General features: G+C 60.1%; 51 protein-coding genes (2 of these 51 running past the window's edge). 33 read left to right on the forward strand and 18 right to left on the reverse strand.

The annotated features are described in order from the left end of the window. On the reverse strand, positions 1–842 hold the 5' portion of the coding sequence (locus ACG74X_RS06105; protein ID WP_411233260.1) for an AAA family ATPase. The gene continues 265 nt to the left of window position 1, outside the view; the window shows 842 of its 1,107 coding nt (coding positions 1–842); it begins with the start codon at positions 840–842; its stop codon lies off the left edge, out of view. Beyond that, complete coding sequence (locus ACG74X_RS06110) at positions 839–1,546, reverse strand: hypothetical protein (RefSeq protein ID WP_411233261.1); 708 nt, start codon at positions 1,544–1,546, stop codon at positions 839–841. Before ACG74X_RS06110 ends, ACG74X_RS06105 begins: the two co-directional genes overlap by 4 nt. A gap of 100 nt (positions 1,547–1,646) precedes the next feature. Between ACG74X_RS06110 and ACG74X_RS06115 the strand changes: the two genes are divergently transcribed. Genes ACG74X_RS06115 through ACG74X_RS06130 form a run of 4 tightly spaced genes read left to right on the forward strand, consistent with a single transcriptional unit; the run spans position 1,647 to position 6,273 of the window. Beyond that, positions 1,647–2,303 carry an ABC transporter ATP-binding protein gene (locus ACG74X_RS06115; RefSeq protein WP_411233262.1) on the forward strand — a complete coding sequence of 219 codons (657 nt, stop codon included), beginning with the start codon at positions 1,647–1,649 and terminating at the stop codon, positions 2,301–2,303. Next, on the forward strand, positions 2,300–4,696 hold the full coding sequence (locus ACG74X_RS06120) for an ABC transporter permease (RefSeq protein WP_411233263.1): 2,397 nt from the start codon (positions 2,300–2,302) through the stop codon (positions 4,694–4,696). Before ACG74X_RS06115 ends, ACG74X_RS06120 begins: the two co-directional genes overlap by 4 nt. Then, entirely contained in the window at positions 4,686–5,726 is a 1,041-nt protein-coding gene (locus ACG74X_RS06125) for a lipocalin-like domain-containing protein (RefSeq protein ID WP_411233264.1), read from the forward strand. The genes ACG74X_RS06120 and ACG74X_RS06125 overlap by 11 nt, the downstream gene beginning before the upstream one ends. Then, a complete protein-coding gene (locus ACG74X_RS06130; protein ID WP_411233265.1) occupies positions 5,719–6,273 on the forward strand; it encodes a pyridoxamine 5'-phosphate oxidase family protein in 555 nt (184 codons plus the stop codon). Before ACG74X_RS06125 ends, ACG74X_RS06130 begins: the two co-directional genes overlap by 8 nt. A 223-nt stretch (positions 6,274–6,496) precedes the next feature. On the opposite strand, the gene ACG74X_RS06135 is transcribed toward ACG74X_RS06130, so the two are convergent. Genes ACG74X_RS06135 through ACG74X_RS06145 form a run of 3 tightly spaced genes read right to left on the reverse strand, consistent with a single transcriptional unit; the run spans position 6,497 to position 7,794 of the window. After that, positions 6,497–7,102: an NTP transferase domain-containing protein gene (locus tag ACG74X_RS06135; protein WP_411233266.1), complete on the reverse strand. Its 606-nt coding sequence runs from the start codon at positions 7,100–7,102 to the stop codon at positions 6,497–6,499. A 58-nt stretch (positions 7,103–7,160) separates the two neighbouring features. Then, positions 7,161–7,499, reverse strand: coding sequence for a glycine cleavage T C-terminal barrel domain-containing protein (locus ACG74X_RS06140; RefSeq protein WP_411233267.1), 339 nt, complete (start codon positions 7,497–7,499; stop codon positions 7,161–7,163). Beyond that, on the reverse strand, positions 7,393–7,794 hold the full coding sequence (locus ACG74X_RS06145; protein WP_411233268.1) for a hypothetical protein: 402 nt from the start codon (positions 7,792–7,794) through the stop codon (positions 7,393–7,395). Before ACG74X_RS06145 ends, ACG74X_RS06140 begins: the two co-directional genes overlap by 107 nt. A 13-nt stretch (positions 7,795–7,807) precedes the next feature. On the opposite strand from ACG74X_RS06145, the gene ACG74X_RS06150 reads away from it, so the two are divergent. Further along, positions 7,808–10,222: a GcvT family protein gene (locus ACG74X_RS06150; RefSeq protein WP_411233269.1), complete on the forward strand. Its 2,415-nt coding sequence runs from the start codon at positions 7,808–7,810 to the stop codon at positions 10,220–10,222. 48 nt (positions 10,223–10,270) lie between these two features. Here ACG74X_RS06150 and ACG74X_RS06155 read toward each other — a convergent pair whose 3' ends face one another. The 4 genes from ACG74X_RS06155 to ACG74X_RS06170 form a co-directional block, all read right to left on the reverse strand. Continuing rightward, a complete protein-coding gene (locus ACG74X_RS06155; protein WP_411233270.1) occupies positions 10,271–11,587 on the reverse strand; it encodes an HlyC/CorC family transporter in 1,317 nt (438 codons plus the stop codon). Between the two features lie 68 nt (positions 11,588–11,655). Continuing rightward, the gene (locus ACG74X_RS06160; RefSeq protein WP_411233271.1) at positions 11,656–12,582 is read right to left on the reverse strand and encodes a site-specific tyrosine recombinase XerD; all 927 of its coding nucleotides are present in this window, start codon (positions 12,580–12,582) and stop codon (positions 11,656–11,658) included. Continuing rightward, positions 12,579–14,135 carry a hypothetical protein gene (locus ACG74X_RS06165; RefSeq protein ID WP_411233272.1) on the reverse strand — a complete coding sequence of 519 codons (1,557 nt, stop codon included), beginning with the start codon at positions 14,133–14,135 and terminating at the stop codon, positions 12,579–12,581. Before ACG74X_RS06165 ends, ACG74X_RS06160 begins: the two co-directional genes overlap by 4 nt. Beyond that, positions 14,125–14,274 carry a hypothetical protein gene (locus ACG74X_RS06170; protein ID WP_411233273.1) on the reverse strand — a complete coding sequence of 50 codons (150 nt, stop codon included), beginning with the start codon at positions 14,272–14,274 and terminating at the stop codon, positions 14,125–14,127. The genes ACG74X_RS06165 and ACG74X_RS06170 overlap by 11 nt, the downstream gene beginning before the upstream one ends. Before the next feature lie 90 nt (positions 14,275–14,364). Here ACG74X_RS06170 and ACG74X_RS06175 point away from each other — a divergent pair, with 90 nt between their 5' ends. Both ACG74X_RS06175 and aroB read left to right on the forward strand, forming a co-directional pair. Next, the gene (locus tag ACG74X_RS06175; RefSeq protein ID WP_411233274.1) at positions 14,365–14,955 is read left to right on the forward strand and encodes a shikimate kinase; all 591 of its coding nucleotides are present in this window, start codon (positions 14,365–14,367) and stop codon (positions 14,953–14,955) included. Beyond that, entirely contained in the window at positions 14,952–16,052 is a 1,101-nt protein-coding gene (gene aroB, locus ACG74X_RS06180) for a 3-dehydroquinate synthase (RefSeq protein ID WP_411233275.1), read from the forward strand. The genes ACG74X_RS06175 and aroB overlap by 4 nt, the downstream gene beginning before the upstream one ends. Before the next feature lie 42 nt (positions 16,053–16,094). Here the strand turns inward: aroB and ssb are convergent, their stop codons facing one another. Further along, on the reverse strand, positions 16,095–16,604 hold the full coding sequence (gene ssb / locus ACG74X_RS06185) for a single-stranded DNA-binding protein (RefSeq protein WP_411233276.1): 510 nt from the start codon (positions 16,602–16,604) through the stop codon (positions 16,095–16,097). A 210-nt stretch (positions 16,605–16,814) separates the two neighbouring features. Between ssb and ACG74X_RS06190 the strand changes: the two genes are divergently transcribed. Next, complete coding sequence (locus ACG74X_RS06190) at positions 16,815–17,432, forward strand: lytic transglycosylase domain-containing protein (protein WP_411233277.1); 618 nt, start codon at positions 16,815–16,817, stop codon at positions 17,430–17,432. 12 nt (positions 17,433–17,444) lie between these two features. Here ACG74X_RS06190 and ACG74X_RS06195 read toward each other — a convergent pair whose 3' ends face one another. From ACG74X_RS06195 to miaA, 5 genes are all read right to left on the reverse strand, one after another. Further along, positions 17,445–19,529: a dipeptide ABC transporter ATP-binding protein gene (locus ACG74X_RS06195; protein ID WP_411233278.1), complete on the reverse strand. Its 2,085-nt coding sequence runs from the start codon at positions 19,527–19,529 to the stop codon at positions 17,445–17,447. A 99-nt stretch (positions 19,530–19,628) separates the two neighbouring features. Then, positions 19,629–20,822 carry an ABC transporter permease gene (locus ACG74X_RS06200; protein ID WP_411233279.1) on the reverse strand — a complete coding sequence of 398 codons (1,194 nt, stop codon included), beginning with the start codon at positions 20,820–20,822 and terminating at the stop codon, positions 19,629–19,631. A 17-nt stretch (positions 20,823–20,839) separates the two neighbouring features. After that, a complete protein-coding gene (locus ACG74X_RS06205; protein ID WP_411233280.1) occupies positions 20,840–21,886 on the reverse strand; it encodes an ABC transporter permease in 1,047 nt (348 codons plus the stop codon). A gap of 116 nt (positions 21,887–22,002) precedes the next feature. After that, a complete protein-coding gene (locus ACG74X_RS06210) occupies positions 22,003–23,673 on the reverse strand; it encodes an ABC transporter substrate-binding protein (RefSeq protein WP_411233281.1) in 1,671 nt (556 codons plus the stop codon). A gap of 192 nt (positions 23,674–23,865) precedes the next feature. Then, positions 23,866–24,771, reverse strand: a complete 906-nt coding sequence (gene miaA, locus ACG74X_RS06215; protein ID WP_411233282.1) for a tRNA (adenosine(37)-N6)-dimethylallyltransferase MiaA — start codon at positions 24,769–24,771, stop codon at positions 23,866–23,868. A 136-nt stretch (positions 24,772–24,907) separates the two neighbouring features. Between miaA and pyrH the strand changes: the two genes are divergently transcribed. The 13 genes from pyrH to lpxB all read left to right on the forward strand — a co-directional run bounded on the left by pyrH (position 24,908) and on the right by lpxB (position 37,078). Then, complete coding sequence (gene pyrH / locus ACG74X_RS06220; RefSeq protein WP_411233283.1) at positions 24,908–25,657, forward strand: UMP kinase; 750 nt, start codon at positions 24,908–24,910, stop codon at positions 25,655–25,657. A 130-nt stretch (positions 25,658–25,787) separates the two neighbouring features. Further along, positions 25,788–26,351: a ribosome recycling factor gene (frr, locus tag ACG74X_RS06225; RefSeq protein ID WP_411233284.1), complete on the forward strand. Its 564-nt coding sequence runs from the start codon at positions 25,788–25,790 to the stop codon at positions 26,349–26,351. A gap of 26 nt (positions 26,352–26,377) precedes the next feature. Beyond that, entirely contained in the window at positions 26,378–27,115 is a 738-nt protein-coding gene (gene uppS / locus ACG74X_RS06230; protein WP_411233285.1) for a polyprenyl diphosphate synthase, read from the forward strand. Continuing rightward, complete coding sequence (locus ACG74X_RS06235; protein WP_411233286.1) at positions 27,112–27,900, forward strand: phosphatidate cytidylyltransferase; 789 nt, start codon at positions 27,112–27,114, stop codon at positions 27,898–27,900. Before uppS ends, ACG74X_RS06235 begins: the two co-directional genes overlap by 4 nt. Further along, positions 27,897–29,060 carry a 1-deoxy-D-xylulose-5-phosphate reductoisomerase gene (gene dxr / locus ACG74X_RS06240; RefSeq protein WP_411233288.1) on the forward strand — a complete coding sequence of 388 codons (1,164 nt, stop codon included), beginning with the start codon at positions 27,897–27,899 and terminating at the stop codon, positions 29,058–29,060. The genes ACG74X_RS06235 and dxr overlap by 4 nt, the downstream gene beginning before the upstream one ends. A gap of 12 nt (positions 29,061–29,072) precedes the next feature. After that, on the forward strand, positions 29,073–30,416 hold the full coding sequence (gene rseP, locus ACG74X_RS06245; RefSeq protein WP_411233289.1) for an RIP metalloprotease RseP: 1,344 nt from the start codon (positions 29,073–29,075) through the stop codon (positions 30,414–30,416). 139 nt (positions 30,417–30,555) lie between these two features. Next, positions 30,556–30,684, forward strand: coding sequence for a hypothetical protein (locus ACG74X_RS06250; RefSeq protein WP_411233290.1), 129 nt, complete (start codon positions 30,556–30,558; stop codon positions 30,682–30,684). 82 nt (positions 30,685–30,766) lie between these two features. Continuing rightward, on the forward strand, positions 30,767–33,109 hold the full coding sequence (gene bamA, locus ACG74X_RS06255) for an outer membrane protein assembly factor BamA (protein WP_411233291.1): 2,343 nt from the start codon (positions 30,767–30,769) through the stop codon (positions 33,107–33,109). Beyond that, positions 33,110–33,694 carry an OmpH family outer membrane protein gene (locus ACG74X_RS06260; RefSeq protein WP_411233292.1) on the forward strand — a complete coding sequence of 195 codons (585 nt, stop codon included), beginning with the start codon at positions 33,110–33,112 and terminating at the stop codon, positions 33,692–33,694. A 62-nt stretch (positions 33,695–33,756) separates the two neighbouring features. Continuing rightward, entirely contained in the window at positions 33,757–34,218 is a 462-nt protein-coding gene (gene fabZ, locus ACG74X_RS06265; protein WP_411233293.1) for a 3-hydroxyacyl-ACP dehydratase FabZ, read from the forward strand. Continuing rightward, positions 34,215–35,000, forward strand: coding sequence for an acyl-ACP--UDP-N-acetylglucosamine O-acyltransferase (lpxA, locus tag ACG74X_RS06270; RefSeq protein WP_411233294.1), 786 nt, complete (start codon positions 34,215–34,217; stop codon positions 34,998–35,000). The genes fabZ and lpxA overlap by 4 nt, the downstream gene beginning before the upstream one ends. 3 nt (positions 35,001–35,003) lie before the next feature. After that, positions 35,004–35,906 (forward strand): LpxI family protein, encoded by a 903-nt coding sequence (locus ACG74X_RS06275; RefSeq protein ID WP_411233295.1) that lies wholly within the window; start codon positions 35,004–35,006, stop codon positions 35,904–35,906. Beyond that, positions 35,906–37,078 (forward strand): lipid-A-disaccharide synthase, encoded by a 1,173-nt coding sequence (lpxB, locus tag ACG74X_RS06280; RefSeq protein WP_411233296.1) that lies wholly within the window; start codon positions 35,906–35,908, stop codon positions 37,076–37,078. Before ACG74X_RS06275 ends, lpxB begins: the two co-directional genes overlap by 1 nt. Before the next feature lie 27 nt (positions 37,079–37,105). On the opposite strand, the gene ACG74X_RS06285 is transcribed toward lpxB, so the two are convergent. Next, on the reverse strand, positions 37,106–37,783 hold the full coding sequence (locus ACG74X_RS06285) for an invasion associated locus B family protein (protein ID WP_411233297.1): 678 nt from the start codon (positions 37,781–37,783) through the stop codon (positions 37,106–37,108). 475 nt (positions 37,784–38,258) lie between these two features. Between ACG74X_RS06285 and ACG74X_RS06290 the strand changes: the two genes are divergently transcribed. Both ACG74X_RS06290 and ACG74X_RS06295 read left to right on the forward strand, forming a co-directional pair. Next, positions 38,259–39,809, forward strand: a complete 1,551-nt coding sequence (locus ACG74X_RS06290) for a helicase HerA-like domain-containing protein (protein ID WP_411233298.1) — start codon at positions 38,259–38,261, stop codon at positions 39,807–39,809. Positions 39,810–39,872: 63 nt separating this feature from the next. Continuing rightward, the gene (locus ACG74X_RS06295; RefSeq protein ID WP_411233300.1) at positions 39,873–41,687 is read left to right on the forward strand and encodes an ABCB family ABC transporter ATP-binding protein/permease; all 1,815 of its coding nucleotides are present in this window, start codon (positions 39,873–39,875) and stop codon (positions 41,685–41,687) included. Between the two features lie 12 nt (positions 41,688–41,699). On the opposite strand, the gene ACG74X_RS06300 is transcribed toward ACG74X_RS06295, so the two are convergent. Both ACG74X_RS06300 and ACG74X_RS06305 read right to left on the reverse strand, forming a co-directional pair. Beyond that, positions 41,700–45,500, reverse strand: coding sequence for an efflux RND transporter permease subunit (locus ACG74X_RS06300; RefSeq protein WP_411233302.1), 3,801 nt, complete (start codon positions 45,498–45,500; stop codon positions 41,700–41,702). Further along, entirely contained in the window at positions 45,497–46,801 is a 1,305-nt protein-coding gene (locus ACG74X_RS06305) for an efflux RND transporter periplasmic adaptor subunit (RefSeq protein WP_411233304.1), read from the reverse strand. Before ACG74X_RS06305 ends, ACG74X_RS06300 begins: the two co-directional genes overlap by 4 nt. A gap of 344 nt (positions 46,802–47,145) precedes the next feature. Between ACG74X_RS06305 and ACG74X_RS06310 the strand changes: the two genes are divergently transcribed. The 10 genes from ACG74X_RS06310 to ACG74X_RS06355 form a co-directional block, all read left to right on the forward strand. Continuing rightward, positions 47,146–47,802 carry a hypothetical protein gene (locus ACG74X_RS06310; RefSeq protein ID WP_411233306.1) on the forward strand — a complete coding sequence of 219 codons (657 nt, stop codon included), beginning with the start codon at positions 47,146–47,148 and terminating at the stop codon, positions 47,800–47,802. A gap of 82 nt (positions 47,803–47,884) precedes the next feature. After that, positions 47,885–49,195 (forward strand): PQQ-binding-like beta-propeller repeat protein, encoded by a 1,311-nt coding sequence (locus tag ACG74X_RS06315; protein WP_411233307.1) that lies wholly within the window; start codon positions 47,885–47,887, stop codon positions 49,193–49,195. A gap of 67 nt (positions 49,196–49,262) precedes the next feature. Then, complete coding sequence (der, locus tag ACG74X_RS06320; protein ID WP_411233309.1) at positions 49,263–50,714, forward strand: ribosome biogenesis GTPase Der; 1,452 nt, start codon at positions 49,263–49,265, stop codon at positions 50,712–50,714. Between the two features lie 228 nt (positions 50,715–50,942). Next, complete coding sequence (locus tag ACG74X_RS06325; RefSeq protein ID WP_411233310.1) at positions 50,943–51,476, forward strand: CoxG family protein; 534 nt, start codon at positions 50,943–50,945, stop codon at positions 51,474–51,476. A 54-nt stretch (positions 51,477–51,530) separates the two neighbouring features. Beyond that, positions 51,531–52,016 (forward strand): (2Fe-2S)-binding protein, encoded by a 486-nt coding sequence (locus ACG74X_RS06330; protein ID WP_411233311.1) that lies wholly within the window; start codon positions 51,531–51,533, stop codon positions 52,014–52,016. A gap of 49 nt (positions 52,017–52,065) precedes the next feature. Beyond that, a complete protein-coding gene (locus ACG74X_RS06335; protein ID WP_411233312.1) occupies positions 52,066–54,441 on the forward strand; it encodes a xanthine dehydrogenase family protein molybdopterin-binding subunit in 2,376 nt (791 codons plus the stop codon). 12 nt (positions 54,442–54,453) lie between these two features. After that, positions 54,454–55,239: an FAD binding domain-containing protein gene (locus ACG74X_RS06340; RefSeq protein ID WP_411233313.1), complete on the forward strand. Its 786-nt coding sequence runs from the start codon at positions 54,454–54,456 to the stop codon at positions 55,237–55,239. Positions 55,240–55,387: 148 nt separating this feature from the next. Next, a complete protein-coding gene (gene rpiB, locus ACG74X_RS06345; RefSeq protein WP_411233314.1) occupies positions 55,388–55,837 on the forward strand; it encodes a ribose 5-phosphate isomerase B in 450 nt (149 codons plus the stop codon). Between the two features lie 347 nt (positions 55,838–56,184). Then, positions 56,185–56,622: a universal stress protein gene (locus tag ACG74X_RS06350; protein ID WP_411233315.1), complete on the forward strand. Its 438-nt coding sequence runs from the start codon at positions 56,185–56,187 to the stop codon at positions 56,620–56,622. A gap of 9 nt (positions 56,623–56,631) precedes the next feature. Next, on the forward strand, positions 56,632–57,671 hold the 5' portion of the coding sequence (locus tag ACG74X_RS06355; protein WP_411233317.1) for an alanine/glycine:cation symporter family protein. It continues 514 nt past the right edge of the window; 1,040 of the gene's 1,554 nt are visible here — the first part of the coding sequence; the start codon lies at positions 56,632–56,634; its stop codon lies beyond the right edge, outside the window.

A 57,671-nucleotide genomic window follows, 5' to 3' on the forward strand; every position in this document is an offset into this window, starting at 1 on the left:
GTCGGATAAAGCGACGCGCGTTTGCCGCGTGACGTCGCCAGAAGCTCGTCGACGGTGATCACACTGTCCAATTCATCTGCAACCCGCCCAAGATCTGCACCCGCCGCGCGCCCGATCGTGCCGGCCACCATGATATCGCGGATGCGTCGATCGGAAATGGAGTGCAGGATCTGGCTCACCCGTTCCCAGGAGCGTGGGGTGCAGGTGATCATGTCGCCGCGCCGAAGACTGTCTTCGGTGGTGTCCAACAGATCGGGCCGCGCGCGCAGGAACGTGGTGACCACGGGATGCAGGCTTTGATCGACGGCGTAGCGTTCAAGCCAATCCTTGGCGTTGGCCTTGACGTGCAGATGCACCAGACGATCCGACAGGGCGGTGCCCATCTCGTAGGCGATGGCACCATCCTCGACCGTATTGCCGGCCGCCACGATCAAGACGCTGTCGGGCAGGCTGTGCCGCCCGACCCGGCGCTCTTGCAGCAAGCCGTAAACAGTCGGCTGCAAATACGGTGATGCGGCGGTCAATTCATCCAGAAACAGGATCGCGGGTTTGCCGGGCCGATCCGGAAGATCCTCGGGGCGATACCACAGGGTTTTCTGCGTGTCGTGATCGTAATAGGGCAGGCCGCGAAGGTCTTGCGGTTCAATCGTGGTCAGGCGGATGTCAAAAAGTTCGGCACCGATTTGATCCGCAAGTGTCTGCACAAGCTGGGTTTTTCCGACGCCCGGCTTGCCATGTAACATCCAGGATGTGGTCAAGCCCGCCTCTATTTGCGCCCGCCAGGCCTCTGTCAGAACCTCAAGCGCGTCACCGGCGGATATAGTGGCTGAATTGACGCTCATGCCGGAGCCTCTTGTGATTTCGGCGCGTCCAGAAGGGCCGCCAGACGCGCATGGCCGGACACGCCACGCGTGTCGAAAGTGACACTGCGCAGGTACTGATCCTGACGCAGGTTCGCGGTATGCAGCGCGCGTTCGGTGAAGTCTTCGTCGAACAAGGTGTCAGAGATCAGCGCCCGCTCGGTGTCATCAATCGACAGGACACGCGGTTTGCCGTCACCGGTTTGCACCGAAACAAGCGTCAGCGGGGCCACATGGGCCAGTTCGGATTGTTCGACAACCAGCATCAGCTCTCCTGTGGTTTGGCCACGATGGGCGGCCACTTGTGTCAGGATACGTCTGGCCCGGTGGGCAAAACTGTCCAGCACCCGCGCGGCATCGTCCTCTGACATCAGCGCGGCGCGTTTGTCGGACGAGATGCGCAGAACTTTCATTTCAAAAAAACCGATCAGCAGGATCATCGCCACAGGGGCCTGCGAAATCGGAAGCGCGAGATCCCGCCAGATGAACATCGCGGCGACAAAGGGCGACAGGGCGATAAAATATCTCAACGGTTCGTTTTCCAGTACCACACGCACAATCAGACCGATCCCCGCATCGCGTTTGGGCAACAAGGCAATCCGGTGCAAAACCCGGCGTGGCACAGATCCTGTTTCCAGCGCCTTGGGGTTCCAGACCGTGTCAGGGGACAGCAGAAACACACTCATGCCAACCGAGGTAGCATTGGCCCGCGTTTGGGCAAAACAAAGAACACGGTTTTTCCAATCAAGGGCTTTCCATTGCGTGGTGTCGTGATAGCTCAGGCACATGGTTTTGAGGGTCAAGAATGTAAGCAAATCCTATCCCGGTGTCGATGGCGCGGTGCCGGTGCTGCGCGGCGTGGATATTGCGATGTCGGCGGGCGAGACCCTGGCCCTGACCGGGGAATCGGGGTCCGGCAAAAGCACCTTGCTGCATGTGATCGGCGGATTGGATATTGTGGATGACGGGACCATCGAAGTGGCCGGTCAGGACATCACGGGCCTTGATGACACCGGGCGCGCGGCGTTGCGGCGCTCGGACGTGGGTGTGATCTTTCAGCAATTCAACCTGATCCCGTCTTTGACGGTCGAGGCCAATATCGCCTTTCAGGCCCGGCTTGCGGGACGGTTTGATGCCGCGCGCTTGGCGCAGTTGTCGGACGCGCTGGGGCTGACGCCGCATTTGGCGAAATACCCGGAAGCGCTCTCTGGAGGGCAACAGCAAAGGGTGGCGATTGCCCGCACATTACTGGCGCAGCCAACGCTGGTTCTGGCGGATGAACCGACCGGAAACCTTGACGAGGCAACGGCGGCCGATGTGCTGGACCAGATGCTTGCACTTGTCCGCGACACCGGCGCGGCCCTGATGGTTGTCACTCATTCTCCTGTGGTGGCGGCGCGGATGGATCGTCAGGTGCATCTGAGCCAGGGGCGATTGGCGTGACCAGGAGCGTTCTGGCCGCGCTGCTGTCGCATTGGTGGCGCAACAAGCTGCAATTTTTTGCCCTGATCTTTGGTCTGGCTTTGGCAACAGCTTTATGGTCGGGCGTTCAGGCCATCAATGCCGAAGCGCGCGCCAGCTATGACGCGGCGGCGGCAACTCTGGGCGAAGGCCAGTTCGACCAGCTTGTCCCTCGGACCGGGGATACCTTTGCGCAAGACACCTATATCGGGCTGCGACGTGCCGGATGGCAGGTTTCGCCGGTGCTTGAGGGACGTCTGACGCTTGACGCTGGTCGCGTAAGGCTTGTCGGGCTTGATCCGTTGACCGCACCGGGCACGCTTGCCCCGGTTGGCACGGATGGAGAAACCGATCTCGGGGATTTCCTGACGACTGGTGTCCTGTTTGCTGACGCCGAAACAGCGCGCCTGCTGGATGGTGCCGTTCCCCACCAGATTGTGGTTGATCCCGGCGTGGCCCCCGGCGTGGCCCTGACCGATATCGGGCTGGCGCAGCGGCTACTGGATCTTGATGATGTTCTAAGCCGTTTGATTGTCGCGCGGGTGCAGCCGATGGGCGTGCAGCCTTTGGCGCGCCTCGCACCTGATCTGGTGCGCCAGCCCGCGCAAGAGGCGGGCGCTGATCGCCTGACGGACAGCTTTCACCTCAACCTGACCGCATTTGGCCTGCTCAGCTTTGCGGTGGGGATTTTCATCGTCCACGGCACGATTTCCTTGGCGTTTGAGCAACGGCGCGGCATAGTGCGCACCTTGCGTGCGTTGGGGGTTCCGCTGCGCAGGCTGGTCAGTCTCATGATTGCGGAGCTGGTGCTGTTTGCGCTGATCGCTGGTGCGCTTGGTGTGGTGCTGGGCTATGTGATTGCCGCTGTGCTGTTGCCCAATGTCGCGGCCACGTTGCAGGGGCTATATGGCGCGTCGGTGGCCGGAACCCTGCAGCTGCGGGCCGAATGGTGGAGCTCTGGCATCGCCATTGCGGTTCTCGGCACGCTTTTTGCCGCGCTGGGGGCGGTGTGGAAAATTGCAACCATGCCGCTTTTGGCCAGCGCCCGTCCACGGGCCTGGACGGTCGCGTCGGGAACCACGGCGCGGCGATTGGGGCTTTGCGCGCTGGCGCTCTTTGGCGTTGGCGGCGGCATCGCACTTTTGGGGCAGGGGCTTTTGTTGGGTTTTGGCTTGCTGGCATGTGTGCTGATCGGGGCCGCCTTGGGGTTGCCTTGGGTGTTGCGGAGCGTGGTGGGGGTGATCGCGCAGCGCGCCACCGGGGTGACGTGGCACTGGTTCTGGGCCGACACGCGCCAGCAGGTGCCGGGAATGAGCCTTGCCCTGATGGCGCTTTTGCTGGCCACGGCGGCCAATGTCGGTGTGTCGACAATGGTGTCCAGCTTTCGGGTGACGTTTGTCGATTTCCTTGACCAGCGATTGGCACCCGAACTGTTTGTCCGCCTTGAGGATGCCGCGCAAAGCGCGTCTTTGGAGGCGATTCTGATCGCCAACACCCGCGAAGTCCTGCCGCTGCTGAGCGTCGAAACCGAGATTGAGGGCATCCCGTCCGATCTGTTTGGGGTGCGCGTGGGTCCAACATATCGCGACAATTGGCTGTTTCTGGCCGACAGCCCGGACGTCTGGGACCGCGTCGACCAAGGCGACGCGGTGGTGGTCAGTGAACAGCTGGCCCGTCGGGCCGGTGTCTGGGTCGATGATGACATCGTCGTGACGCGGGATCTTGCGTTGCCGATTGCGGCCATTGTTGCGGATTACGGAAACCCGCTGGGGCAGGCGCTGATCTCTGAGGCGGCGTTTCGCGCCCGCTATTCTGATCTTGTGCCGCAGCAATTCGGCGTGCGCACCGATAGCCCCGATGCGCTGAGGCAGGTATTGACCAGCGATTTTGGTCTGCCGGACGGGGCGATCATAAATCAGGAACGGATCAAGGCGTTTTCGCTGGATGTGTTTGAGCGGACCTTCACAATCACCGGTGCGTTGAACATTCTGACGCTGGCAGTTGCGGCCTTTGCGATCTTGATGAGCCTGCTGACCCTCGCAGCGATCCGCGTGCCACAGCTTGCCCCGGTCTGGGCCTTGGGTCTGACCCGGCGGGCGCTGGGGCGGCTGGAGCTGTTGCGCGCGGTTGTGCTGGCGCTTGTCACAACCATCCTTGCCATCCCGCTGGGATTGGTTCTGGCTTGGGTGCTGTTGTCTTATGTCAACGTCGAAGCGTTTGGCTGGCAATTGCCGATGTACCTGTTTCCCGCGCATTACGCGGTGCTTAGCGCATTTGCCCTATTGGCGGCAGCCTTGGCCGCGCTTTGGCCCGCGCTGAGGTTGATGCGCACGCCGCCATCTGATCTGCTCAAGGTGTTTGCCAATGATCGCTAGGATCTTTGCCCTGCTGCTTCTATGGCCCACGCTTGTGTCGGCGCAGGGGTTTGCCGGTCTGGGCACCCAGGCCGATGGTTTTTCGGTGCCTGCGCCCGGCTATGTGTTCGATTTTCCCAAAGATCATGGCCCGCATCCGGATTTCCGGATCGAATGGTGGTATCTGACGGCCAATCTGGAAGGCGCGGATGGCATGCCTTACGGTGTGCAGTGGACATTGTTCCGATCCGCGCTCGCACCCGAAACGAAAGACGGCTGGCAAGATCCGCAGATCTGGTTTGCACATGCGGCGGTGACAACCCCCAGCACGCACCTGGTGGCAGAACGCATTGCCCGTGGCGGCATCGGGCAAGCAGGCGTGACCGCCCAGCCGTTTGAGGCGTGGATTGACGACTGGTACATGAAGGGCCCCTCATTCGAGGACATGCGTCTGACGGCGCGGGGCACGGATTTTGCCTATGATCTTGACCTGTCCGCCACCGGCCCCTTGGTGTTTCATGGAGATAACGGGTTTTCGGTGAAATCGGCGCAAGGGCAGGCAAGTTACTATTATTCGCAGCCCTATTTCGCTGTGACCGGCACGCTGTCCTTGCCTGACGGGTCTGTCGATGTCACCGGGCGTGCGTGGCTTGATCGCGAATGGTCGTCCCAGCCTCTGGCGGACAATCAATCGGGCTGGGATTGGTTTTCCCTGTCTTTCGACAGCGGCGACAAGCTTATGGGCTTTTTGCTGCGACAAGACGATGGCACGGCGTTTTCCTCCGCCACCTGGATCGCGCCCGATGGCACCACCACCGCGTACCCGGATGGCGCGTTTGCCGCGCAACCGTTGGCAATGCATAACGTGGCCGGGCGTACGGTGCCGACACGATGGGCGGTCCAATTGCCGGACAGGAATGTGGATGTGACCGTGTCGGCACTGAACCCGGATGCGTGGATGGGGTTGTCGATCCCGTATTGGGAAGGCCCTGTGACAATCGCAGGTAGCCATTCCGGGCGCGGATATCTGGAGATGACAGGCTATGAGTGATCCGAACGATCTGGCGGCGTTTCTGGACCTGGGGTGGCAGCGTCTGACGCGGGGGGTTCAGGATCGCCGGGCCGCAGCGCGCCATCCGGTCTTTGCAACCGTATCGACCAAGGGTCTGCCAGAAGCCCGCACCGTCGTGCTGCGCGCAGCGGATCGGGGTGCTGCGACGGTCGAAATCCATACCGACAGCGGGTCGGGCAAGATGATCTCCCTAAGGCAGACCCCCGTCGCGCAGCTTCATATCTGGGATGAAAAAGCCAGGCTGCAAATCAGGTTGTCCACATCCGTAGAAATCAACCAAGGGGCGTCTGTCGCGCAGGACTGGGCGCGTGTGCCCGAAGGGTCGCGCATGGCCTACGGAGCATCGCCAAAACCCGGATCACCCATCGCGCGCGCCCATGCCTACACAAAATTATCGCGCGAGTCGGCCTTTGCGGTGCTGATCTGCACGATTCGCGAAATAGAGCTGATGCAATTGTCCGATCCCCACCGCCGCGCTGTTTTTAAGGCCGAAACGGGCTGGCAGGGCGGATGGATCGTGCCGTAGCGTCACCTTCAGACATAAAGCGGCTTTGGCCCATTCGGATTTTTGGCAATTATCGCCTTGCCTCCAAGCGGGATTTCAGTAATTTGCGCCTCAAGCGACGCTTTTGATACAAAGTTGTCCGGTCGCGCCCTCATGTGGCAGCAACCGAAATGAATGGGACGGTCGGGGAGAGCCGTCCCATTTCTTTGTAACCAGCCGTTTTGTCCGCAAACTTATCCACACCCTACCTGTCCGGGTTTTGTGCGCGCCACGCTGCCCAGGCATCTGGCGTATCAAGGTCGGTGATCGCGACGTCTTTGGGCAAGGCAACGCGGCGCACGCGGTGCAAGTTGGCCTTCAGAATGGACCTTGCCCCGGTGTCGCCACTCAGCCGCGCAAAGCCCGTGGCAAGCGCTGCCGGAAAGATCACGGGATGGCCCGGCACGCCTGTTTCGCTTGTGGCTTGCAGGATGGTGTCGCCTTCGGTCGCGCGAAAGGCCCGGATCATCTGCTCCAGATGCTCTTTGCGAATATCCGGCATATCCGCCGGAAGCACCATCACCCCCATCAGTTCGTCGGGCAGGTAGGGCAAAACCCGCCGCAATGACGCCGACATCCCCGATTGCGCATCCGGAACCTCGACCGGGGTCGCTGCCAAATCCGCGATTGTGTCGCGCCGCAGGGACGGACCTGACGGCAGCGTTACAAACACCGCGTCCGACACTTGCACGGCGCGCTGTGCTATTCCGAACAGCAATGGAGACCCATCTACGGGTTCAAGCAGCTTGTCGCGGCCAGCCATGCGACGGCTTGCACCGGCGGCGGGAATGACGATGGCGATTTTGGTCATAAAAGGCGCGGGTGTGTCCAGTTGGGGCAGCGCGTCTTAGCGCGATCTGCGACTGAACTCAAATGCGCATCAGCGCGCCATCCGGATCACAGAACTGCGTGGTGATCAGCACAGCGTTCCGCATCTGGCCCAGAATTTCAATCTGGGTGCGCAGCCCATCCTGCACCAGCCCGCGTGGGATCAGCCCCAGTGCGATGGACGGGTCGGCAGGGTGCGAGTATCCGCCGGAGGTACAAAAGCCGCAGAGCTTCTCGTCATTCCAGATCAGTTTATACCCCTGCACGTCCGCGTCATCCGCATCTGCGGCAACGACGCCTAAAATCCGCGCGTGGGGTGTGGTCCTCTCGGCCTCGGCGGTCGGATAATCGGGCGAAAACTCGGACAGACCCCCAACCAAAGAACTTGTCCAGCCGCAGGCTTATCATCGCGGGCATACCAAAAGGGCGCATGCCGTGGTCTTTGCCCGCGTCCCAAAGCGGGTGCCAAAACTGCCGTTGCGAAATCGGGTCGCAATAGATCTCGTATCCCAAAGCGCCGGTATGGCTGATGCGCTGCGCAATGCTCGATGCCATCGCGTTGTTGGCCCAAGCATGTGCGGGCCGGGTTCTGTGCGTCCTGCCCGAAAACGACACCGGGTGTCGGCACAGGGCAACCTCCGGTGCGCTGCGACGCAAAGGGTGGGGCGGACCCATTGGAGTGACTCGTATGAAAACCCACGCTCAGGCTGTTGTGATTGGCGGTGGTGTGATTGGATGCTCGATCCTTTACCATCTGACCAAGCTGGGCTGGTGCGATGTTGTTCTGCTCGAACGGGACGAGCTGACATCGGGGTCAACATGGCACGCGGCGGCCAACATCCACGGGCTGCATGACAGCACCAATATCAGCCGCATCCAGCACTATACGATGACCCTGTATAAAGAGTTGGAAGCCGAGACCGGGCAATCCTGCGGTGTGTTTCAGCCCGGATCGCTTTATTTGGCGCAAACCGAAGCCCGAGAGCATCAGTTGCGGCTGCAAGAGGCGAAAGCGCGGCTTTACGGGATGAGCTTTCACGAGGTCAGCCGCGCGGAGGCGGAAGACCTGCACCCGCTGGTCAATTTCGACGGGGTGCGCTGCATCATGTTCGAACCCGATGGCGGCAATGTCGATCCGTCCGGCGTGACCGCAGCCTATGCGGCAGGCGCGCGGCAGCGCGGCGCAGAGATCCATCGCTTCACGCCGGTGACCGCGACGGACCAGCAGTCGGACGGCACATGGATCGTGCGCACACCCAAGGGCGACATTCACACGCAATGGGTGGTGAACGCCGCCGGGTTGTGGGGGCGCGAGGTGGCGGCTCTGGCCGGGATTACGCTGCCGCTTTTGCCCACCGAACACCAGTATTTCGTGACCGACACCATTGCCGAGATTGCCGCCATGGACCGCCGGTTGCCGTCTGTTGCGGATCGCGACGGAGAGTATTACCTGCGCCAAGAGGGTCAGGGCCTGCTGGTCGGCGCATACGAAAAGGATGTGCGGTTCTGGGCCGAGCACGGCACCCCGCAGGAGTTTGGACACGAATTGTTTGCCGATGATCTGGAACGGATCGAAGACAACATGATGCGCGCGATTGACCGGGTGCCTGTTGTGGGCAAGGCCGGAATCAAACGGGTGATCAATGGACCGATGATCTGGTCCCCGGACAGCAACGTGCTGCTGGGGCCGCTGCCCGGCAAACAGGGCTATTTCTGTTGCAACGGCATCATTCCGGGTTTTTCGCAATCCGGCGGCATGGGCCTGATGGCGGCGCAATGGATCATCGACGGAGACATGCAATACGACATGTTCACCTGGGATGTGGCGCGGTTCGGTGATTGGGCGGATGCCGCATTCACCAAGGCGCGGGTCGGCGATCAATACGCGCACCGGTTCAAAATCCATTTCCCCGGCGAGGAACGCGAGGCTGGCCGACCGCTGACCCTGCGTCCGGCCTACCGGATGCAAAAGGACATGGGGGCGGTCTTTGGTCTGAGCACCGGATGGGAACATCCGCTTTATTTCTCGAACGACGTAAAGGACAGCGCCGGGTTCACACGTCAGCCGTGGTGGGATGTTGTTGGACATGAGGCGCGCACCCTGCGCGACAGGGCGGGCATCATCGACATCTCGACCTTTGCCAAGTACCGCGTCACGGGACCGGGGGCCGAGGACTGGCTGGCGTCGGTCTTTGCAAACAAAATGCCGCGCATAGTCGGGCAGTCCTGTTTGACCCCTCTCATTGGCAAACGCGGCGGGATCGCCGGGGAGGCGACGGTCACGCGGCTGGCCGATGACACGTTCTGGGTGATCAGTTCCGGCATGGCAGAGCGCTATCAGCAACGGTTCTACGATGCCGTGCCATTGCCCGCAGGCACAGTGTTCGAAAGCCTGACATCCACATGGTGCGGGTTTAACGTGGCGGGCCCGCACAGCCGTGTGCTGCTGCAGGGGCTGACCGACACATCCCTTGCGACAGCCGATTGGCCGTTCATGCGGTCCGGACAAATCGAAATCGCCGGGATGGACGTGATGGCCCTGCGGGTGTCGTTTACCGGTGATCTGGGATGGGAATTGCATTGCCGCGCCACGGATCAGGTCGCGCTTTATGCCGCGTTGCTGGAAGCGGGGGAAAAGGTCGGTGCCGTACCCGTGGGCAGCCGCGCGCTTATGAGCCTGCGGTTGGAGAAAGGCTATGGCTCTTGGGGCAGGGAATACAGCCCCGAATACTGGCCGCAGGAATGCGGGCTTGCGCGGTTCTGCCGGTCAGACAAGAAGTTTCTGAACCGCGATGCCGCGCTGGCCAATATGGAACAGGCACCGCGCGAACGCCTGGTGCTTCTGGCGCTGGACCCTGATGACACAGAGGCGTCCAATGCGGACGCCACCGGCGGTGAGCCGATATTCAGAAACGGCAGCGGCATCGGCCGCGTGACTTCGGGCGGCTATGGCTACCATGTGGGAATGTCGCTGGCGCTTGGCTATGTCAAAGACCCGGTCGCAGGAGAGGCGGTTGACGTGATGGTCCTGGGCCGTCCGCACCGTGCCGTGATCCTTGATCAGCCGCCATTTGACCCCGATGGCACCAGACTGCGCACCTGATGTTCTTCTTTTTCCAAATATGCCGGGGTCCGGGGCAGCGCCCCGGCGTTACTCGGGTGCAAGTGGTCTGATCTTGAGTGCCGTAATGCGGTTGTTGTCGCGCTGGGCGACCTCAAATCGGAAGCCGTGGAAGCTGAAGCATTGGCCAATGGTCGGGATCATCTGGGCTTCGTGGATCACCAGACCGGCCACTGTGTTGGCTTCGTCATCGGGCAGGGACCAATCCAGCGCGCGATTAAGGTCGCGGATCGTCATCGCCCCCTCAATCCAGTAATTGCCGTCCTCCGCCCGCTTGACGTTGTTTTCGTCATCTGGGTCAAACTCGTCCGTGATTTCGCCGACGATTTCCTCAAGAATGTCTTCCAGTGTGATCAAACCCTGAAGCGCGCCGTATTCGTCGACCACCAGCGCAAAATGCGTGTGACGGCGCAGGAACTGGCGCATCTGATCGTCCAGAGACGTGCTTTCGGGAATGAAATAGGGTTTCATCGAAACGTCTGAAAAATTGAAATCTTTCAGCGCCTCCATGGGCTTTTCGCTTTCCTGCAGGAACCGGTACATGGCGCGGAACAGGTCTTTGGCATGCACAACACCAATGATGTTTTCGGGATCGTCCCGGAACACCGGAAGCCGTGTGTGGCTGGATGCCAGACATTGTTGCAGAATATCCTGAGGAGCCTTGTCCGCGTCGATCATTTCAATCTTCGAACGATGCAGCATGATTTCTTCGACGGTGCGATCACTCAGATCAAGCGCGCCCAGAATCCGGTCCCGGTCTTCCTTTTCAACCACACCTTCGGAATGGCCAAGCTGCAGCGCACCTGCGATTTCTTCGCGCACGGCAAGAATATGGCTGTCCGGATCAGTTTTGACACCGAACACCCGAAGCACACCGCGCACTAGAACCCGGACTGCGGCCACAACCGGCGAAAACACCCGGATCACCAAGGCAATCACCGGCGACACGCGGCTCGCGGCCGTTTCGGCATTGGTGATGGCATAGGTTTTGGGCAGCACTTCGGCAAAGATCAGAACCAGCAGCGTCATCACAAGCGTCGCCAATGCCACACCGGATTCCCCGAACTGGCGCGTGAACAACGCGGTCGCCAGCGACGTGGCGAGAATGTTAACCAGGTTGTTGCCCAGCAGCACGGACCCGATCAGGCGTTCATTGTCTTCGGTGATGTTCAAGGCGCGCTCTGCGCCTTTGGAGCCCTTGTCAGACATCGACCGCAGTTTGCCGCGCGATGCGGCGGTCAAGGCGGTTTCAGAGCCACTGAAAAAGGCGGATAGCACCAAAAGCCCGACAATTGCGGAGGCGGTGATCCAGAAAGCGGCATCTGCCGCGGTCGTTGCGGGTTCCATTGGGTCCAACGTGTTGAAAGCTTTACAGGGTTATGGGGATGCAGGGCGATACGTTCAAGGGCAAGCGCCTAGTCCCGGGCCAACGGGTGGTGATCCAGCACCAATTCCTTGAGCCGTTCTTCCAGAACATGGGTGTATATTTCAGTGGTCGACACGTCGGCATGGCCCAGAAAGGTCTGGATCGCGCGCAAATCCGCCCCGTTGGCCAGAAGATGCGTGGCAAACGCATGGCGCAACGTGTGCGGCGTGACCTTGCCCGGCGAGACGCCGCCCTTGACGGCCAGTTCTTTGATCAGAACGTAAAAAGCATGCCGGGTCAGATGCCCGGACTTGGCACGAGACGGAAACAGAAACGCTGAGGCGGGCTTGCCGTTTTGGCGGGCGGTATCCTCCATGCGTTCCCGCGTCGCCAGCCAGTCGCGCAGCGCGGTGCGCGCCGGTGGGGACAGCGGCACCATCCGTTCCTTGCCGCCTTTGCCCCTGATCAACAGCATCCGTGGATCGCCCTTAGCCGATGTCAGCGGCAAGGACACCAGTTCGCTGACGCGCATGCCGGTTGCATAGAGCAATTGCATCAAACAGATGTTGCGTTGTTTGTCAGCGTCGGTGCGGCCATAGCCGGAGGCTGCGTCGAGCAATTGGTCAACCTCTTGTGTTGACAGGGTTTTCGGAAGCCGTTTGTCGCGCCCTGGTCCGCTGATTTGAACCGCTGGATTGTCGTCGCGAAACCCTTCCTCAAAGCAGAAACGATACAGTTGCTTGATCGCCGACAACCGACGCGCCCGCGTGGATTTTGCCAAACCCTGCGCGTCGCAATAAACAAGATAGGATTCCACATCCGGTTTTCGCGCATCCGACAGCGACAGATCTTCGCGTGTCAGCCAATCGGTGAAATCGGACAAATCGCGCGCATAGGCCAGTTGCGTGTTGGTTGCTGCTCCGCGTTCAGCGGCCTGTGCATCAAGAAATGCTGCAATCCAGTGGATGTCACTCATCTGCGCGCCCCTTCCATGTCAAGGATGGCCAGCTGCAACGCGGCCCGGCGGGCGGTGTCTTCCAATCCAAACGCGCGCAGGGTCTGCAATGCCTCGGTCAATTCGGCGGGGCGGCCTTCGGCACCGGTCTCGAACCGCAGCAATGTAGCGAGCAACGCCTCGCCCAGCCGGTTTTGCGCCGCCATCGCCGCAAGATCTTCGGGGGCGTCAGGGGGTGTTGACCATGCCGCGTTCAAGGCAGCGGCATGCGGCACATCCAAACGCCGCGCGGCCGATGTATCGCCCTGTGCAAGCTTGGCCAGAAAAGCAAGATCGGGATCGTCGCTGGTCCGAAGCGTTTGCGCTACGGTTTCGTAATTGTCTGACAAAAGGCCCGCAAACCCGGCAATCCTTTCGGCGCGCGGGTTTAAGGGCAGCCCCTGCAAGCGCGATGCAAACAGGTTCGAAAACGGCACGAGCAGCCCAGCCGTCCGCATCTGAGGCCAGACCTTTTCCAAGGAAGATGCAATCGCGCCGGGATCACGGGTGTTCAGCGCTGTTTCAAACCGCTGAAGCGCTTCGACACGGTCCCAGATCCCGCCAGACGCGGCGCGCAATTGTTCGGTATAGACCCCAAGAAGCTGGTTGCCATCAATCGCACCCGCCCGCGCCAGCCGTTCCGCCGCCTGCAATTGGGCGCGCCAGCCGGAATCACCGCTCAGTTCAACAACCGCAAAGGGCAGGGGCAAAGGTGTGGTTGGCAAGGCTTCTCCGATGGCTTCGAACAACCGGAACTGAAGCGGGGTCGGACGCACCGGAGGGCGCAGGGGTTGGGTGTTTTCGGCATATTCAGGATCAAGAAACCGCAGCAAAAGCTCTGTATCCAGCTTGGACAATTGTCCAAGCGCGCTGCCGGTCTGATAGACAGTCATTGCCAGCGGAAAATCACCGTCACGCGTGGCGCACCAGATCCGGGTCGGCAGATCGTTGCTCAGCCCCGGTTGTTCCGTCAAAAGCTGACACAGGGCCGCGTCAGAGCCGGTGATCAGAGCCAGATCAAACGCCTGATCGAACAGCGTCGGGGTCAGCGTCCCAACACGCTCGGCCAGGGCTTCGGCCGGGGCCACCAGACCGTGATTATAGAGCGTCTCAAGCCGCGCCTCCAACAATGCAGCGCCATCGCTGCCGTTGGGCGGAGCGGCTTCGGCCAAAAGCAGGGTATGCATCAGAGAATCCAGCGCCGGAACCGACGGTTTGCGGCGATGCAGCCGGTCCAGCGCCGCCACGAGATCGGCTTCTGTGCTGCCTTGCCACAAAGTCGCGGGCAGCCCTGTCATCGTGCTGGGCAACAAACCCACGCCACCGATTGACGGCGTGTCCAGCGGTTGCACCTCTACATCCGGGACAGAGGCGCTTTCGGCGACGGGGTTTTCATTCAACGGCGGCGGGATCGCCACCACCGGTGCCACATCGCGTTGCACGGCAAGCCAGTCAATCGCCGATAAAGGCGTGTCCTGCGCACCCACGTGACCGGCGCTCAGACACAACAGAATGATAGCAGTCCTAATTCGCATCCAATGTCACAGGTTTTCGAATCTCAGTCTGCGGCGGTGAAAAATCCGCCCCAAAATACGGCCCCACATAGGCATACGCCACGAGCGCCAATCCGCCAATGATCAACAGATAGATCAGCCATTTAATTACGCGCCCCATGGACACCCTCACCCTGCCTCGTTGATTTTTTGCAACTTATAACTGGCCTTTTGCCCCAGATCACGTCATTCAGCCAGCATTATCAGAAAAGTGGCGGCAGATGGCCGAGATACAAGGGTTTCAATCCGGGCGATGCAGGCGAGACTCAAAAAAACCGTTGTTTTGGTGGGGATGATGGGGGCCGGAAAGACCGCTGTGGGCAAGGCCCTGGCCGCGCTGCTGAATGCACCTTTTCTGGATTCGGACGCAGAGATCGAAAAAGCCGCCAACATGACCATCCCCGAGATTTTCGCGCGCGACGGCGAGCCGTTTTTTCGCCTGAAAGAAGCGCAGGTGATCGACCGTCTGTTGGAGGAAGAGCAGGGCGTCTTGTCGACCGGCGGCGGCGCGTTCATGTCCGATGCGAACCGGGCGATGATCGCGAAAAAAGGCGTGGCCGTGTGGCTGAACGCGGACCTGCCGCTGCTTTGGAGCCGGGTAAAACACAAGGACACGCGGCCCCTGTTGCGGGTGCCCGATCCGCTGGCCGCGCTGACCCGGCTGTATAACGAACGTGTGCCAGTCTACGCAAAGGCCGATCTGACCGTGACATCGGAACCGAACCTGTCGATTGATGATATGGCGCATCGTGTGATTGACGCGCTGCGCACGCGTCCTGATGTGATGGAGGTACTGGAATGACCGAAACGGTTCACGTCCCCCTGGACACCCGCGCCTATGACGTGCGGATCGGTCCCGATCTTCTGACGCGGGCAGGTGCCGAGATTGCGCCCTTGCTGGACCGTCCGCGCGTTGCGATTGTGACCGATGCCAACGTCGCCGAACGACATTTGTCTGCCTTGAACGCCGCTTTGAAGGCGGAGGGAATCACCTCTGTCACCCTGACGCTGCCAGCTGGCGAGTCCACCAAAAGCTGGCCGCATTTTGAACGCACCGTGGAATGGCTGCTGGAGCAAAAGATCGAACGCCGTGATATGGTTGTCGCCCTGGGTGGCGGGGTCATTGGCGATCTGGTCGGCTTTGCCGCCGCCGTATTGCGCCGCGGGGTGCGGTTTGTGCAGATCCCGACATCGCTTTTGGCGCAGGTCGACAGTTCGGTGGGCGGGAAAACCGGGATCAACGCGCCGCAGGGCAAAAACCTGATCGGCGCATTTCACCAACCCGCTTTGGTTCTGGCCGATATTGCGGTTCTCAACACCTTGAACGACCGTGACTTTCTGGCCGGGTATGGCGAGGTGGTGAAATACGGCTTGCTGGGCGATGCCGCGTTTTTCGCGTGGCAAGAGCAGAACGCAGACCGCGTTATCGCGCGTGACCCAGAGGCCTTGGCCTATGCGGTCCGCCGCTCGGTGGAAATGAAAGCGGATATTGTGGTCCGGGATGAAACCGAGCAGGGCGACCGCGCGCTTTTGAATCTGGGGCACACCTTTTGCCACGCGCTGGAGGCCGCGACCGGCTATTCGGATCGGCTGTTACATGGCGAAGGCGTCGCCATAGGCTGTGGGCTGGCCTTTGATTTGTCCGCGCGGCTGGGCCTGTGCGCACAAGAAGAACCAAGCCGCGTGCGTCAATTGCTTGCTCGAATGGGGATGCGGGTCAGGCTGGCCGATATCGACGGGGATTTGCCCGATGCAGAGACCTTGTTGCGCCTGATGGGCCAGGACAAAAAGGTTATCGCGGACCAAATTCATTTTATCCTGGCCAAAAGCATCGGATCGGCATTTGTCACGTCGGACGTTCCGAAAGCCGCTGTTCTGGACACCCTGAAGGCCGGATAGGGCACCGCGCGGAAAACGGTGATGCCCCATCGGTTTTTCGGTCTAGAACGGAATTTCGTCGTCAATGTCGCGGGCCGGTGCGCGGGCCGGACCACCGCCACCGCCGCTTGAGCCGCCGTAATCGCCACCGCCGCCCCCGTAATCGCCGCCATAGTCACTGCCGCCGCCACCATAGCCGCCGCCACCGCCACCGCTGTCACCACGGCTGTCCAGCAGCGTGAGTTCACCGCGATAGGGACGCAGCACCACTTCGGTTGAATACCGGTCCTGACCGGACTGATCTTGCCATTTGCGGGTTTCAAGCTGGCCTTCGATATACACCTTGGACCCTTTGCGCAGATATTGTTCCGCGATGCGGGCCAGCGGTTCGGAAAAGATGGCAACGCTGTGCCATTCGGTCTTTTCCCGCCGTTCGCCTGTGTTGCGGTCTTTCCAGTTTTCGGACGTGGCGATACGCAGGTTGCACACCTTGCCGCCGTTCTGGAATGTCCGCACTTCGGGATCACGCCCCAGGTTGCCGACAATGATGACCTTGTTAACTGAACCGGCCATGGGTCCCCCATTTTCCTGATCGAATCTCTGACGCAGCGCGCCGCTTGCGGGACAATACCCATCGCATCCCGCAGATGCCATGTGCTAATGCCGCCTGTGTCTTCCGGTATCATCCAATTGTGGTTAAGAATTCATGATCAACCAAGGCTGGTGTGAAAACCAAAACCAGACTATAACCACGCAAATTCTTTACATGGGGCGTGCGGATTTATGCCAGCAGCGAGACAGGGATTGATCGCCATCATCAGCGCAGCAGCGCTGTTGGGGGCCGGAATGGCCAGTGCCGAAGTGTTGTCTACCAAGAATCGCTCGGCGTTGTTTTCCAGCAAAACCAGCGTTCTGGACACCCGCGCCGCCCAGCAATACAAAAGCTCGATCCGGCTGCAGCCACCCAAAGTGGTCACTCCTACCAAATGGGGCGACACCGGTGGTGACGGGGCATTGCCGCAATACCGTGGCCGCTATACGGGTGTCTATTCCGGCATGGCCCGCGATGCGGCGCGCCGGCATGGGATTCCCGAAGATCTGTTCCTGCGGCTTGTCCAGCAGGAATCAAATTTCAACCCGCGCGCCATTTCGTCAAAGGGTGCGATCGGGTTGGCCCAATTGATGCCCGGAACCGCGCGCGATCTACGCGTTGACCCCACTGATCCCGCGCAAAACCTCGAAGGCGGCGCGCGCTATCTCAAACAGCAATACCGCACTTTCGGAAACTGGCGTCTGGCGCTGGCGGCCTATAATGCGGGGCCGGGTGCGGTGCAAAAGCACAAAGGCATCCCGCCCTATCGCGAAACCCGCAACTACGTGAAAAAGATCTGGGGGCGCTAAACCCCCGGTTCTTTATTCTGCTGCGATCTGGATAACCGGCTCCATTTCGGCAAGCTGCGCGTCGGTCAGATGGCATTTGATCTGATGACCGTTTGCAAGCTCACGCTGCGGTGGCACCTCCACCTCGCAAAGCCCGCCCGGCACCTCTGATTTCCAGCGGCACCGCGTTTGGAACGGACAGCCCGAGGGCGGGTTCATGGCCGAGGGAATGTCGCCTTCCAGAACGATGTGTTTCTTGTCCACCCGCGTGTCCGCAATGGGCACGGCTGACAAAAGCGCCTCGGTATAGGGGTGATAGGGCGGCGAAAACACCTGATCCGTCGATCCCATTTCCACTACATGCCCAAGATACATAACCATAACGCGATCAGCCAGATAGCGCACGATGCTCAAGTCATGGCTGATGAACAGAAGGGTTGTCTTTTGTTCGCGCTGGATCTCCATCAACAGATCCGTGACCGCCGCCTGGACCGACACATCCAGCGCCGACACAGGTTCGTCCGCAACCACGATGCGGGCATTTCCGGCAAAGGCGCGTGCAATGCCGACACGTTGCTTTTGCCCCCCTGACAACTGCCGTGGCATCCGATCGGCAAAAGCGCGCGGCAGTTTGACCAGATCCAGCAATTCCAGCATCCGCTGCCTGCGTGCGGTGTCATTCTCCCCGACGCCAAACACCTCCAGCGCGCGGATGATCTGGCGACCGACGCTCATCGACGGATTAAGCGTGTCGAACGGATTTTGAAACACCATCTGAACATCCGCAATGGTAGAGGTGTCCCGCGCGTCGATCGGCGTTGCCTCGATATTGCCGTTGTCCAGCAGGATCTGCCCTTCGGTCGCCGTCTCCAACCCCATCAGGACCTTGGCAAAGGTGGATTTGCCGCACCCGGATTCGCCGACGATGGCCAGGGTTTCGGATTCGCGAGCCTCAAAACTCAGTGTTTCATTGGCTTTGACCACCTTCTTGTCACCAGACCTGCCCAAAAGCGCGTTCGCCGCGACCTCATAATATTTTTTGAGATTATCTATCTTGAGAACCACTTGACCGGGCTCTGGCTTGTGTGTGGTCTCGGCCGCATCCAGTGGTGCGGACCAATCGATCTCCTGAAACCGCAGACAGCGCGTGCTGTGACGGTCATTTCCCGCAACCGCAGCCATTTTGATGGCGCCGGAATCGCAACGCCCGGCCTCGAAATAATCGCAGCGCGGGCCAAAATTACAGCCCGCCGGACGTTCGTGGGGTAGGGGGAAATTGCCCGGAATGGCCCGTAAGGGCCGCGCGTTCTTGTCAGCGCCCGGCAACGGGATCGACCGAAACAGCGCCTGTGTATAGGGGTGCTGCATGTCGTCGAACACATCCTCGATCGACCCGGTTTCCACCGCTTCGCCGGAATACATCACGCATAACCGGTCGCAGGTCTCAAGCACGAGGCCCAGATTGTGGCTGATAAACAGCATCGACGTGCCGTATTTCTGGCCCAGCTCCTTGACCAACGCCACAACCGCAGCCTCGACCGTGACGTCCAGCGCAGTGGTTGGCTCGTCCAGGATGAGCAAAGACGGCTCGGCCATCAACGCCATCGCGATCACGATCCGCTGCTGCTGACCACCCGAAAGCTGATGCGGATAGCTGTCCAGAATTCGCTTGGGATCGGGCAGTTTCACATCCGTGACCACCTGCAACGCGCGCTGCAACGCCTCTGCCTCGGACGCCGCGCCGTGAATCATCGGGACTTCCATCAGCTGCCTGCCGATCTTCATCGCCGGGTTCAGTGACGCCATCGGCTCTTGATAGATCATGGCGATTTCCGAACCCCGGATCTGACGCAACTCTTCCTGGCTCATACTGTTGAGGTCACGGCCCTTGAACCTGATGGACCCGCCTACAACCTGACCGTTCCGGCCAAGATCCTGCATCACCCCCAAAGCAACCGTGGATTTGCCGCATCCGGATTCGCCGACAAGCCCCACCGCTTCGCCCGGCATCACCTTGACCGAAAAATCCATCACCGCCGGGATTTCCCGCAGCCGCGTGAAAAAGGAAATCGAAAGCTGGTCGATCTCAAGGATCGGGCCGTCATAGGCGTCTTTCATCTTGTCTCTCCCTATCGGGGGGCCCGGTTTGCCGTCATGGCATCTTTGGGCTTGAAATACCTCGGGGGTCTGGGGGCAGCGCCCCCAGTCCGCCCTGTCTCAATCGCGCAGCGATTCCTCGCGCAGACCATCGGCCAGCAGGTTCAGACCCAGCACCATGCTTAACAAGGCCAGGGCCGGCACAATTGCGGGATGCAGGTAGACCTGCAACAGCCGCCGCCCGTCATTGATCGTTGTGCCCCAATCCGGGCTTTCCGGGCTCAGGCCCAGACCAAAGAACCCCAGCGTGCCAAGCAGGATCGTCGTATAGCCAATGCGCAGGCAGAAATCGACAATCAGGGGGCCACGGGCGTTGGGCAGGATTTCCCAGAGCATGATATACCACGGCCCTTCGCCCCGTGTTTGTGCCGCCGCCACGTAATCGCGGGTCTTGATATCCATGCTCAGCCCCCGGACAATCCGGAACACCGTAGGCGAATTGACAAAGACCACCGACACAAACACCACAAGGATGCCATCCGACACGTTGAACAGGTCCATAAATTCCGGCAAGACAGAAACCTTTGATCCCGTCTCAGAGATCAGCGACAGGTACAGCCATCCCATAATTCCCAGAACCACGATCAACATCGGCGTGCGCAATCCGGGCTGGGTCTTGTAGCGCGAATTCAGCAAGACGCCGACAAAGATCAACGGAAACACAAACAAAACCGTGGCCATATAGCTTGGGATGCCGGTTTCGACGATTTCGGGTGTCACCAGCAGATAAAACAGCAAGATCACCGGAAAGGCGAGGATCAGGTTGGCCAGAAAGCTTAGAAATGTATCCAGCTTGCCACCATAATACCCGGCTGGCAGGCCCAGTGTGATGCCGACCATAAAGGCAAACAGCGTTGCCAACGGCGCAATCTGAACCACAATCCAGGCCCCTTTGATCATGCGGCTGAACACGTCGCGCGCCAGGTTGTCGCCGCCGAACAGGTAATAGGCGTATTGACCCTCATCCGGGCTGCGCAGGGCGGTGCCCGGACCCTTGTTTTTCATGCCCGACACCTGGGCCAGCGGGTCATGGGTGATGATCATGTCCATCGCCCCATAAATTCCGGTGAACACCCAGAACATGACAAGCGCAAAACCGATCATGCCGATGGTTGAGTCAAACAGCTTGCCGTACAAACCCAGCCGCCGTTTATAGACCATCGACAGCGTAAAAAGGACAATGAGCGAGATCCAGACAGGCATGAACTGCAGGATGACGCGGGTGAATATTTCAAACCAGCTGAGCGGCTCCATAGGTGCTCTCCTTGCGCTCAGGTGACGCTGATGCGTGGGTTGAGGTAAACGTAACCGATGTCAGAGATCAGCTGCGTGATCAGCACCACAAAGACCGACACCACCGACACCCCCAGCAAAAGCTCGATGTCGTTGTTGCTGGCCGCTTGCACCAGCGTCCAGCCAAAGCCTTTGTAATTGAACAGGGTTTCAACGATGACCACCCCGTTCAGCAGCCAGGGAAACTGCAGCATGATGACGGTAAACGGCGCGATCAGCGCATTGCGCAAGGCGTGTCTGATGACGATATTCGGAAAGCTCACACCTTTCAGGCGCGCCGTGCGGATATATTGCGCGGTCATGACCTCGGCCATGGACGCCCGCGTCATTCGCGCGATATATCCCATGCCATAAAGCGAGATGGTCAGCACCGGCAGAAAGAAATTCTCGAAATTGGCGTTCTCCATCGCAGAGGTTGCCGTGCCTTTGAACCATTTCAGCCCCACCGCCGAGGATGCAAACACCGCAATCAAGATCACACCGGACACGTATTCCGGCGTCGCCGTGGTTGTGATGGCAACCGTCGACAGCGTGCGGTCGGTTTTTGAACCCTCGTTCATGCCCGACAAAACCCCCAGTATCAGCGCCGACGGCACCATCAGGACCATCACCCAGAACATCAGCTTGCCGGTCAGGCTCAGCCGGGTTGCGATGATGCTGCCGACCTCGTCTTTGAACACCGTGGAAAAGCCCCAATACCCCTGCAGCACGCCGCAGAACTCGGGTGCTTCTTCGGGGGATTGACCGGGCAGGATACACCGGCCCTGAATACTGCCATCGGGGTTTTCATGCCGGTAGGAGGGCAACACGCCAAGCCATTCGCCGTATTTGACAAGTGTCGGCTGAAGATACCCGCCGCGTTCCAGAAAGCTGCTGACCTCGGCATCGCTCATGCGGAAATTGCCCTGCGTCTTGGCCAGCTTTTCCAGATTTGGGTAGAGGTTGGTTAACGTAAAAACAAGAAACGTCAGGCACAGACCGGTCAGAATCATGATGCCAAGACGCCGAAGTATAAAAAGTCCCATGGTTCACCCTGTTGGTGGACGCCGCTTCGGACACGACAGATTATATTTTTTTATTGTCTTCGCCCGATCACAGCGAAAAAACCGCGCCCGGATGGGCGCGGCTGTCTTGACCATGCTCAGGCCTTAAAGCCGAACTTGTACAATTGCGGCAGGTCGGCGATGTGCTTGTCGACGCCGACCAGATTGTCACGATGATGTCGCATGGCGGTTCGCCAGTAGGGTTGAATTGTGACACCTTCCTCCACCATGATCGACTGCAACTTGCCCATCACCTCGCGGCGCGCGTCGACATCTGCCAGCGAATTGGCTTCGGCCAACAGCGCGTCGAATTCGTCATTGGCAAAACCGGACTCGTTCCATGCGACGCCTGATTTATAGGCAAGGCCCAGAACCTGTGTGCCCAAGGGCCGGTGGTTCCAGTTGGTCGACGAAAAGGCGTATTTCGTCCAGTCGTTCCAAAAGGTCGATCCGGGCAAAACCGTGTGACGGGCCTTGATGCCCGCATCATTCAGCTGGGCCACAACAGCCGCCGTGGTGTTGCGCCGCCAATCATCGTCGATGGATTGCACCTCGTGTTCAAAGTCGCCCATGCCGGCCTCGTCCATCAGCGCCTTGGCCTTGGCAGGATCATAGGGCAGGCGGGTGATATCGGGGTGGTATTCCGGGTGCATCGGTCCGACGTGATGGTTGTCAGCCACGATACCATATCCGGCCATCCCCAGCTCAAGGCAGATTTCATTGTCAATTGCCATCGCAAGCGCCTGACGGACCCGCTTGTCGCCATAGATCTTGTTGCCCTCATCATCCTCGGCCAGTTGGTTGGGACGAATGACGATGGTAAAGCCGGACGGGATTTCCGAGCGGGTCAGCCCAATCGCATCGAACACGTCGATAAATTCGCCCACGGATTCCCAGTTCATGTCGATTTCTTCGGATTCATATGCCGCCAGGAACGCCGCCGGGTCGGTGCCGTAATCGATGAATTCGATGCGGTCGATATAGCCGCCTTTGCCCGCCGCGTAGCCCCACCAATCAAAGCCTTCGTTGCGCACAAGCACCGCCTTCACACCCACCTCGTGGCTTTCGGGCAGCATGAACCCCGTGCCAATCGGGTTTGCCAGCATGGTGTTGGCGTCAAAGCTCGAATGTGTGATCGCGGCGGGATAGTCCGCCATGCCCGGAATCAGCGTAATGTCCGGCACGCTGGCCTTGAGCAGGACCGTATGGCTATCGACAACGGTAATCGCCCCCTCGGCGGCCTTGCCGGTGTCACTGTCAACCAGCGACGCCATGCGCGCGGCCATCGAATTGCCTTCGAGCGTGGTATCACACCAGCCTTCGATGTTGCGGGCCACGTCCTCGGCGGTGAAGTCGTCGCCATTGTTCCACTTGACGCCCTGACGCACCTTCAACGTGTATTCTGTCGCGTCGTCGTTGGCCTCCCAGCTTTCCAGCAGCATGGGCTCAAACGTCCCGTCATTGTTGTATTCGACCAGATATTCCAGCCACCCGGCGGTGAAGGTCGCAATCTGCGTCCAGTCATAGGTGCGCGGATCTTTCAGCGCGCGGACTTCCATCTGGAAGCGGATGGTGCCGCCTTGTTGCGCGTGTTCGGACGCTTGCACAGGCTGGGCCAATCCACCAAGCGCATAGGCCGCGCTGGCGGTCACACCCAGCGCGGTTGTCCGTGCCAGAAATTCGCGACGGTCCAGATGTCCATCTTTGAATTCCTGTGCGTACATTTCGGCGGACGGGTGCACCCGATTGATCGGTGTGTGATGCGTCATGTGTTTCTCCCTGTGACACGTGTCTTGTTTTTGTGGAATGAGGCAAATGGCCGTTGGGCCCTGCACAAAGGTATCATCGACGCAGTGCGTCTGATGCGGCTCTTGGCATCAATCGCCAGATTGAGCCTTTTTGGGTCTGAAAACGACATTGTCTTTGTCATATTGCGACATGCCGCAAGATGCAAATCAGTCTTATGTTATTGCGACCTCAAGTTCTGCGGCCTCAAGCCATGTCCAGTGGCCCATCCGGGACCGAAACCAGGTGCGCTGACGTTTGGCAAACTGGCGGGTCAGGATGCTGGCGCGCTCGCTGGCTTGCTCTATTATCATGTGACCGTCCAGTACGGCCATCAGCTCGGCGGCTCCGATGGCTTTGGAGGACGGCAAATCGGGCGTCCAGCCCTCCTTATTGGCGCGCGCCTCGTCCAGTGCGCCTGCAGTGATCATACGTGCAAAGCGGTGTTCGATGCGCGGCGTCAGCCAGTCTTTCGGCGCATCAACGACAAAGGCCTGCACATCCGCAAGGCTCAGACGGGGCGGTGGGGTTGCATCCTGCCACGCAGCCAACCCGGTGCCGGTGCTGCGCAACACTTCCCAGGCGCGCTGCACCCGCATTGGGTTTTCAAGATCAATCCGTGATCGGGTGTCAGCATCCAGGTCCGGGATCAGACTGCGATGCCCGTGATCGGTGATCCGCGCCGTGGCTTCGGCCCGGACTGCATCCGGCGTTTCGGGAATACGCGCAAGGCCCTGCGTCAGCGCGGTAAAATAAAGACCGGTGCCGCCAACGATGATCGGTCTTGGGCCGGCGTCCAGATACGGTTCAAGATCGCGCAGCCAGTCACCGACCGAATAGACCACGTCGCGTGCCACATGCCCATAAAGCACATGCGGCGCGCGTGCCTCGTCCTGCACAGACGGGCGCGCGGTCAAGATGCGCCAATCGGCATAGACCTGGATGGCATCGGCATTGATCACGATCCCGCCCTGTTGTTCGGCAATCCGCAGTGCAAGGTCTGATTTTCCACTCGCCGTCGGACCTGCGATCAGCACCGGTGTGGTCGGGGACAGGCCCGAAATAAGCTTTGAAATATCCACGGTGACGCGCCTGTATCCTTGTCTTTGACGGCCCGGCTGCACGGGATTGACCTGCGGCGTGACTGCGCCTTGCTCCCCTGCTGCTTTTCCGACATTTTGCGCGCAACCTTAGACTCTCGGCCAAACGGAGCGCAATATGACGGACAGCGACGCCCCCAAACCCAAATACAAACGTGTGATGCTCAAGATATCGGGTGAAGCACTCATGGGCGATCAGGGGTTCGGCCTGCATCCCCCAACGGTCGAGCGCATCGCGCGCGAGGTGAAATCGGTCCATGATCTGGGCGTCGAGATTTGTATGGTGATCGGCGGCGGCAACGTCTTTCGCGGCCTGCAAGGCTCGGCACAGGGGATGGAGCGCACCACCGCAGACTATATGGGCATGTTGGCGACGGTCATGAACGCCCTTGCCATGCAGTCCGCGCTTGAGCAACTGGGCGTGTTCACCCGCGTGATCAGTGCGATTCCGATGGATCAGGTGTGCGAACCCTACATCCGTCGCCGGGCTGTGCGGCATCTTGAAAAACACCGGGTCTGCATTTTTGCGGCAGGCACCGGCAATCCGTATTTCACCACCGACACCGCCGCCACATTGCGCGCCAACGAAATGTCCTGCGAGGCAATCTTCAAAGGCACCAAGGTGGACGGGGTCTATGACAAAGATCCGGCAAAACATGATGATGCAGTCCGGTATGACAAGGTCACCTATGACGAGGTGCTGCAAAAAAACCTTGGTGTCATGGACGCATCGGCCATTGCGCTGGCGCGCGACAACAATCTGCCAATCATTGTGTTTTCCCTTGATGAACCCGGCGGGTTTCGCGGAATTCTGGCAGGCGAGGGCACCTATACAATCGTTCACCCCGGGACATACGCGTCCGGCTAGTCGGCGCGGTTATGATCTTGGGGTGTCAGAACGCGACTGCTGGGTCCGAACAACCACCAAGACGCTATACTTTCGGGCGCGCGTCGCTTAGAACCCAATAAAAGCACAAAAATTCGATCTTGAGGGCCACATGGCAGACGACTTTCTACTTGATACCGATGATCTGACGCGCCGTATGGACGGTGCGATGGCCAATTTGCGCACCGAATTCGCGTCATTGCGCACCGGACGCGCCAGCGCGTCAATGCTTGAGCCGGTGATGGTGGACGCCTATGGCAGCCTGACCCCGATCAATCAGGTGGGCACGGTGAACGTGCCGGAACCGCGTATGGTGACGGTGAATGTCTGGGACAAGGGACTGGTCGGGAAAGTTGAAAAAGCTATTCGCGAAAGCGGGTTGGGGATCAATCCTCAACTGAATGGCACGATCATCATGCTGCCGATCCCCGAACTGAACGAGGAACGCCGTCGCGAGCTGGGCAAGGTTGCCGGAAGCTATGCGGAAAACGCCCGCGTGTCGGTTCGCAACATTCGCCGGGACGGTATGGACCAGATCAAAAAGGCCAAGGCCGAGGGCATGTCAGAAGATGACCAGAAATTCTGGGAAACCGAAGTCCAGGAACTGACCGACGATTACATCAAAAAGATTGATGCCGCTTTGGAGACGAAGCAAGAAGAGATCATGCAAGTCTGAGCATCCGCAGGAAGGACGTCGGCACGATGGCACAGCCCCAGCCTCAGCCTAAACAGACTGGCGACGGTCCGCGCCATGTGGCGATCATCATGGATGGCAATGGCCGCTGGGCCGCGCAACGCGGTCGGCCGCGTTTATTCGGGCATCAGGCCGGGGCACGGCGGGTGCGCGAAATCGTCGAAGCCTGTCCCGAGCTTGGGGTCGATTATCTGACGGTATTCGCCTTTTCGACCGAGAACTGGAAACGCACCCAGTCCGAGGTGGCGGGCCTCATGAACCTGTTTCGCCGCTACATCACCCGCGAGGCGAAGGCGCTCAAGGCCAATGACGTGTGCGTGCGGTTCATCGGCGACCGCGTGCGCCTTGATAAAAAACTGGTCGCGATGATGGACGAGCTTGAGGCGCTGACCGCAGAGTGCCGCACCGTCAACCTGACCATCGCCATCAATTATGGTGGCCGCGACGAGGTCGCCCGGGCCACCAAACGTCTGGCGCGGGATGTTGCATCAGGCAGGCTTGATCCTGAAGCAGTGGATGAAGAAACGCTGCCAAAGTATCTTGACACTTGCGTTCTTCCCGATCCGGATCTGGTGATCCGTACCAGCGGAGAAGCCCGTATTTCGAATTTCCTGCTGTGGCAATCGGCCTATTCGGAATACGAATTTATCGACACGCTCTGGCCGGATTTTTCAGCCGACGAGTTTCGGGCAACAGTAGGAGGCTTCGGCGCGCGGGATCGGCGCTTTGGGGCCGTGCGGGCATGACCACCGGCAAGTGGGACGATCTGTTGCCGCGGCTTGCCTCCGCGGTGGCCATGGTGGGCATTGGCGCGCTGGGGGTTTGGCTTGGCGGGTTATGGTTTCATGCGCTGATTTCTGTGGTGGTGGGGCTTATGGTGTGGGAACTTGTCACCATGCTCGACACCGCGCGCAACCGGTCTGCCTTGATATTGGGCGTCGCGTCGGGTGCCGCTGCCATGGTGGCGATAGAACTGCCGGCCTCTTTTGCGCTGCCACTGTTGCTGATTCCGTCCATGCTGGGCCTTGGCCGTATGGAAAACGGCGGCGTGACATATGCGGTGTTCACCGCTCTGATCCAGTTGGCCGGGTACGGGCTGATGGCGTTGCGCGATGACTTCGGCCTGACATGGATGGTCTGGCTGCTGCTTGTGGTGGTTGTGACCGACATCGCCGGGTATTTTGCCGGTCGGTTGATTGGCGGGCCCAAACTTTGGCCCCGCGTCAGCCCCAAGAAAACATGGTCCGGAACGGTTGCTGGATGGGCCGGTTCTGCGGTGCTGGCCGTGATGTTTGCCGGTGCCACCAAAGCGGGGGCAGGGCTGATCGGGGTCAGCGTCGCGGTCAGCATGGCCAGCCAGATTGGGGATATCGCCGAAAGCGCGATCAAACGGCGGTCCGGCGTCAAGGACAGCTCGAACCTCATTCCCGGTCACGGTGGGTTGCTGGACCGGTTTGACGGGATGCTGGGGGCGGCGATCTTTATCGTGATTGCAGGGCAGCTTATTGGTTTTCCTCCGGGGTCCGAATGAGGCGGGTGACGATATTCGGGGCCACCGGCTCTATCGGGCAGAACACGCTGAACCTGATTGGCCGCGATCCGGACGCCTATGATGTCGTTGCGCTGACCGGTGGTCAGAATATCGCGCAACTTGCGAAAGACGCCATCGCGTTCAAGGCGGATGTTGCCGTCACCGCTCATTCGCATTTGTTGAATGATCTGCGACAGGCGCTTGCTGGATCAGGTGTCGAAGCTGCCGCAGGCCCGCAAGCCTTGATTGATGCGGCGGCGCGCCCGGCGGATTGGGTGATGTCGTCAATCGTCGGATCAGCCGGTCTGGCACCGGGGCTGACCGCACTGCAACAGGGCGCAAGCCTGGCACTTGCCAACAAGGAAAGCATGGTCTGCGCAGGCCCGCTGATGTTGTCCACCGCCAAAGCACATGGCGCGCGGATCTTGCCCGTCGACAGTGAACATTCAGCGGTGTTTCAGGCGTTGATCGGCGAAGATCTGGACGCGATCGAGCGCGTGATCATCACCGCCTCTGGCGGCGCGTTTCGCGATTGGCCGTTAGAGGATCTGGCCGCTGCAACCCCGGAACAGGCCGCCCAGCATCCCAATTGGGACATGGGCCAGCGCATCACCATCGACAGCGCGTCCATGTTTAACAAGGCGCTTGAGCTGATTGAAACAAAAGAGTTTTTTCAGATCGCCCCGGCAAAGATCGAAGCCGTGGTTCATCCCGAATCGATGATCCACGCGCTGGTCGGGTTCCAGGACGGCGCGCTGATGGCGCATGTTGGCCCGCCGGATATGCGCCACGCGATCGGGTTTGCCCTGCACTATCCCCAGCGCAAGGCGCTGCCTGTTGAACGGCTTGATCTTGTGTCGCTTGGACAGCTGACCTTCCGCCCCGCCGACGAGCAGCGCTGGCCCGCGTTGCGCCTTGCCAGAGAGGTGATGGCAACAGGTGGTCTGGCGGGCGCTGTGTTCAATGCCGCCAAGGAACGGGCGCTTGACGGGTTTCTGGATCGGCGCATCGGATTTCAGCAGATTGCATCGGTTGTGGAAGAGGTTCTTTCCAGAGTTTCGGCCCAACCGGGCCACATTGATGCCGCCATCACCCTTGATAACGTGATGCATGCAGACCATCTCGCTCGGGTAAGGGCAGATGAAATCATGAACAAATAAAGAGGTTGAGCCGTGGATATTGCAGCGTTGCTGCCGCAGTTTGGTGGGGTGATCTGGACCATTCTGGCCTTTGTGATCGCCTTGTCGGTTATTGTCGCGATCCATGAATACGGGCATTACATCGTGGGCCGCTGGTCCGGGATTGATGCTGACGTGTTCTCGCTTGGCTTTGGGCCGGTGTTGTTTTCGCGGGTCGATAAACGCGGCACCAAATGGCAATTTGCGCTGCTGCCCTTGGGCGGCTACGTCAAATTTAAGGGGGACGAAAACGCCTCTGGGGGCAAAGACGAAGACGCCATGGCCGAACTGTCCGATGCGGAACGCCGCCGAACCATGAACGGCGCGCCGCTTTGGGCGCGGGCGTTGACGGTTGCTGCAGGTCCGGCGTTCAACTTTGCCCTGTCCATCCTGATCTTTACCGGTGTGTTCATGCTGCGCGGCGAGGTGACAGACCCCGTCAAAGTCGGCGAATTGCGCGCGGTGCCATCGCAGAACGAATTGCAGGTGGGCGACGAGCTTGTCGAGATTTCCGGTGTGCCGCTGCCATCCTTCAACGATGGCGCGTTGTTTGAGACCTTCCTCAACCAACTGCCGGAATCGGCCAATCTTGAATACACGGTGATCCGCGACGGACAAGAGCAGGTGATCCAGGGACCGTATGTCTATCCGCCAGTGGCCACCCAGATCATTCCACGCTCTGCTGCGGATGATGCGGGCTTTCGTCCGGGCGATATCGTGACATCCATCAATGCGACCGACATCTACTCTTTTGAACAATTGCGTGTCGCGGTCGAGGGATCAGAGGGCGAAACCCTGGATCTTGAGGTGTGGCGCGACGGCGAAATCCGCGAATTGCAGCTGACACCACGCCGCACGGACGAACCACAGCCCGACGGGTCGTTCAAAACCGTGTACCGCATGGGCATTATCGGCGGGATGTTTTTTGAACCGGCGACCGAATTCGGCGGCCCGGTCAGTGCGATGATGTCCGGGGTCGAACAGACCGGACGCATCATTCAGGGATCGCTGTCCGGTCTCTATCACATGATCACCGGAGCCATCAGCACCTGCAATCTGTCGGGTCCGATCGGTATTGCCGAAACCTCTGGTTCTATGGCGTCGCAGGGTACGGCGAACTTTATCTGGTTCATCGCCGTCCTCAGCACCGCTGTTGGTCTGTTGAACCTGTTCCCCATCCCGGTTCTGGATGGCGGGCACCTGGTGTTTCACGCCTATGAGGCAGTCACCGGCAAACCCCCAAGCGATAAGGTTCTGCGCGTGCTGATGGGCATCGGGTTGACGCTGTTGCTGTCATTGATGCTCTTTGCGTTAACAAACGATCTTTTCTGCCCCTGATTGGCCCGGAATCACGAACGCGTCTCTTGGAATCGCCTCAATTGGGTTCGCAATAGCGTCACATTTGGGATGGATACATGGTCAACGACCCAGACATCCGAGGTGCGTCATGCAAACAATTCAAGACGGCTACCGCAGTGTGAGCCTGCTTCTTACCATGAATTGGGATCGTTTGCTCTATGGCTTTGCCATTGTTGCAGCACTGTTTCTGGGCGCGTTCATCGGGTCGTTTGTGATTGAGGCAATGACACACCCGGTCGGCTATTGAACAAAGGCGCTTTTGCGCTTTTGACAAGACACGGCAATCTCGGTACTCAGATTCCAAAAGCAGGTCTGAGTAGGGTGCCACGATGACATATAAAACAGGCGGGCAGGTGACGCGAAAAGCAGCGCGGACCTCGACTCTACGTCCAATATTGTTAGCTGCTTCCGTCGCGGTGTCGGTTGGTCTTGTGACCACGCCTGATCTGGCGCTTGCGCAGGATTTTCGGTTCAATGCGGTGTCTGTCGAAGGCAACCAGCGCATCGAAGCCGGAACAATTGCGACCTACCTTGGTGTTGCGCGCGGCGAAACCGTCACTGCAGCGGAATTGAACGACGGGTATCAACGCATTCTTGCCTCTGGGCTGTTCGAAAGCGTCGAAATCGAACCGCGCGGCAACACATTGGTTGTGCGTGTGGTTGAGCTCCCGACCGTCAACCGCATCACCTTTGAAGGCAATTCCCGTGTCGACGACGAGGCTTTGTCGCTGATCATCCAGTCGGAGTCGCGACGTGTATTCAGCCCGTCAACCGCCGAGGCGGACGCGGCGCGGATCACCGAAGCCTATTCCCAGCAGGGGCGCATCGCCGCGCGCGTTCAGCCCAAGGTGATCCGCAGGTCCGACAACCGCGTCGATCTGGTGTTCGAAGTGTTTGAAGGCGGTGTTTCGGAAATCGAACGCATCGGCTTTGCCGGAAATCAGGTCTTCAGTGACCGTCGCCTGCGCCGGGTGCTTGAAACCAAACAGGCCGGTATTTTCCGGGCCCTGATCCAGAGCGATACATTTATCGAAGACCGGATCGAATTTGACCGTCAGGTCTTGCGGGATTTCTACCAATCTCGCGGTTATGTTGATTTCCGCACCACCGGCGTGACCTCGAACCTGAGCGAAGAACGCGACGGGTTCTTTGTCACCTTCAACGTCGAAGAGGGGCAGCAGTTCCGCTTTGGCGAGGTCACGGCCACCTCTGATCTGGCAGAGGTTGATCCCGACGTGTTTCAGCAAGCCATCCGCTTGCGCTCGGGCCGGGTGTATTCACCCACCGCCGTGGAAACCGAAATTGCCCGTCTCGAACGCCTGGCCATCCGCGAGGGGCTTAATTTTGTGCGCGTCGAACCGCGCGTGACCCGCAATGACCGCGATCTGACGTTGGATGTCGAATTTCTTCTGACCCGTGGCGAACGCGTGTTTGTCGAGAGGATCGACATCGAAGGCAACACAACCACGCTCGACCGCGTGGTCCGTCGCCAGTTCCGGGTGGTCGAAGGCGATCCGTTCAACCCGCGCGAAATCCGCGAAAGTGCAGAACGTGTGCGCGCGTTGGGTTTCTTTGGCGATGCACAGGTCGAAGCCCGCGAAGGCTCAACACCGCAGCAGGTTGTGATTGACGTCGATGTCGAAGAACAGCCCACCGGCGCGCTCAGCTTTGGTGGATCGTATTCCACCGGCGGCGGTTTTGGTGCTGCGATTACATTCAGCGAACGCAACTTTCTGGGCCGGGGGCAGCGATTGTCTCTGGGTGTCACAACCGGGGTGGATTCCTCCAACTACAGCTTCAGCTTTACCGAACCTGCCTTCCTTGGCCGAAATGTCGCGTTCAATTTCAGCCTCAGCTATCTGGAGACCGACAACGCGTCCGCCGAATTCGACACAGCGATCGGCAATTTCTCGACCGGATTCACGTTCCCTGTGTCCGAAAACGGCCGACTGAGCCTGCGCTACGGCGCGCAGTATTCAGAGATCACCAATTTGAACGAAGAAGTCGGGTCGATCATCAGGGCCGAAGCAGACCGGGGCGAAGTTTGGGAAAGCTTTGTGGGCTATCGCTACAGCTATGACACACGCCGTACTGGCTTGAACCCAAGCGCCGGTGTCCTGCTTGAATTTGGTCAGAATTTTGCCGGTCTGGGGGGCGACAGCACCTATGTCGAATCCAATTTGCGCGCCGTGGCTCAGACCCGTGTCTGGAACGACGAAGTGACCCTTCGCGCCACATTGCAAGCCGGAGCACTCAGCTTTTCGGAAGGCTCGTCGCGGGTGACGGACCGCTTCAAGCTGGGATCAAACCTGATGCGCGGGTTTGAATCGGGCGGCATCGGCCCGCGCGAAGTTGGGCCGGGTGACGTCAATGATCCTTTGGGCGGTGATTACTTTGCGGTTGCACGCTTTGAAGCGGAATTCCCGCTGCCGCTGCCCGAAGAATACGGCATCACCGGCGGCGTCTTTTATGACGTAGGAAGCCTTTGGGGGCTGGAAGAGACCAATGAAAATGTCCTGTACGAAGATTTCACAGCCCGTCATGTGGTTGGCGTGTCTGTCTTCTGGACCACACCGTTGGGTCCGTTGCGGTTCAATTTCAGCGAAGCGCTAAGCTCGGAAGAGTTTGACGAAACCCAAAGCTTCGATCTGACGATTTCCACGCAGTTCTAAATGCGGACATGGTTTGGCACAGTCTCAGGGGCGCTCTTCGGGGCGCTTTTGACCTTTGGCGGACCGGCACCTGCGCAGCAGGATGGCGGTTTGTCCAATCTTGGCATCGTACAAAGCCTGATCCTGACAATATCCCCCGATATCCTGTTCAACCAAAGCGCCTTTGGTCAACGTGTGGTGCGTGAAATCGAAGAGGAAAGCGCTGAAATCGCTGCGGAAAATCGCCAGATCGAGGCCGATCTGACCTCTGAGGAACGGGAATTGACAGAGCTGCGCGATACCTTGCCGCCCGCCGATTTCCGCGCCCGCGCCGAAGCGTTCGACGAAAAAGTGCAAGCGCTGCGGCGCACGCAGGATGAAAAGGCCCGTGCGGTCGGGCAGCGCACAGAAGAGGCGCGCCGCGCGCTTCTTAGTGCGGTTCAACCGGTTTTGTTGCAGCTTATGCAGGAAAGCGGCGCTGTCGCCGTGCTGGACCGACGGGCCGTATTGCTCAGTGTAGATGCTGTCGACATCACGGATGAGGCGATCTTGCGGATCAACGAAGAATTTGGCGAAGGGGCCGCGATCCTGCCTTTGCGCCCCTGACGTCTTGCCCCAGCGCACCGGGATTGTTACTCAGCCCGGACTGAATTCAAAGGGACACCCCTATGAGCGACACGCTTCTTCGCGCCGATATCCAGCTGATCCAACGTATCCTGCCGCACCGCTATCCCTTTCTTTTGGTGGACCGTGTAGAAGAAATTGACGGCACCCAATCCGCGCTTGGCATCAAAAACGTCACCATGAACGAGCCGCATTTTCAGGGGCATTTTCCGGGTATGCCGATCATGCCCGGGGTCACGATCGTCGAAGCGATGGCGCAAACGGCGGCGGTGATGGTGGGCACCTCTTTGGAGATGGCCGATAAGGACATGAAAGTCTATTTCATGGCTATCGACAAATGCAAATTCCGGCGCAAGGTGATCCCCGGCGATCAGCTGCACATGCGCCTGACCACGCTGCGCGGCAAACCGGGGGGCAAGGTCTGGAAATTTGGCGGTGTTGCGACAGTTGATGGCGAAATGGCCGCCGAGGCAGAGTTTTCGGCAATGATGGACCTGCCCGCGTGACAGCGCATATCCACCCAAGCGCCGTGGTCGAAGACGGCGCACAGATCGGTGAAGGCTGCACCATCGGCCCGTTTTGCCATGTCGGGCCGGAGGTCATCCTGGCCGCGCGTGTGACTTTGAAAAGCCATGTGGTGGTGTCGGGTCGCACCACGATTGGCGAAGACACCACCGTCTTTCCATTCGCGGTGATCGGGGAAATCCCGCAGGATCTGAAGTTTGGCGGCGAAGAGACCAGCCTGAAGATCGGGGCGCGCAACCGCATTAGGGAACATGTGACCATGAACACCGGCACCGAGGGCGGCGGCGGTGTGACCTTTGTTGGCGATGACAACCTGTTTATGGCGGGCTGCCATGTGGCGCATGATGTGCGCATCGGCAACCGGGTGATCCTTGTCAATAACGCGGCACTGGCCGGGCATTGTATCCTTGAGGATGACGTGATTGTCGGCGGCTTGTCTGGCGTCCACCAATTTGTCCGCATCGGCCGCGGCGCGATCATCGGTGCTGTGACCATGGTCACCAATGATGTCATTCCCTATGGTCTTGTGCAGGCGGATCGCGGACGGCTGGATGGGCTGAACCTGGTCGGTCTCAAACGCAAAGGCGTGAGCCGGTCTGACATTACCGCGCTGCGGGCGGCGTTTCAGATGCTGGCACAGGGCGAGGGCACCTTTCACGACCGCGCCAAACGATTGGGAGACGAAACAGACAGCGATTATGTGCATCATATCGTCGACTTTATTCTGGGCGACAGCGACCGGTCGTTCCTGACACCGGGCTGATCGGTGGCGCTGGCGCTTATCTGCGGGCAAGGGCGGCTGCCGCGCATTCTTGCAGACGCACAGGACCAACGCCCTCTTGTCTGCGTGTTGGCCGGGTTTGAACCAGACGGGCTGGCCGCAGACCTGATCTTTCATCTCGAAACCCTGGGCAGCGTGCTGGCCGATCTCAAGGCGCGGGGGATCACGCAGGTCTGTCTGTGCGGGGCCATGCGCCGCCCACCGATTGATCCAGCACGGCTGGATGCGGCAACGGCCCCGCTGGTGCCGCGTCTGCAACAGGCGCTGACCTCGGGCGATGACGGCGCGTTGCGCATCGTGATCCAGCTTTTTGAAGAGGCCGGGTTCGAGATCGTCGCAGCCCACCGGCTTGTGCCGGATCTTTTGCCGGGGCCGGGTGTGCTCACACTCAAAACATATGCGCCACAGACCACCAATGACGCGCGGCTTGGTGAACGCACCGTGGCGGCGATGGGCGCGCGCGACGTGGGTCAAGCCTGTGTTGTGCGCGCAAACACGGTTATCGCCCGCGAAGACGCAGCCGGAACCGATGCGATGCTGGCACGGCTGGCCCGTGATCGCGCGTCAGGCAGCGGGGATTTCTTCACCTCTCCGATCAGTTCGGCCAGCGACATGTTCGGCGGGTTGCTGGGGGATGCCTCTGACTGGTTGTCAGGAAGTACGACGGCAACCGAAGGGGGCATTTTGTTCAAAGCGCCGAAACCGGCACAGGATCGGCGCGCGGATCTTCCGGCAATCGGGTTCAGCACACCCGATGCGGTTGCCGCAGCCGGGCTGGACGGTATTGTGGTCGAGGCCAACGGCGTCCTGGTGCTGGACCGGGCGAAAACCGTGGCGCGCTGCGATGAACTTGGACTGTTCCTGTGGGTGCGGGAAAAGGGCCTCTGATGAAGGTGTTTGTCGTTGCAGGTGAAGCGTCCGGCGACAAGCTTGGTGCGGCTTTGATGGCGGGTCTGAAAAAACACGTACCTGACGTGACATTCGACGGCATCGGCGGCGACCGCATGATCGAGCAGGGGCTGAAGAGCCTTTTTCCGATGGATGACATCTCGATCATGGGGATCACTGAAATCCTGTCCCGGTATCGGCATCTCAAACGGCGCATCACGCAGACGGCGGATGCGGTCGTGGCCGCACAACCGGATGTTCTGGTCACCATTGATCTTCCGGAATTCGGTCTGCGGGTCGCCAAACAGGTCAAACAGCGCAGTACGATCCGAACCGTTCACTATGTGGCCCCGACGGTCTGGGCCTGGCGTCCTGGCCGGGCGCGCAAAATGGCCGCCCATATTGATCAGGTGCTGGCGCTTTTGCCATTCGAGCCGCCCTATATGGAAGCCGCGGGCATGCGCTGTGATTTTGTCGGCCATCCGGTGGTGACCGATCCGGTCGCGTCGCCCGACCAGGTTGCGGCGTTCAAAGATCAGTTCGGATTGAAGGACAGGCCGCTCGCCCTGGTCCTGCCCGGATCGCGCCAAAGCGAGGTGTCGCGGCTGTTGCCGGTCTTTGCCGAGGTCGTGCGCCTGTTGCACGATGCGCGGCCCGATCTTGATGTCATGATCCCCGCCGCTCCGAATGTCGCATCGGTTGTCGAGGCAGCCGTGGCAGACTGGCCCGTCAAACCGCATGTCCTGTACCCGGTGGATGATGCGGGGCGCAGTGACAAAACGGCGGCGTTTTATGCCGCCGACGTGGCGCTTGCGGCGTCCGGGACGGTGTCGCTTGAACTGGCGGCCGCCAACACGCCGATGGTTGTGGCCTATGACATGAACTGGCTGTCGCGCCAGATCATTGGCCGGATGCTGCGGGTGGACACGGTCACGCTGGTGAATTTGGTCTCTGACACGCGGGTGATCCCGGAATTCATCGGAGAAAATTGCCGGCCCGCGCCGATCTGCAACGCTATGATAGATGTTCTGCAAAACCCCGATGCGCAACAGCAGGCCATGTCGCTGACGATGGACCGGCTGGGCCGTGGGGGGCAGCCACCCGGCGAACGCGCCGCACTGGCGGTGTTGCAGGGGCTGGATGAAAAAATAGGGTCAGACGGAACCGTCTGACCCCTTCAACCGTCAAAATCGAGGGCTTTACTGGCCCTGCTGTTCCAGCGCGGTGATCTCGTCATAGGCCGCTGTAAAGCCTGTCAGGGACATGCTCACTGCAACCTTTTGGTCCGGGGCAAGGGCAGGAACGATGCTGACATTGGCCACATTGCCCCGGCGAAACGCCGCGACATCCTCGGCGGTGAACCCGACCCGCGCATAGCACCCAACCGTGGTGCAGAAAGAAAAGTCATACCGTTTGGCCTGGCCGGAATCGACCTGCATGGTCAGCTTTTCCGTCAACAAAGTTTCAAGCGGCACGACAAATGTTCCACCCGCCACAACCTGACCACCATTGATCACGCGGAACATGCTGACCTCTGCGACGTTCCCGCCATTCGCATCCTTAAGAAGTTGATACATCTGGCACGGCTCATTTCCCTCATCGACGCGCAGGCACTGAACGGCCCAGTCGCCATGAGTGGATTTGACATAGGTTTCATCCTGACGCTGCTGCGCCGCGGCATCGCCGACAGGTTCGCCGGTGTCGAGGATGCTGACATCCCCATTCGCGGCGGGGGCCTCGGCTTCGGGGGTCTCTGCGTCTGTGGATGTTTCGGCGTCTGCAGGCGTTTCCGCATCTGTGGGGGTTTCCTGCGCTGTTGCCAGACCGCCAAGGGCCAGGCTTGCAACAGTGCTCAGAAGAAACAGGGGCTTGATCATAAATTCCTCTCCGAAGGGGCAGGTCGCGTTTGGTGATGCGATAACACGGGACACATCAGGTGTCAGGCCAAAACGCAAAAAGAAGCCATGTGCTTTGGCGGATTCTTGCGGTTGGTGATGACCTGTGACGCCAGCAGATGCCCTGCAAAGCATCTTAAAGCGATAGGTAAGGTGCGAGATAGAGGTCTTTGAAATCAAAAGGGAAGATACTGTAGTGTATCTCCCCCTTATCTCTCCCTGTCGGACCGGCCGACTATTATTGGGCAAACGCTACGCAATGAAATCCTCAGCGTCAACAGTCAAAATTCAAACGTGAATTCACAAAAAAGAGGCCGCGCATCAAAGCGCGGCCAGTCTAACAGGGAGGATCGTCCGGGCCATAAGAGGAACAAATGGACCCGCACAAAAAACACACTGGCAGCAAAAGGTTAAGTTTGTATGTTCAAAGCCAGACTTCGGGTGGGAAGGAAATTCTATGGAAAACGGTGTCTTTGTCGGCGGCGGCGGTGACGGCTATAGCGAAAAGCAATGGCTGCGGCTGGATTATGCAAACCGCCACGGGTTGATCGCCGGGGCCACCGGCACAGGCAAAACCGTCACGCTGCAAATCCTGGCCGAAGGGTTTTCGGCCCAGGGTGTTCCGGTCTTCCTGTCAGATGTCAAAGGGGATCTGTCCGGCCTTGCCAAACCGGGCAGCGCCGATTTCAAGCTGCATCACCCGTTTACAAAGCGGGCTGAAACCATCGGATTTGATAGCTATCGCTATGACGGGTTTCCCGTTACCTTCTGGGATCTGTTCGGCGACAAGGGCCACCCGATCCGCACCACCGTGGCGGAAATGGGGCCGCTGCTGATCTCACGCCTGTTAGAGCTGACCGAGGCGCAGGAAGGCATCCTGAATATCGCGTTCCGCGTCGCAGACGAAGAGGGCCTGCCCCTGCTTGACCTCAAGGATCTGCAATCCATGCTGGTCTGGCTGGGCGAGAACCGGCAAACCGTGTCGCTGCGGTATGGCAATATTTCGGTCCAGTCGGTCGGGGCCATCCAGCGCCGGTTGCTGGTTCTGGAAAATCAGGGTGCGGCGGATTTCTTTGGCGAACCGGCGCTGGAGCTGCGCGACCTGATGCGCACGGGCCCCGACGGGCGCGGACAGATCAACATACTGGCCGCCGACATATTGATGCGCGCGCCCCGGCTTTATGCCACGTTCCTGCTTTGGCTGCTGTCCGAACTGTTCGAAGACCTGCCCGAGATCGGCGACCCGGACAAACCCAGGCTGGTGTTCTTTTTCGACGAGGCCCATTTGCTGTTCGACGACGCGCCCAAGGCACTGGTGGACAAGGTCGAACAGGTCGCGCGCCTGATCCGGTCCAAGGGCGTGGGCGTCTATTTCATCACCCAGAACCCGGATGACATTCCCGAAGACATTCTTGGACAGTTGGGCAACCGGGTTCAACACGCGCTGCGGGCCTTTACCGCGCGCGACAGGAAAGCGCTGCGGATGGCGGCGGAAACCTATCGCGAAAACCCGGATTTTGACACCGAAGAGGCCATCCGCGAAGTGGGGGTGGGAGAAGCCGTCACATCCATGCTGGAACGCAAGGGGGTTCCCGGTGTGGTGCAGCGCACGCTGATCCGCCCGCCATCGTCACAGCTTGGCCCGATTTCCGCGGCCGAACGGGGCGGTGTGATCGGGGCCAGCCCTTTGGGTGCGAAATATGCCACCGCGCTTGATCGCACCTCTGCATTTGAAATCCTGGCGCAGCGCACGAAAGACGCCGCAGACGCCGCGCAACAGGCCGAAGCCAAAGAAGCAGAGCTGGACACGGCGCTGCGCGAATACAGCTCCGGGCGCAGATATTCGGGCACACGCGTGGGCCGTTCCACCTCCAAGCCGCAGCGCAGGGCAAAACGGGGCGACAGTTTCGGTGAGGCGATGGCCAAGGTTGTGGTCAAGGAACTCAAGGGCACCACCGGGCGTCGCATCGTCCGGGGTATTCTGGGCGGGCTGTTCAAAGGCCGCTGATTGCTGGTCCTTCGGCGTTTGTCACGGTAAGGGAAGGACAGCACCCAAGACGAAAGCCAGCCCATGCCCGCCGATATCACGACCGATGCCGAAATTGCCGCTGATGAACGCCGCTCGGGTCTGCGCACCATTCGCAAGGTCGGCCCGTATCTGTGGCCGGATGACAAACCTTGGGTCAAAAAACGTGTTGTGATCGCGCTGGTCTGTCTGGTGATGGCCAAGGTGGTGAATGTGCTGGCCCCGCTGCTGTTCGGTCGCGCGGTTGACGCGCTCAGCGGCGAAGTCTCGGACCTGATGCTGGGCGGCATTGGCCTGACATTGGCCTACGGGTTTGCACGGCTCATGAATGTGGGCTTTCAGCAATTGCGCGACGGTGTCTTTGCGCGGGTCGGCCAACGCGCCTTGCGGTCGCTGGCGATTGAGACGTTCACACATATCCACCGCCTGTCGATGCGCTATCATATCACGCGCAAGACCGGCGGCCTTAGCCGGATCATCGAACGCGGGGTGAAAGGCGTCGATTTTTTGTTGCGCTTCATGCTGTTCAGCGTGGGTCCGCTGATCCTTGAACTGACATTGATCATGATCTTTCTGACCGTGCTGCTGGACGCGCGCTATATGGGCGTGGTTCTGATCACAATCGTGGTTTACGTCCTGTTCACCTTCAAAGTCACCGAATGGCGCGTCCGCCTGCGTCGCGAGATGAACCAGCAAGACACCGATGCCAATCAAAAGGCCATCGACAGTCTGCTGAATTTCGAAACCGTCAAGTATTTCGGGGCCGAAGCCCGCGAAGCCAATCGCTATGATCAGTCGATGGAAGCCTATGAAGGGGCCGCGATCAAAACCGCGACGTCGCTGGCGATGCTCAATTTCGGGCAAAGCCTGATCATCACATCCGGTCTGATTGCGGTGATGGTGATGGCCGCGCTGGGGGTGCAGAATGGCACCCTGACCGTGGGCGATTTCGTCATGGTCAACGCCTACATGATCCAGATCACCATGCCGCTGAATTTTCTGGGCACCGTATACCGCGAAATCCGCCAAAGCCTTGTCGATATGGGTGAAATGTTCGATCTGCTTGAACAGCCGCAGGACGTGTCCGACAAACCGGGCGCGCCCGACCTTGAGGTCAGGAAAGGCGAAGTGCGGTTCGACAATGTGAAATTCGGCTACGATCCCGCGCGTCCGATCCTCAAGGGGGTGACGCTGGGTGTTGATCCAGGTCAGAACGTGGCACTGGTCGGCCCCTCGGGATCGGGCAAATCCACCATCGGTCGGCTTCTGTTCCGATTTTATGACGTGAGCGGGGGCGCTGTCCGCATCGACGGGCAGGACGTGCGCGATGTCACCCAGAACAGCCTGCATGACGCGATTGGCGTGGTGCCGCAGGACACGGTGCTGTTCAACGACACGATCCGCTACAACATCGCCTATGGGCGCGCCGAGGCGTCCGAGCACGACATCATCGCCGCCGCAGAATCGGCGCGGATTCACGACTTCATCCTGTCTTTGCCGGACGGCTATGACACAATGGTGGGGGAACGCGGGCTCAAACTGTCCGGCGGCGAGAAACAGCGCGTGGGCATTGCGCGCACCTTGTTGAAAAACCCGCCGATCCTGATTTTGGATGAGGCCACCTCGGCGCTTGATTCAGAAACCGAGGCGTCAATTCAGGGGGCCCTCAAGCGCGCCGGAGAAGGGCGCACGGTGATCACCATCGCACACCGGCTGTCGACAATCGCCGATGCGGACCGGATCGTTGTGATCGAAGACGGACAGGTGGCCGAAGAGGGCACGCATGACGAATTGCTGGCCCGCAATGGGCGTTATGCCACGCTATGGCACCGGCAAATGCAGGAAGAAGACGCAGCCTGAGCCAGGACAGCCTTACTCGGCCGCCCGAATGGGCGGGGCTGTTTCGTTGGCCCGGCTGCGTTGCAGCACCTTTTTAAGATCCTCCAGCTTTGGCGCGCCTGATTGGCTGTCTTCATAATCAGCCGCCAATGGGTCGTCATCCTGCCACAGAATAGTAGGGGCCTTTATCCGTTTGGCCGCCCGCTGCAACGCCCAGTCGCGCCCGGCGCGGCTTGCGCTGCCGCCCCCCAACCGCGCCACCAGCCGGAAGAACCACAGAGCATAGGTGGTAAACCACACCCGCAACGCCAGCATCGACGGCGTGAACACAAGCGTCAGCACGGTTGCAATGCCTAGCCCAAACACCACCGCTGTCGCCAGTTGTTTCCACCACAGCGCAGTCGGGCTGTTGACGGAATAGCCGCCGCCAAAGAAATCAAGGCTGAGGCCGAACATCATCGGCGCTAGCCCCGCCATCGTGGTGATGGTGGTCAGCAGGACAGGACGAATCCGGTCCTCGGCGGTGCGCACAATGGCTTCGACCCTTGGCATGTAGCGGGCATATTCCTGATAGGTGTCAATCAGAACAATGTTGTTGTTCACCACGATCCCGGCCAAAGCCACGATCCCTGTCCCTGTCATGATAATGCTGAAGGTCTGGCCCATCACCAGCATCCCGATCAGAACACCGGTGGTGGACAGCACAACCGCCAAAAGCACCAGCACCGCGTTGTAAAAGCTGTTGAACTGCGCCAGCAGGATGATGAACATCAACCCCAGTGCCGCCCCAAAGGCTTGACCAAGAAACGCCTGGCTTTCGGCCTGTTCTTCCTGATCTCCGGTCCATTCCCAATCCACACCGGCCAGCGGCCCCGTGGCAAGCCAGTCCGTCAGAACCCCAATCCGTTCATTGGCGTTAATCGCCACCAGACGCGCAGATCCTGACCTGACCGCATCCGCCAATTGCGCGCGATCATCGGCCTGGACGATGTCATAGCGGTTGCCAGCCGGATCAAAGGCACCCGGAACGTCCGTCGTTTCACCCGCACCGGGCGCGCCGGAGCCGGGTTCTCCGGCCTCCGCCACAAGGTCCAGAATGCCAATCGTTTCGCCGTTCTGAACCGCTTTGAACAGGCCGGTGACAACATCCGCCTTCACATCGAAATACCGCTTTTGATCGACGCGGTTGATCTCGGCCAGTTTGGCCACCGGCTGCCGTGTGATAAAGTTGGACAGCGGCACAAGCCCATCCGCCGTGCGCACCCGAAGCGTGTCCAGCGTTGACAGATACCGATCTTCCGCAGGCAGCCGCACCCGGATGTCGATTTCCTCGTCTGAACTGTCGACCCGCATCGTATCCAGCAGAATGCCGCGCGTGACCAATTGCACCATCGCGCCCACCGTGGCCACATCCGCCCCATAGCGCCCGGCCTTTTCAACATCGACGTCGATTTGCCAGTCTATGCCGGGCAGGGGTCGCGTGTCTTCGATCAGGGTTAGGCCCGGCGTTGCCTCGAACTGGCGGCGCGCGGTGTCGGTTGCTGCATAAAGCGCGTCCCAATCATCCGTTTTCACCCGTAGATGCACCGGCTTGCCGCTGGCCGGACCTTGTTCCAGACCTTTGATCTCGACCTCGATCCCCGGCAGGGATTTCACGGCCGCATTCAGCTCTGCGATAACCAGATCGCCGTCCAATTCGGGACGGTCAGACCGGTCCTCCCAAGGGATTGTTTCAAACTGAACCTGACCGATGGTATCGCCGGGGATCGCCGCCCCGCTGGCATCGGTGTTCAGACCGCCATCCCCGGCAAAGGAAAACGCGTTCAGCACACCGGGATGCGCCAGCACGATATTTTCGACCCGCCGCACCAGCGCGTCTTTTTCGTCCAGACTCAGGTTGCCGCGCGCCCGAACGTAAGCCACCGCCTGTTCCGGCTCGGATTCGACGAAAAACTCGACACCATTGTTGTTCTCGCCGAAATAGGTGAACACGCTGAACACAAAACCCAGAACCGCGGCCCCGGCCACAATCGGCATGATCGGATTGCCTGCGATGAACTTGATGAAATGGCCAAACAGCGTGCGCTGCCGTTGACCGCGCACGCGGTTGCGCGTCCAACTGATCGACGCCGCATCCAACACCACAGACGCCGCCACCGCACCGGCAAGGAACAACACGATACCAGGAACGTGGCCCAGAACGCCGTCTGCAATCGGGGCAAACAAAAAGCCCGGATCAAGCAGCATCATCGCGCCGAGAAACAGCAACAAAAGCATCACCGGCACCAACGCCGCGCGGATGCCCCAGTGCAGCTTCGCCCGCATCGCGCCAGACGCGTTTTCCAACACCCGCGAGAACCGTCCGGTGACGCCGCCCATCACCGGCAAATACACCAGCGCCACAACAAGCGATGCTGACAGAACAAAGATCAGCGTGACCGGCAGCATCCCCATGAATTCACCCGGAACACCCGGCCAGAACAGCATCGGAAGAAAGGCGCACAGCGTGGTGGCGGTGGAGCTTACCACCGGCCAGAACATGCGTTTTGCCGCCTCGACATAGGCGTGCATCGGCCCCGAGCCTTCCTTGATCCGTTTGTCGGCGTACTCGACCACCACAATCGCCCCGTCCACAAGCATGCCAACCGCAAGGATCAGACCGAACATCACGATGTTGGATATGTTCACGCCCATGATCGACAAAAAGACGAAACACAAAAGGAACGATGTCGGGATCGCAAAGCCCACCAGCAACGCCGCGCGCAGACCCAGCGAGGCCAGCACCACGATCATCACCAGCGCCACAGCCGTCAGGACAGAGCCTTCCAGCTGACGCACCATGCTGTCCACAATCCGCGACTGGTCGTTCGAACTGCCAACCTCGACCGCCGCCCGAAGCTCGGGGGGCCAACCGGCTTCGGCTGCGGCCACCGTGGCTTTGACCTGATCGGCCGTATCAATCAGGTTGAACCCCTTGCCTTTGACCACCTGAAGCGCCAGCGTCTTTTCCCCGTTGAACCGGGCCGTGCCCTCACGATCCTCAAAGGTCAGGTTGATGGTCGCCAGATCGCCAAGCGTCACCACCCGGTCGCCATTCACTTTGACCGGCAGGTCGTAAACATCCGTCTGATCATCGAAACTTGACGGAACCTTGACCGAAAACGTACCTTGCGTGCTGCGCAGTTCTCCGGCGGCAATCAGTTGGTTGTTGTTTTGCACAACACTGATCAATTCGCCTGCGGTGACGTTGTAACTTTCAAGCCTCAGCGAGTCGATGACCACCTCAAGCATCTCGTCTCGGTTGCCCGCAATTCCGGCCTCCAGCACAGCATCAAGCGATTCAAGCCGGTCCTGCAGGTCTTTGGCCACCCGCGCCATCGTGCGTTCCGGCACCGGCCCTGTGAGATTCACGATGATGATGGGAAATTCGGAAAAGTTGATCTCGTTGATCGAATATTGCTCGGCACCGGCTGGAAACTTGGATTGCGCCTTGTTCATGGCGTCGCGCACATCGGCCATGACCCGCGTCTTGTCCCACCCGAATTCAAACTCAAGCGCCACACCCGCATAGCCTTCGGCGGCGGTCGAGGACAGGGTCTTCAAGCCGTCAAGATCCACCAGCTCGGTTTCCATTGGCCGGACCAGCAGCGTTTCGCTATCTGCCGCCGAAATGCCGGGAAACACCGTCGAGACAAACAGCGCCGGGATTTCGATGTCCGGCTCGCCTTCCTTGGGCAAACCCACATAAGCTGCCGTGCCGATGGTCAGCGACAGCGCAATAAACGCCAGCACCATGCGGGCGCGTTCGGCGGCCCAGTCAACAATTCCGGTCATTGGATGACCTCTTCAAAACTTGGTGCCACCGGCACCCCGTCGGTTACAAATTCCTGACCCACGGTGATCACATCCACCTGATCCGGCAAGCCGCTCAGATAGATCCCCTCGGGCGCATCGCGCAACACGGTCACCGGGACAAACTGGGCCTCGGAGTTGGCGTCGATGGTGCGCACGCCCAATGTGCCCGCATCATTCAGGGTCAGGACCGACGACGCCAGCACATGCGCCATAACGCCCTGGGACTGGATCAGGATTTCCGCCGTTTGACCGTCGCGGATTGTCAAGTCGGGGTTGGGAACCGTCAGTTCCACCCGAAAGGTCCGCGTGGTTGGATCTGCGGACCGCGACAGGAAGGTCACGCGGGCCTGCACAACGACACCACCGTTCAGCCGCGCGCCCGCCAACGCGCCCACTTCGACACGTCGTACTTCGGTTTCGGGCACAAACCCGACCACCTTGATCGGATCAAGCTGAATCACCGTCGCGCACAGCGCACCGGGTTGCAGCAAGCTGCCGATCTCGGCGCTGTCGGTTTCCAGAACCCCGGCAAACGGGGCGGTGATCTGCAACTTGTCGATTTCCGTCTGCGCCCGGGCGACCGCTGCCTGCGCGCTTTCGATATTGGCCTGAAGCGTATCCAGCCCCGCCCTCGCGGCTTTTACACCGGCCTCGGCGCTGACAATCGCGGCTTGCGCGCTTTGCACGGCGGCTTCGGTATTGGCGACGCGGCTTTCGCTGGCAAATCCGCCCTGGCTCAGCCGTTTGGCCGCAACCGCATTGATCGACGCCTCCTCAAGCCGGGCCTGCGCCTCTGCCAGCCGCGCCTCTGCTTCGGGGATTCGCGCCTCGACCTCGGGGCGGCGGGCCTGCGACTCGGCCAGACGGGCTTCGGCTTCGGCCAATGTTGCCGCACTTGTTCCCGGGTCCAACTCGCACATCAACTGACCGGCGTCGACAAACGCACCTTTGCGCAGCGGCTCTGAAATCACGCGCCCATTGGCATCTGACAACACAGACACCTGACGCGCCGCTTCGGTCTGACCGCGCAGCCGCACCTGTGTGTCAATCTCGCGCGCCACAGATCGCGTGGCCATCACCCGGATGACGCCATCGTCCACCGCGTCCGCTGCGGGTGGTTCGGCCTCGGATACCTCCTGCGGTGTGGCGTCGGGTGCCTCGGCCACATCCGCGCGGGGGCTCAGAGTGGACACAAGGGCGAACAACCGCTCGCGCTCTATAACCAGCCCAAACAGGAAGGCCGCAACCAGAATGGCGGTGAGAATGGGAACTATGCGCATCAAACGTGCCTTTTGCCTGCAGCAATATCTTTGGGTCGAACGTTGCCGATCCGAATGTCATATGTCTGATCCAAATCACCAACCGACAAAATGGATACGCTAAACCGATGAGTTTAGATTACGGATCGGCATGTTTTTTTCAAGACGACCCGACCGGTTCATTGCCCGATTGCGTGTGTTTTAACGCAGGTCAGCCCGGTTTTTTGCGCGAAATGACGCCATTGAACGGATAGTGCGCAAGCGTCCGCATTCCGAACGCGCGGCTTGGCACCCGTGATCTTGCACGGTATGAGGGGCAAAACCGCACGATGCAGGCCGGACCGTGCCGCTAGAGGAGATCCCGCGTGAGCGACACAGACAGTTTTATCGACGAAGTGACCGAAGAGGTCCGTCGCGACCGTCTTTTTGGCCTGATGCGGCGCTATGGCTGGATTGCGGTTGTTGCGGTTCTGCTGCTGGTTGGCGGCACGGCGTATCGTGAATATGTCCGCGCGTCCGCGCAAGCCGATGCAGAGGCGTTTGGCAATGCGGTGCTGATCGCGCTTGAAAATGATGACGCGGCGGATCGCGTTGCAGCCTTGCAAAACATTGCCGCGCCAACGCCAGAAGGCGGCGCGGTGCTTGACATGCTGATCGCTGCCGAACAGGCCTTGCAGGGCGATGGCGGCTCTGCGGCAGACCGTCTGGGCCAGACCGCCACCGACGGCGCATTGCCTCAGATTTACCGCCAGATCGCAAGCTTCAAGGCCCTGACGCGTCCCGAAAGCACGCTCAGCAATGATGAAAAGCGCGTCGCTTTCGAAGCCATGGCCGCGCCGGGCTCGCAATTGCGCCTGTTGGCCGAAGAACAGCTGGCGCTGCTTGAGATCGAGGCAGGCACACCAGATGCGGCAATCGCACGTCTCAACAGCATTCTGATGGATGCAGAGGCCACACCGGGCTTGCGTAGACGCGCATCTCAGTTGATTGTGGCGCTGGGAGGCGAAATCACCGCATCCTGAAACCGGATGCGGCAGCAGACCGACGCGACAAAAAAGACGCGACACACACGACGAGGGCAGGGCAGTGCACACAAAAATTCTGATGGCCAGCGTAGTTGCATCCTTTATGCTTGCAGCCTGCTCGGAGCGTGAAGTCATTCTGCCCGGAGAACGGCTTGGGGTGCGCGACGTGCTTCAGGAAAATCAGGCTGACGGGACCGCGACGGTACAGAACACCACCCGCGCCGCAAACCTGCCCGCGATGACCAATAACGCCAATTGGCCGCAAAGCCATGTCAGCCCGTCCGCCCGTGTCAGCAACGCGGCACTTTCGAAGTCTCTGACGCCGGTCTGGTCGACCTCTATTGGACAGGGCGACAAACGCCGCGCGCGGATCATCACCGATCCGGTGGTGGCCGATGGCCGCGTCTTTACCATTGACAGCGCCGGTCGCGTCTCGGCCACATCCACCAGCGGCGCGGCACTGTGGTCCTACAGCCTTGTTCCGCTGCGCGATGATGCCTCGCAAGCCTTGGCTGGCGGACTGGCCTATGACAATGGCCGCCTTTACGTCACATCAGGGTTCGGCACCCTGTCCGCGATTGATGCCGCAACCGGTCGGGAAATCTGGACCCAGCGTCTTTTGACCGGTGCAACCGGCGCGCCAACGGTGTTTGGCGGATTGGTCTATGTCGTGGCAGGGGACAGCACCGCCTGGGCCGTCGAACAAGAGGACGGCCGCGTGCGCTGGCAATCGGATGGTCTGGGCGATATCGGCAATGTGGCCGGGGCCGCCCCGCCTGCGGTGAATGACCGTCATGTCGTGTTCTCGTTCGGCAGCGGTGCGGTTGAGGGCGCGTTCCGTCAGGGCGGCTTGCGCCTGTGGAGCGCGGACATCGTCGGCGCGCGTCGCGGCTTTGCCATTGCGCTGATTGACGACATCACCGGCTATCCTGTGATCGACGGACAAACCGTCTATGTGGGCAACCATTCGGGCCGCCTTGTGGCGCTGAACGTGAATTCCGGAGACCGGCTCTGGACGGCGCAACACGGCGCCTTGAACCCGGTCTGGCCTGCGGGCGGGTCGGTCTATGTGGTGTCTGACGTCAATCAGCTGATGCGACTGGATGCGACGGACGGCTCGCAGATCTGGTCGGTGGACCTGCCGGGATATGAACCCGTGCGCCGCCCGCAGCGCCGCCGTGACACAACCTTTACCAATCACGGGCCAATTCTGGCCGGGGGCCGGTTGATCGTGGCATCGTCGGACGGGTTCATCCGCGCGTTCGATCCGGCGTCGGGCGAATTGGTTTCCCAGACCGAGATTCGCGGCGGCGCGACGACACGACCGGTTGTCGCCGGGGGCACGCTTTACGTTGTGTCAACCAATGGTGTGCTGCACGCCTATCGCTGACCCCTTTCGCGGGCGCAGGAAATACGATAGGCGGGCTGCTTGATGTGATCCGGAGCCGCGTGCACAGATGTCTTTCACCCTCGCCATCGTCGGTCGCCCCAATGTGGGCAAATCGACATTGTTCAACCGTTTGGTCGGCAAACGCCTTGCGCTGGTCGACGACCAGCCGGGCGTGACGCGCGATCTGCGCGAAGGAGCGGCGCGTCTGGGGGATCTGCGCTTTACCGTGATCGACACCGCCGGTCTGGAAGAGGCGACAGACGAAAGCCTGCCGGGCAGGATGCGCAAACTCACCGAACGCGCGGTGGATATGGCGGACGTGTGCCTGTTTCTGATCGACGGTCGCGTCGGGGTCACGCCATCCGATGAAATGCTGGCGGAAATCCTGCGAAAGCGGTCAAACCACGTGATTCTCGGCGTCAACAAAGCCGAAGGCAGCGCCGCTGATGGCGGTGTGATCGACGCCTATTCGCTCGGTCTTGGCGAACCGCTGCGGCTGTCGGCAGAACACGGCGAAGGCTTGCCCGACCTTTATGGCATGTTGCAACCGCTGGCCGATGAGTTCGACAAGCGCGCCGAACTGGACGCCCCCGACACCGAAGTGGATGTCGGCGAAGATGATCCCGACGCCCCCCGCGCCATCACCAAAGCCCGGCCGCTGCAAATCGCCGTGGTTGGCCGCCCGAACGCGGGCAAGTCCACGCTGATCAACCAGATCCTGGGCGAAGACCGCCTGCTGACCGGACCCGAGGCGGGAATCACCCGCGACGCCATTTCGGTGCAGACCGAATGGGGCGGCACCCATATGCGCATCTTTGACACCGCAGGGATGCGCAAAAAGGCCAAGGTGCAGGAAAAGCTGGAAAAGCTGTCCGTGTCGGACGGCCTGCGCGCGGTGAAATTCGCCGAAGTTGTCGTTGTCCTGCTCGATGCCGCGATCCCATTTGAATCCCAAGACCTGCGCATCGCCGATCTGGCCGAACGCGAAGGCCGCGCCGTGGTGATTGCGGTGAACAAATGGGACATGGAAGACGACAAGCAAGACAAGCTGAAAATGCTGAAAGAGGAGTTCGAACGCCTCTTGCCGCAACTGCGCGGCGCGCCGTTGATCACCGTGTCGGCCAAAACCGGTCGCGGGCTGGATCGCCTGCAAGCGGCCATCCTCAAGGCGCATGACATCTGGAACCGCCGCGTCACCACGGCGCAACTCAACCGCTGGCTGGCAGCGATGCTCGAACAGCACCCGCCGCCCGCGCCGCAGGGCAAGCGGATCAAGCTGCGCTACATGACACAGGCCAAAACCCGGCCACCGGGGTTTGTGGTGATGTGCTCGCATCCGGACAAGATGCCCGACAGCTACAAACGCTATCTGGTCAATGGGCTGCGGCAGGATTTCGACATGCCGGGCACGCCGATTCGCCTGACGCTGCGCGGGCAGGGGGACAAGAACCCCTATAAAGGCCGCCGCGAAAAGAACGCAGGTGCCTTGCGCAAACATCTTGGTAAAAATCGCGGCTAAGCCGGGGCTTGACGATTGGCGTCGCAGCGTCACACTGCAAGGCGTGACCAGACTTGTTCGCGATCATCGGATTTGGCAAGCTTTGACTCGTTTTATGGCCGGGATCACCCGCTCTTGGCGTGCCCTTGGGCCTGTCACAGATTGGATGTTATGCCGCTTTAAGCCAATAGTCTTATATGTCCCGCGCCAGCAACCGCCTAGGGTAGCCGCGAATGGAGGAGCAGACCCATGCACATGACCGATTCCCGTGTGATCGCCGCAACCCCGGACGAGGTCTGGAGCGCGATTCTTGATCCAGAGGTTCTCAAAAACTGCGTGCCCGGTTGCCAAGAGATGCACGGCTCTGCCGAAGAGGGGTTCGACGCGGTGGTGGTCCAGAAGGTCGGCCCTGTCAAAGCCACCTTCAAAGGCACGGTCACCCTGTCCGACATGGTGCCGGGCCAATCGCTGACCCTGTCGGGAGAAGGCAAGGGCGGTGCGGCCGGGTTTGCCAAAGGCGGCGCAGATGTCCGCCTGGCCGCAGTCGAGGGCGGCACGGAGTTGCATTATGATGTGGACGCCAAGGTCGGCGGCAAGCTGGCCCAATTGGGCAGTCGCATCATCGATGGATTTGCCAAGAAAATGGCCGATCAGTTCTTTTCCAATTTCCAGCAGGCGGTCGAAGGACCGCCCGAGGAAGACACCGATGTTGCCCCAGAGGACACGACATCCGACGGCGGTGACGCTCAGAAAAAAGGCTGGTTCAAGAAGATTGTGTCGTGACACACCAAAACCCGGCCCTATCACAATAAAGACGACATCAACGGGAGGAGTTTGATGACAAATGTAACAATGACGGTGAACGGTAAATCCGTCTCCGGCACGGTCAAAGGCAACACGCTTTTGTCCGATTTCCTGCGCGAAGATCTGCGCCTGACCGGCACCCATGTGGGGTGCGACACCTCGCAATGCGGGGCCTGCGTGGTGCATGTGAACGGCGAGGCGGTCAAATCCTGCACCATGTTCGCCGCCGAGGCAGACGGGGCCGATGTCGGCACCATCGAAGGCCAGGCCAATGCGGATGGGTCGCTCAACGTGATCCAGCAGGCGTTTCAGGACCACCACGGCCTGCAATGCGGCTTTTGCACGCCGGGCATGGTTATGTCGGCGGCGGCATTGCTCAAGGACAACCCAAAACCGTCCGAAGCGGAAATCCGCGACTACCTCGAAGGCAATATCTGCCGCTGCACCGGCTATCATAACATCGTCAAAGCGATCATGGCAGCGTCCGGACAGGACGTTCCCGCCGTCGCCGCAGAATAATCATTTCATCTAGGGTGTGTGCCTGCACGCACCAACAGGGAGGAAGACCATGCCGAAGGATCATGGCATTGGCGCAAGCCCAAAGCGGCGCGAAGACGTTCGCTTTCTGACTGGCGCTGGCAATTATACCGACGATATCAACGTACATGGCCAAGCCTATGTGCATTTCCTGCGCTCGGACCTGGCGCATGCCAAAATCAATAGTATCGACACGTCCGAGGCCGAAAAGATGCCCGGCGTTGTCCGTATTTTCACCGGGGCCGATTTCGAAGGCGTGGGCGGTCTGCCCTGCGGCTGGGAAGTGACCGACAAACATGGCCAGCCAATGAAAGAACCGGCCCACCCGGTTCTGGCGCAAGGCAAGGTGCGCCATGTTGGCGACCCGTATGCCGCTGTGGTCGCTGACACGCTCGAACAGGCCCGCACCGCCGCCGAAGCCATCGTTGCCGATTTCGAAGAGCTGGACGCGGTGGTCGATATGGCCAAGGCGCTCGATGCCGGAGCAACCAAGGTGCATGACGATCTTGATGACAACCTGTGCTACGACTGGCAATTCGGCACCGACACCGAAACGACGGACGCCGCCTTTGCCAAGGCCGCGCATGTCACCACACTCGAACTGGTGAACCAGCGCCTCGTCGCCAACCCGATGGAGCCGCGCGTGGCGGTGGGGGACTATTCCCGCGCCAATGATGAACACACGCTTTATACCACATCGCAAAACCCGCACGTCATTCGCCTGCTGATGGGCGCGTTTGTTCTGGGCATCCCCGAACACAAGCTGCGCGTCGTGGCGCCTGATGTGGGGGGCGGCTTTGGCACCAAGATCTTTCACTACGCCGAAGAGGCATTCTGCACTTTCGCTGCCAAGGCCTGCAACCGCCCGGTGAAATGGACATCGAGCCGGTCCGAAGCGTTCATGTCCGACGCCCACGGCCGGGATCATGTCACCACCATCGAACTGGCGCTGGACAAGGGCAACAACTTCCTTGCCGTGCGCACGGATACCAAGGCCAATATGGGCGCATACCTGTCGACCTTTGCGTCCTCGGTTCCGACATGGCTGCACGGCACGCTGATGGCGGGCAATTACAAGACGCCCGCGGTGCAGGTGAACGTCAAAGCCGTGTTTACCACAACCGTTCCCGTCGATGCCTATCGCGGCGCAGGGCGTCCAGAAGCCACCTTCCAGCTTGAGCGCGTGATCGACAAGGCCGCGCGCGAATTGGGCGTTGATCCCATCGCGCTCCGCCGTCAAAACTTCATCACGCAATTCCCCTACGCCACGCCCGTCGCCGTCGAATACGACACCGGCGATTACGAAGCGACCATGGCCAAGATGGAAGAGCTGTTGGACATCCCGGGCTTTGCCGCCCGTCGCGCCGAATCCGAAAAGAACGGCATGCTGCGTGGTCTTGGCATCAATTGCTTCATCGAAGCCTGCGGCATCGCGCCGTCCAACCTGGTTGGCCAACTTGGCGCGCGGGCCGGTCTCTATGATGCCGCAACCGTGCGGGTGAACGCCACCGGCTCGATCAGCGTCATGGTCGGCGCACATAGCCACGGGCAGGGGCACGAAACCGCCTTCCCGCAAGTGGTGGCCGAAATGCTGGGCATTGACGAATCGATGATCGACATTGTCCACGGCGACACCTCGAAGATCCCGTTCGGCATGGGCACATACGGGTCGCGGTCCCTGGCGGTCTGCGGCTCGGCCATGGTGCGGGCGACCGAAAAGATCATCAACAAGGCCAAGAAAATCGCCGGTCACATGCTCGAAGCCTCCGAAAGCGATATCGAGCTCAAGGACGGCCAGTTCACCGTTGCGGGCACCGACAAATCGGTCGCCTGGGGGGATGTGACGCTGGCCGCCTACGTGCCGCATAACTACCCGCTTGAGGACATCGAACCGGGGCTTGAGGAAACGGCGTTCTACGATCCGGCCAACTTTACCTACCCGGCGGGCGCTTATGCCTGCGAGGTCGAGGTGGACCCCGAGACCGGCAAAGTGACCATCGAAAAGTTCGTCTCGGCGGATGATTTCGGCAATGTGGTCAACCCGATGATCGTCGAAGGCCAGGTGCATGGCGGCATCGCCCAGGGCATCGGTCAGGCGCTTTTGGAGAACTGCGCCTATGACGAGAACGGCCAGCTTTTGTCGGCGTCCTACATGGACTACGCCATGCCCCGCGCGGATGACCTGCCGCATATGGCCGATTACGTGGTCGACCATTCCTGCCAGACGCCCTGCACGCACAACCCGCTGGGTGTGAAGGGCTGTGGCGAGGCCGGGGCCATCGGCTCGCCGCCCACGGTGGTGAACGCGGTGATCGACGCGCTTCATTCGGGGGGGCACACCCACGTCAACCATATCGACATGCCCGTTTCGCCCGCCCGCGTCTGGGCCGCGATGAACAGCCAGTAAGGAGGGCTGACCATGTATAGCTTTGACATCGAACGCCCCACATCTGTTGCCGACGCGGTAAAGGCGCTGGCCACGGACGAGGCACAACCCCTGGCGGGCGGGCAAACCCTGATCCCGACGCTGAAACAACGTCTGGCGGCTCCCTCCGTTTTGGTCAGCCTGTCCGGCATCAACGAGATGAAGGGTGTCTGCAGCATGGATGACGGCCGCCTGTCTATCGGCGGCGGCACGACCCACGCCACCGTCGCCGCCAAAGCCACCGCGTTTCCGGGCCTTGCCTCCCTAGCGGCCAATATCGGCGACCCGGCGGTGCGCAATCGTGGCACCATCGGCGGGTCTCTGGCCAATAACGATCCGTCTGCCTGCTATCCGGCGGCGGCGCTTGCGTCGGGGGCCACCATTGTCACCAACACCCGTGAAATCGCCGCGGATGACTATTTCCAGGGCATGTTCACCACTGCGCTGGACGAGGGCGAGATCATCACCGAGGTGCGTTTTCCGGTGCCGGAAAAATCCGCCTATATGAAGTTCGAACAACCCGCATCGCGCTTTGCGCTGGTGGGTGTGTTTGTGGCCAAGTTCGCCGACGGCGTTCGCGTGGCGGTGACCGGCGCGTCCGAAGACGGGGTCTTCCGCTGGACCGAAGCCGAGACGGCCCTGTCGTCCAACTTTTCCTCGGACGCGGTGCCAGCGGCCCCTTCTGGCGACGGCATGATTTCGGACCTGCACGGCACTGGTGAGTACCGCGCCCATCTGGTGGCTGTCATGACCAAACGCGCGGTTGCCGCGGCTGGCTGATCGGCCCCTGTTCGGAACACAACAACACCAGCCCCGCCGCAACGCGGGGCTGGTCTGTCTTTGGCCCCGGATACACCCATAACATCTGGACCTCTGTGAACGCTGTGATATCAGACCCGCAATCAACGCGCGCCATTCAGAGACCATCATGACCCCATCCAAACGTATCGTCCTATCCAGCGACCACGCCGCCATTTCCCTGCGCCAGACCATTGCCGACCACCTGGCAAAGCAAGGCTGGGATGTCGTTGATATCGGCCCGACCAGTCCCGAAAGCACGCACTACCCCAAACATGGTGCCGACGCGGCACAACGTGTGGCCTCTGGTGATTGCGCGCTGGGGATCGTGCTTTGCGGTACAGGGCAGGGCATCATGATGGCGGCCAATAAGGTCAAGGGCATCCGCTGCGGTGTCTGCGCCGACACGTTCTCGGCCAGAATGATCCGCGCGCATAACAACGCCAACATGCTGTCGCTTGGCGCACGCGTCATCGGCGAGGGGCTGGCACTTGATATCGTCGATGCGTTCACGCGCACAGAGTTCGAAGGCGGCCGCCACGCCACCCGCGTCGACATGATCAACGAAATCGAGGCTTAACCCGCGCGTCCCTCAAAACAGCAGGACAGCTCGCCCGTTTTGAAAAGGGCGTATCGGTCAAATTGGCGGGTGCTGCCACATCCCCAAGGGACAGCCGCCCATTGCCCTTTGGTCGATAAAATATGCGAATGCCGATCCTGTCCAACCCTCTGCTTGCGCATGATTTTTCCTGTAAATTACCCGGATTGAGCGAAAAATCTCTGAAATGTTCTGATAAAACGCGCAAAGGCCCGGGAAATTCACTAATACTGGCCCTGGATGGGACAGCGGCGCAAGATCGCACGACCACCCGGATTGCAGGGCGGCAGCTCTTCAATTCGTAAAAAAGAACACATTCGGAGGACAGTATGTCAGTCAAAATAGTCATAGGGCTTGACGGCACAGACACCGGTGAACGCGCGCTTGCGTTTGCCAAGGATCTGGCGTCAAGGCTGGACGAGTGCGAGTTGCTGGTCGTCTACGTGATCGAATGGTCGCCCTACACGTTCCAAACAGCGGCAGAAAACGCAGAACGCCACAAGCGCCGCGAAGATGAAATCGCGCTTGCCACCACGCGCATTGTCGATCCGGCGGTCAAGGCTTTGACCGATGCGGGCTTCAAGGCCAGCGGAATGGTGCGCCATGGGGATGTCGCCGACACGCTGAACCGGCTCACCGTCGAAAACGGTGGGTCGCAAATTATCGTGGGCCGCGGCTCTTCGGGAGGATTCAGCAAACGGGTGTTCGGCACCTCAACACAAAGCCTTGTGATGCATGCTGACGTGCCGGTCACGGTCGTTGGATAAGGGGGACGTATGAAAAAGACATCGACATTCTGGCTGACCGCATTGGCTACAGCCGCAGCGACCGGCCCTTTGGCGGCCCAGGACGCGGTTGGCATTGATGCCCGCGTCAACGAAATTTTCGCGAACACCACCGGTCCGTTTGTGAACCTGATTTTCGCCCCGTTTCCGGGCACAAGTTTTCCGTGGATCGTCATGTGGCTGGTCATCGCTGCGACGATTTTCACCCTCTATTTCGGCTTTGTGCAGTTCCGGTTCTTCAAACATTCCGTGCAACTGGTAAAAGGCGACTATTCCGATCCCAACGACGCAGGCGAGGTCAGTCATTTTCAGGCACTGGCCACAGCCCTGTCCGGAACTGTGGGCCTTGGCAACATTGCAGGCGTCGCCGTTGCCGTCGGCATCGGCGGGCCGGGGGCCACGTTCTGGATGATCCTGGCCGGGCTTCTGGGCATGGCCTCGAAATTCACCGAATGTACGCTGGGCGTGAAATACCGCAATGAATATCCGGATGGCACCGTGTCCGGTGGCCCGATGTATTACATCTCCAAAGGCTTTGACGAACTGGGCCTGCCGGGCGGCAAAATCCTTGCCGTTCTGTTTTCGATCTTCTGTATTCTGGGAGCGCTTGGCGCTGGCAACATGTTCCAGGCCAATCAGGCGCACGCGCAGATTGCCAGCATCGTGGGGGATTACCCAGGCTGGATCACCGGGGTGATCTTTGCGGCCATCGTCTTTGCCGTCATCGTCGGCGGGATCAAATCCATCGCCAACGTCACCGAAAAGGTCGTGCCCTTCATGGGCATCCTTTATGTCGGTGCCGCTTTGATCATTCTGATCGTCAATTATGACAAGATCGGCTGGGCCTTTGGCCAGATCTTCGCCGGGGCCTTCACCGGTCTGGGGGTTGCAGGCGGCTTTGTCGGGGCGCTGATCCAGGGCTTCAGACGTGCGGCTTTCTCGAACGAAGCGGGCATCGGCTCTGCCGCGATTGCGCATTCTGCGGTGAAAACCAAGGAACCCATCACCGAGGGCTTTGTATCCTTGCTGGA

Source organism: Marivita sp. S0852 (assembly GCF_046591575.1).
Classification (GTDB): domain Bacteria; phylum Pseudomonadota; class Alphaproteobacteria; order Rhodobacterales; family Rhodobacteraceae; genus Marivita.

What these genes read in the sequence shown, in the direction of transcription:
- ACG74X_RS06155 (WP_411233270.1), bottom strand. Translation starts at nt 11,587, where the DNA reads ATGGAACCCGCAACGACCGCGGCAGATGCCGCTTTCTGGATCACCGCC.
- der (WP_411233309.1), top strand. Translation starts at nt 49,263, where the DNA reads ATGTCTTTCACCCTCGCCATCGTCGGTCGCCCCAATGTGGGCAAATCG.
- ACG74X_RS06145 (WP_411233268.1), bottom strand. Translation starts at nt 7,794, where the DNA reads ATGGGTCCGCCCCACCCTTTGCGTCGCAGCGCACCGGAGGTTGCCCTG.
- ACG74X_RS06195 (WP_411233278.1), bottom strand. Translation starts at nt 19,529, where the DNA reads ATGAAAGACGCCTATGACGGCCCGATCCTTGAGATCGACCAGCTTTCG.
- ACG74X_RS06295 (WP_411233300.1), top strand. Translation starts at nt 39,873, where the DNA reads ATGCCCGCCGATATCACGACCGATGCCGAAATTGCCGCTGATGAACGC.
- pyrH (WP_411233283.1), top strand. Translation starts at nt 24,908, where the DNA reads ATGACGGACAGCGACGCCCCCAAACCCAAATACAAACGTGTGATGCTC.
- ACG74X_RS06210 (WP_411233281.1), bottom strand. Translation starts at nt 23,673, where the DNA reads ATGACGCATCACACACCGATCAATCGGGTGCACCCGTCCGCCGAAATG.
- ssb (WP_411233276.1), bottom strand. Translation starts at nt 16,604, where the DNA reads ATGGCCGGTTCAGTTAACAAGGTCATCATTGTCGGCAACCTGGGGCGT.
- ACG74X_RS06235 (WP_411233286.1), top strand. Translation starts at nt 27,112, where the DNA reads ATGACCACCGGCAAGTGGGACGATCTGTTGCCGCGGCTTGCCTCCGCG.
- aroB (WP_411233275.1), top strand. Translation starts at nt 14,952, where the DNA reads ATGACCGAAACGGTTCACGTCCCCCTGGACACCCGCGCCTATGACGTG.
- ACG74X_RS06165 (WP_411233272.1), bottom strand. Translation starts at nt 14,135, where the DNA reads ATGCGAATTAGGACTGCTATCATTCTGTTGTGTCTGAGCGCCGGTCAC.
- uppS (WP_411233285.1), top strand. Translation starts at nt 26,378, where the DNA reads ATGGCACAGCCCCAGCCTCAGCCTAAACAGACTGGCGACGGTCCGCGC.
- lpxB (WP_411233296.1), top strand. Translation starts at nt 35,906, where the DNA reads ATGAAGGTGTTTGTCGTTGCAGGTGAAGCGTCCGGCGACAAGCTTGGT.
- ACG74X_RS06205 (WP_411233280.1), bottom strand. Translation starts at nt 21,886, where the DNA reads ATGGGACTTTTTATACTTCGGCGTCTTGGCATCATGATTCTGACCGGT.
- ACG74X_RS06125 (WP_411233264.1), top strand. Translation starts at nt 4,686, where the DNA reads ATGATCGCTAGGATCTTTGCCCTGCTGCTTCTATGGCCCACGCTTGTG.
- ACG74X_RS06330 (WP_411233311.1), top strand. Translation starts at nt 51,531, where the DNA reads ATGACAAATGTAACAATGACGGTGAACGGTAAATCCGTCTCCGGCACG.
- frr (WP_411233284.1), top strand. Translation starts at nt 25,788, where the DNA reads ATGGCAGACGACTTTCTACTTGATACCGATGATCTGACGCGCCGTATG.
- dxr (WP_411233288.1), top strand. Translation starts at nt 27,897, where the DNA reads ATGAGGCGGGTGACGATATTCGGGGCCACCGGCTCTATCGGGCAGAAC.
- ACG74X_RS06260 (WP_411233292.1), top strand. Translation starts at nt 33,110, where the DNA reads ATGCGGACATGGTTTGGCACAGTCTCAGGGGCGCTCTTCGGGGCGCTT.
- ACG74X_RS06110 (WP_411233261.1), bottom strand. Translation starts at nt 1,546, where the DNA reads ATGAGTGTGTTTCTGCTGTCCCCTGACACGGTCTGGAACCCCAAGGCG.
- ACG74X_RS06135 (WP_411233266.1), bottom strand. Translation starts at nt 7,102, where the DNA reads ATGACCAAAATCGCCATCGTCATTCCCGCCGCCGGTGCAAGCCGTCGC.
- ACG74X_RS06325 (WP_411233310.1), top strand. Translation starts at nt 50,943, where the DNA reads ATGCACATGACCGATTCCCGTGTGATCGCCGCAACCCCGGACGAGGTC.
- ACG74X_RS06130 (WP_411233265.1), top strand. Translation starts at nt 5,719, where the DNA reads ATGAGTGATCCGAACGATCTGGCGGCGTTTCTGGACCTGGGGTGGCAG.
- ACG74X_RS06335 (WP_411233312.1), top strand. Translation starts at nt 52,066, where the DNA reads ATGCCGAAGGATCATGGCATTGGCGCAAGCCCAAAGCGGCGCGAAGAC.
- ACG74X_RS06305 (WP_411233304.1), bottom strand. Translation starts at nt 46,801, where the DNA reads ATGCGCATAGTTCCCATTCTCACCGCCATTCTGGTTGCGGCCTTCCTG.
- ACG74X_RS06160 (WP_411233271.1), bottom strand. Translation starts at nt 12,582, where the DNA reads ATGAGTGACATCCACTGGATTGCAGCATTTCTTGATGCACAGGCCGCT.
- ACG74X_RS06350 (WP_411233315.1), top strand. Translation starts at nt 56,185, where the DNA reads ATGTCAGTCAAAATAGTCATAGGGCTTGACGGCACAGACACCGGTGAA.
- ACG74X_RS06200 (WP_411233279.1), bottom strand. Translation starts at nt 20,822, where the DNA reads ATGGAGCCGCTCAGCTGGTTTGAAATATTCACCCGCGTCATCCTGCAG.
- ACG74X_RS06315 (WP_411233307.1), top strand. Translation starts at nt 47,885, where the DNA reads ATGGCCAGCGTAGTTGCATCCTTTATGCTTGCAGCCTGCTCGGAGCGT.
- ACG74X_RS06300 (WP_411233302.1), bottom strand. Translation starts at nt 45,500, where the DNA reads ATGACCGGAATTGTTGACTGGGCCGCCGAACGCGCCCGCATGGTGCTG.
- ACG74X_RS06170 (WP_411233273.1), bottom strand. Translation starts at nt 14,274, where the DNA reads ATGGGGCGCGTAATTAAATGGCTGATCTATCTGTTGATCATTGGCGGA.
- ACG74X_RS06190 (WP_411233277.1), top strand. Translation starts at nt 16,815, where the DNA reads ATGCCAGCAGCGAGACAGGGATTGATCGCCATCATCAGCGCAGCAGCG.
- ACG74X_RS06285 (WP_411233297.1), bottom strand. Translation starts at nt 37,783, where the DNA reads ATGATCAAGCCCCTGTTTCTTCTGAGCACTGTTGCAAGCCTGGCCCTT.
- bamA (WP_411233291.1), top strand. Translation starts at nt 30,767, where the DNA reads ATGACATATAAAACAGGCGGGCAGGTGACGCGAAAAGCAGCGCGGACC.
- ACG74X_RS06150 (WP_411233269.1), top strand. Translation starts at nt 7,808, where the DNA reads ATGAAAACCCACGCTCAGGCTGTTGTGATTGGCGGTGGTGTGATTGGA.
- ACG74X_RS06340 (WP_411233313.1), top strand. Translation starts at nt 54,454, where the DNA reads ATGTATAGCTTTGACATCGAACGCCCCACATCTGTTGCCGACGCGGTA.
- ACG74X_RS06115 (WP_411233262.1), top strand. Translation starts at nt 1,647, where the DNA reads ATGGTTTTGAGGGTCAAGAATGTAAGCAAATCCTATCCCGGTGTCGAT.
- rpiB (WP_411233314.1), top strand. Translation starts at nt 55,388, where the DNA reads ATGACCCCATCCAAACGTATCGTCCTATCCAGCGACCACGCCGCCATT.
- ACG74X_RS06290 (WP_411233298.1), top strand. Translation starts at nt 38,259, where the DNA reads ATGGAAAACGGTGTCTTTGTCGGCGGCGGCGGTGACGGCTATAGCGAA.
- fabZ (WP_411233293.1), top strand. Translation starts at nt 33,757, where the DNA reads ATGAGCGACACGCTTCTTCGCGCCGATATCCAGCTGATCCAACGTATC.